This is a genomic window from Brachybacterium avium (genome assembly GCF_002216795.1).
In the GTDB taxonomy this organism is placed as follows: domain Bacteria; phylum Actinomycetota; class Actinomycetes; order Actinomycetales; family Dermabacteraceae; genus Brachybacterium; species Brachybacterium avium.
In genome coordinates, this window is sequence record NZ_CP022316.1 from 226879 (window position 1) to 284549 (window position 57671).

The 57671-nt window shown below is 70.8% G+C and carries 43 protein-coding genes and 5 pseudogenes (2 of these 48 only partly in view); 16 read left to right on the plus strand and 32 right to left on the minus strand.

Annotated elements, in window-relative coordinates:
* The 6 genes and pseudogenes from leuA to CFK39_RS01065 form a co-directional block, all read right to left on the minus strand.
* Positions 1–92: the start of a 2-isopropylmalate synthase gene (gene leuA / locus CFK39_RS01040; RefSeq protein ID WP_157697197.1), read on the minus strand. 1618 nt of this gene lie to the left of the window's left edge; only the first 92 of its 1710 coding nucleotides appear in the window; the start codon lies at positions 90–92; the stop codon falls past the left edge of the window.
* Positions 93–599: 507 nt separating this feature from the next.
* Positions 600–1597, minus strand: a pseudogene (gene era, locus CFK39_RS01045) (GTPase Era).
* Complete coding sequence (locus CFK39_RS01050; protein ID WP_089063908.1) at positions 1587–2921, minus strand: hemolysin family protein; 1335 nt, start codon at positions 2919–2921, stop codon at positions 1587–1589. Before CFK39_RS01050 ends, era begins: the two are co-directional and overlap by 11 nt.
* Before the next feature lie 46 nt (positions 2922–2967).
* Positions 2968–3428 (minus strand): annotated as a pseudogene (ybeY, locus tag CFK39_RS01055) (rRNA maturation RNase YbeY).
* A 2-nt stretch (positions 3429–3430) separates the two neighbouring features.
* A complete protein-coding gene (locus tag CFK39_RS01060; protein WP_089063909.1) occupies positions 3431–4477 on the minus strand; it encodes a PhoH family protein in 1047 nt (348 codons plus the stop codon).
* Positions 4474–4848 (minus strand): histidine triad nucleotide-binding protein, encoded by a 375-nt coding sequence (locus CFK39_RS01065; protein ID WP_089063910.1) that lies wholly within the window; start codon positions 4846–4848, stop codon positions 4474–4476. Before CFK39_RS01065 ends, CFK39_RS01060 begins: the two co-directional genes overlap by 4 nt.
* Positions 4849–4925: 77 nt before the next feature.
* Between CFK39_RS01065 and CFK39_RS01070 the strand changes: the two genes are divergently transcribed.
* Positions 4926–5468: an NADPH-dependent FMN reductase gene (locus CFK39_RS01070; RefSeq protein ID WP_089063911.1), complete on the plus strand. Its 543-nt coding sequence runs from the start codon at positions 4926–4928 to the stop codon at positions 5466–5468.
* A 47-nt stretch (positions 5469–5515) separates the two neighbouring features.
* Here the strand turns inward: CFK39_RS01070 and CFK39_RS01075 are convergent, their stop codons facing one another.
* The 3 genes and pseudogenes from CFK39_RS01075 to hrcA all read right to left on the minus strand — a co-directional run bounded on the left by CFK39_RS01075 (position 5516) and on the right by hrcA (position 8569).
* The gene (locus CFK39_RS01075) at positions 5516–6304 is read right to left on the minus strand and encodes a 16S rRNA (uracil(1498)-N(3))-methyltransferase (RefSeq protein ID WP_089063912.1); all 789 of its coding nucleotides are present in this window, start codon (positions 6302–6304) and stop codon (positions 5516–5518) included.
* 19 nt (positions 6305–6323) lie between these two features.
* Positions 6324–7450: pseudogene (gene dnaJ / locus CFK39_RS01080) on the minus strand (molecular chaperone DnaJ).
* A gap of 108 nt (positions 7451–7558) precedes the next feature.
* Positions 7559–8569, minus strand: coding sequence for a heat-inducible transcriptional repressor HrcA (hrcA, locus tag CFK39_RS01085; RefSeq protein ID WP_089063913.1), 1011 nt, complete (start codon positions 8567–8569; stop codon positions 7559–7561).
* Positions 8570–8724: 155 nt separating this feature from the next.
* Between hrcA and CFK39_RS01090 the strand changes: the two genes are divergently transcribed.
* Together CFK39_RS01090 and CFK39_RS01095 are read left to right on the plus strand one after the other, a co-directional pair.
* Positions 8725–9603: a DUF3097 domain-containing protein gene (locus tag CFK39_RS01090; protein ID WP_089063914.1), complete on the plus strand. Its 879-nt coding sequence runs from the start codon at positions 8725–8727 to the stop codon at positions 9601–9603.
* Positions 9604–9742: 139 nt separating this feature from the next.
* The gene (locus CFK39_RS01095) at positions 9743–10471 is read left to right on the plus strand and encodes a DUF4870 domain-containing protein (RefSeq protein WP_089063915.1); all 729 of its coding nucleotides are present in this window, start codon (positions 9743–9745) and stop codon (positions 10469–10471) included.
* A gap of 111 nt (positions 10472–10582) precedes the next feature.
* Here CFK39_RS01095 and hemW read toward each other — a convergent pair whose 3' ends face one another.
* From hemW to CFK39_RS01120, 5 genes and pseudogenes are all read right to left on the minus strand, one after another.
* Positions 10583–11752, minus strand: coding sequence for a radical SAM family heme chaperone HemW (gene hemW, locus CFK39_RS01100; RefSeq protein ID WP_089063916.1), 1170 nt, complete (start codon positions 11750–11752; stop codon positions 10583–10585).
* Complete coding sequence (locus CFK39_RS01105) at positions 11749–12504, minus strand: MOSC domain-containing protein (protein ID WP_089063917.1); 756 nt, start codon at positions 12502–12504, stop codon at positions 11749–11751. Before CFK39_RS01105 ends, hemW begins: the two co-directional genes overlap by 4 nt.
* Before the next feature lie 40 nt (positions 12505–12544).
* Positions 12545–14425 (minus strand): translation elongation factor 4, encoded by a 1881-nt coding sequence (lepA, locus tag CFK39_RS01110; RefSeq protein ID WP_089063918.1) that lies wholly within the window; start codon positions 14423–14425, stop codon positions 12545–12547.
* Between the two features lie 141 nt (positions 14426–14566).
* The gene (locus tag CFK39_RS01115; protein WP_245822784.1) at positions 14567–15484 is read right to left on the minus strand and encodes an alpha-E domain-containing protein; all 918 of its coding nucleotides are present in this window, start codon (positions 15482–15484) and stop codon (positions 14567–14569) included.
* A pseudogene (locus tag CFK39_RS01120) lies at positions 15471–17116 on the minus strand (circularly permuted type 2 ATP-grasp protein). The gene CFK39_RS01115 and the pseudogene CFK39_RS01120 overlap by 14 nt, the downstream one beginning before the upstream one ends.
* A gap of 61 nt (positions 17117–17177) precedes the next feature.
* On the opposite strand from CFK39_RS01120, the gene CFK39_RS01125 reads away from it, so the two are divergent.
* Positions 17178–17813, plus strand: a complete 636-nt coding sequence (locus CFK39_RS01125; RefSeq protein WP_089063919.1) for a type II toxin-antitoxin system PemK/MazF family toxin — start codon at positions 17178–17180, stop codon at positions 17811–17813.
* Between the two features lie 296 nt (positions 17814–18109).
* On the plus strand, positions 18110–18376 hold the full coding sequence (gene rpsT, locus CFK39_RS01130) for a 30S ribosomal protein S20 (protein ID WP_089063920.1): 267 nt from the start codon (positions 18110–18112) through the stop codon (positions 18374–18376).
* A gap of 124 nt (positions 18377–18500) precedes the next feature.
* Here the strand turns inward: rpsT and holA are convergent, their stop codons facing one another.
* The 8 genes from holA to CFK39_RS01170 all read right to left on the minus strand — a co-directional run bounded on the left by holA (position 18501) and on the right by CFK39_RS01170 (position 29374).
* Complete coding sequence (gene holA, locus CFK39_RS01135) at positions 18501–19487, minus strand: DNA polymerase III subunit delta (RefSeq protein WP_089063921.1); 987 nt, start codon at positions 19485–19487, stop codon at positions 18501–18503.
* A gap of 33 nt (positions 19488–19520) precedes the next feature.
* Positions 19521–21884, minus strand: a complete 2364-nt coding sequence (locus CFK39_RS01140; protein ID WP_089063922.1) for a ComEC/Rec2 family competence protein — start codon at positions 21882–21884, stop codon at positions 19521–19523.
* The gene (locus CFK39_RS01145) at positions 21881–22681 is read right to left on the minus strand and encodes a ComEA family DNA-binding protein (RefSeq protein WP_089063923.1); all 801 of its coding nucleotides are present in this window, start codon (positions 22679–22681) and stop codon (positions 21881–21883) included. The genes CFK39_RS01140 and CFK39_RS01145 overlap by 4 nt, the downstream gene beginning before the upstream one ends.
* Before the next feature lie 136 nt (positions 22682–22817).
* Positions 22818–23513 (minus strand): vitamin K epoxide reductase family protein, encoded by a 696-nt coding sequence (locus CFK39_RS01150; RefSeq protein WP_089063924.1) that lies wholly within the window; start codon positions 23511–23513, stop codon positions 22818–22820.
* Positions 23514–23563: 50 nt separating this feature from the next.
* Positions 23564–24556, minus strand: a complete 993-nt coding sequence (locus CFK39_RS01155) for an NAD-dependent epimerase/dehydratase family protein (protein WP_089063925.1) — start codon at positions 24554–24556, stop codon at positions 23564–23566.
* The gene (locus CFK39_RS01160; protein WP_089066232.1) at positions 24553–27252 is read right to left on the minus strand and encodes an alpha/beta fold hydrolase; all 2700 of its coding nucleotides are present in this window, start codon (positions 27250–27252) and stop codon (positions 24553–24555) included. The genes CFK39_RS01155 and CFK39_RS01160 overlap by 4 nt, the downstream gene beginning before the upstream one ends.
* Entirely contained in the window at positions 27249–28280 is a 1032-nt protein-coding gene (locus CFK39_RS01165; RefSeq protein WP_089063926.1) for a 3-oxoacyl-ACP synthase III, read from the minus strand. The genes CFK39_RS01160 and CFK39_RS01165 overlap by 4 nt, the downstream gene beginning before the upstream one ends.
* Before the next feature lie 107 nt (positions 28281–28387).
* Positions 28388–29374 carry a sugar phosphate isomerase/epimerase family protein gene (locus CFK39_RS01170; RefSeq protein WP_089063927.1) on the minus strand — a complete coding sequence of 329 codons (987 nt, stop codon included), beginning with the start codon at positions 29372–29374 and terminating at the stop codon, positions 28388–28390.
* Between the two features lie 66 nt (positions 29375–29440).
* Between CFK39_RS01170 and CFK39_RS01175 the strand changes: the two genes are divergently transcribed.
* A complete protein-coding gene (locus CFK39_RS01175) occupies positions 29441–30685 on the plus strand; it encodes a GNAT family N-acetyltransferase (RefSeq protein ID WP_089063928.1) in 1245 nt (414 codons plus the stop codon).
* A 47-nt stretch (positions 30686–30732) separates the two neighbouring features.
* Complete coding sequence (locus CFK39_RS01180) at positions 30733–31341, plus strand: thymidine kinase (protein WP_089063929.1); 609 nt, start codon at positions 30733–30735, stop codon at positions 31339–31341.
* Positions 31342–31371: 30 nt separating this feature from the next.
* Here the strand turns inward: CFK39_RS01180 and CFK39_RS01185 are convergent, their stop codons facing one another.
* Complete coding sequence (locus CFK39_RS01185; RefSeq protein ID WP_089063930.1) at positions 31372–31758, minus strand: hypothetical protein; 387 nt, start codon at positions 31756–31758, stop codon at positions 31372–31374.
* 259 nt (positions 31759–32017) lie between these two features.
* Here CFK39_RS01185 and CFK39_RS01190 point away from each other — a divergent pair, with 259 nt between their 5' ends.
* Both CFK39_RS01190 and CFK39_RS01195 read left to right on the plus strand, forming a co-directional pair.
* Entirely contained in the window at positions 32018–35512 is a 3495-nt protein-coding gene (locus tag CFK39_RS01190) for a bifunctional proline dehydrogenase/L-glutamate gamma-semialdehyde dehydrogenase (protein ID WP_157697019.1), read from the plus strand.
* Positions 35513–35528: 16 nt separating this feature from the next.
* Positions 35529–36650: an acyltransferase family protein gene (locus CFK39_RS01195; RefSeq protein ID WP_089063931.1), complete on the plus strand. Its 1122-nt coding sequence runs from the start codon at positions 35529–35531 to the stop codon at positions 36648–36650.
* 12 nt (positions 36651–36662) lie between these two features.
* Here CFK39_RS01195 and CFK39_RS01200 read toward each other — a convergent pair whose 3' ends face one another.
* Positions 36663–38051, minus strand: coding sequence for a UTP--glucose-1-phosphate uridylyltransferase (locus CFK39_RS01200; protein WP_089063932.1), 1389 nt, complete (start codon positions 38049–38051; stop codon positions 36663–36665).
* A gap of 118 nt (positions 38052–38169) precedes the next feature.
* On the opposite strand from CFK39_RS01200, the gene metG reads away from it, so the two are divergent.
* From metG to CFK39_RS01215, 3 genes are all read left to right on the plus strand, one after another.
* A complete protein-coding gene (metG, locus tag CFK39_RS01205) occupies positions 38170–39981 on the plus strand; it encodes a methionine--tRNA ligase (RefSeq protein WP_089063933.1) in 1812 nt (603 codons plus the stop codon).
* 329 nt (positions 39982–40310) lie between these two features.
* Complete coding sequence (locus CFK39_RS01210; RefSeq protein WP_245822786.1) at positions 40311–41252, plus strand: Fic family protein; 942 nt, start codon at positions 40311–40313, stop codon at positions 41250–41252.
* Between the two features lie 83 nt (positions 41253–41335).
* Positions 41336–42796: a sugar porter family MFS transporter gene (locus tag CFK39_RS01215; RefSeq protein WP_089063934.1), complete on the plus strand. Its 1461-nt coding sequence runs from the start codon at positions 41336–41338 to the stop codon at positions 42794–42796.
* 35 nt (positions 42797–42831) lie between these two features.
* Here CFK39_RS01215 and CFK39_RS01220 read toward each other — a convergent pair whose 3' ends face one another.
* From CFK39_RS01220 to CFK39_RS01240, 5 genes are all read right to left on the minus strand, one after another.
* Complete coding sequence (locus CFK39_RS01220; protein WP_245822788.1) at positions 42832–44706, minus strand: transketolase; 1875 nt, start codon at positions 44704–44706, stop codon at positions 42832–42834.
* A 92-nt stretch (positions 44707–44798) separates the two neighbouring features.
* Positions 44799–45530 carry a PIG-L deacetylase family protein gene (locus tag CFK39_RS01225; RefSeq protein WP_089063936.1) on the minus strand — a complete coding sequence of 244 codons (732 nt, stop codon included), beginning with the start codon at positions 45528–45530 and terminating at the stop codon, positions 44799–44801.
* 62 nt (positions 45531–45592) lie between these two features.
* Complete coding sequence (locus CFK39_RS01230; RefSeq protein ID WP_089063937.1) at positions 45593–46897, minus strand: O-acetylhomoserine aminocarboxypropyltransferase/cysteine synthase family protein; 1305 nt, start codon at positions 46895–46897, stop codon at positions 45593–45595.
* 68 nt (positions 46898–46965) lie between these two features.
* On the minus strand, positions 46966–47604 hold the full coding sequence (locus CFK39_RS01235; protein WP_089063938.1) for a DNA-3-methyladenine glycosylase I: 639 nt from the start codon (positions 47602–47604) through the stop codon (positions 46966–46968).
* Positions 47605–47606: 2 nt separating this feature from the next.
* The gene (locus tag CFK39_RS01240; protein ID WP_089063939.1) at positions 47607–48458 is read right to left on the minus strand and encodes a siderophore-interacting protein; all 852 of its coding nucleotides are present in this window, start codon (positions 48456–48458) and stop codon (positions 47607–47609) included.
* 104 nt (positions 48459–48562) lie between these two features.
* Between CFK39_RS01240 and CFK39_RS01245 the strand changes: the two are divergent.
* Together CFK39_RS01245 and CFK39_RS01250 are read left to right on the plus strand one after the other, a co-directional pair.
* Positions 48563–50031, plus strand: a pseudogene (locus CFK39_RS01245) (phytoene desaturase family protein).
* Positions 50032–50112: 81 nt separating this feature from the next.
* On the plus strand, positions 50113–51645 hold the full coding sequence (locus CFK39_RS01250; protein ID WP_089063940.1) for a peptide MFS transporter: 1533 nt from the start codon (positions 50113–50115) through the stop codon (positions 51643–51645).
* Positions 51646–51654: 9 nt separating this feature from the next.
* Here the strand turns inward: CFK39_RS01250 and CFK39_RS01255 are convergent, their stop codons facing one another.
* Positions 51655–53016, minus strand: coding sequence for a hypothetical protein (locus tag CFK39_RS01255; RefSeq protein ID WP_089063941.1), 1362 nt, complete (start codon positions 53014–53016; stop codon positions 51655–51657).
* A 129-nt stretch (positions 53017–53145) separates the two neighbouring features.
* Here CFK39_RS01255 and CFK39_RS01260 point away from each other — a divergent pair, with 129 nt between their 5' ends.
* Both CFK39_RS01260 and CFK39_RS01265 read left to right on the plus strand, forming a co-directional pair.
* Entirely contained in the window at positions 53146–53679 is a 534-nt protein-coding gene (locus CFK39_RS01260) for an HNH endonuclease (RefSeq protein WP_089066233.1), read from the plus strand.
* 80 nt (positions 53680–53759) lie between these two features.
* Complete coding sequence (locus CFK39_RS01265) at positions 53760–55295, plus strand: UDP-N-acetylglucosamine 1-carboxyvinyltransferase (protein WP_157697020.1); 1536 nt, start codon at positions 53760–53762, stop codon at positions 55293–55295.
* A 59-nt stretch (positions 55296–55354) separates the two neighbouring features.
* Here CFK39_RS01265 and CFK39_RS01270 read toward each other — a convergent pair whose 3' ends face one another.
* A complete protein-coding gene (locus tag CFK39_RS01270) occupies positions 55355–57268 on the minus strand; it encodes an FAD/NAD(P)-binding protein (RefSeq protein ID WP_089063943.1) in 1914 nt (637 codons plus the stop codon).
* Positions 57265–57671, minus strand: partial view of an ABC transporter ATP-binding protein gene (locus tag CFK39_RS01275; RefSeq protein WP_089063944.1) — the end only. It continues 409 nt past the right edge of the window; only the last 407 of its 816 coding nucleotides appear in the window; the start codon falls outside the window, past its right edge; it ends in the stop codon at positions 57265–57267. The genes CFK39_RS01270 and CFK39_RS01275 overlap by 4 nt, the downstream gene beginning before the upstream one ends.

The window sequence follows — 57671 nt, forward strand, 5'->3', positions numbered from 1 at the left end:
GGGGCGCGGGTGATGCGGCGGGTGGGCCAGGTGCGGTCCGGCAGCTCGACACGGATCTGCTCGTCGAAGGGCAGGTACTTGTGGACCGGCATGCCCGAGGGCTGCTGGGGAGCGTCCCCGGTGGGGCCGACGACGGGCGCGGCGGAGTCGCCCTCTGCCGCCACAGGGACGATCGCGGGAGTGGAGGTGATCGTGGAGTCAGTCATCAGGGGGTCCTTCTCGCTGGAGTACCGGTCGCCGGACAACACTTCAGCCGCGGCGGGGTCCCGGCGTTCAGGTCCCGTCGCGGCGGCTAAGCAGGAGCAGCGATCCACGCATGCACGTCACGGTAGCACCGTCGGCGCATCGCACAGGGAACTCTCACGATGCGAACGCCACGCAGCCCTCAGCGCCCCGCCCGGGCGTCAGAGCCCTCCGACGAGCCACGAGCCACGAGCCACGAGCCACGAGCCACGAGCCACGAGCCACGAGCCACGAGCCACGAGCCGACCCTGTCTCAGCTGTCGCCATCGGTGCCGTGACGCGACAGCTGAGGCTGGTTACCAGGTAGTCACCCCGCTCAGCGGCGCGGGCGCGCGGGCTTCCGCCCCGCCCGGGCGTCAGAACCCGAGCCGGCCCAGCTGCTTGGGATCGCGCTGCCAGTCCTTGGCGACCTTGATCCGCAGATCCAGGTGCACCTTGCGGCCCAGCAGCTGGTTGATCTCCGCGCGCGCCCGGGACCCGACCTCCTTCAGCCGTGAGCCCCCCTTGCCGATGATGATCCCCTTCTGGCTGTCGCGCTCGACGAACAGGGTCGCGCGCACCACGAGGCGCCCTGCCCCGGGCTCGACCGGGGTGAACGCATCACCGTCGGGGTCCACCTCCACGACCTCTTCGACCACCACTGCGATGGAGTGGGGGAGCTCGTCGCGCACGCCCTCGAGAGCGGCCTCGCGGATCAGCTCCGAGATGCGATCATCGCGTGATTCCTCGGTGAGCTGGTCGTCGGGGTAGAGCTGCGGCCCCTCGGGGAGCTGGGCGGAGATGACCTCGAGCAGCAGGTCGATCTGCTCACCCCGCTTCGCGGAGATCGGGACGATCTCGTCGAAGCCCATCAGCTGGTCCACGCTCATCAGGTGCTCGGCCAGCACGTCCCGGCCCACCAGGTCGATCTTCGTGACGACGGCGATCACCTTCGGTCCGCGCCGACCGCTGCGCATCTCCGCGAGGTCCTCGGCGATGAAGCGGTCACCCGGTCCGATCTTCTGATCCGCGGGCAGGCAGAAGCCCACCACGTCGACCTCGCCGAGCGTCTCGCGCACCAGATCGTTGAGCCTCTCGCCGAGCAGGGTGCGGGGGCGGTGCACACCGGGGGTGTCCACCAGGATCACCTGGGCCTCCCCCGCGTGACGATGCCGCGGATGGCCCGGCGTGTGGTCTGGGGCTTGGTCGAGGTGATCGCGACCTTCTCTCCGACCAGTGCATTGGTGAGCGTGGACTTGCCGACGTTGGGCCGGCCCACCAGAGCCACGAAGCCCGAGCGGTGCGTGCTGCCCGGGCCCTGCCCTCCCCCCGTGCGAGCCTGCTCCGGTTCGGTCTGATGCTGGTCAGCGGTCATCGTCGTCCTCCTGGTCGTTGCCCGGCAGATCCTCGTCCTGCGGGGCCCTGCGCACCAGCACGGTGGACAGGCGCTTGCGCCGGCCGGCGCTCTTCTCGGCCTCGAGCTCGAGGCCGTGGACGATCACCTGGGTGCCGGGGATCGGCACCCGCCCGGTCGCCTTGCCCAGCAGCCCGCCGACGCTGTCGATGTCGTCGTCGTCGATCTCGAGGTCGAACAGGTCGCCGACCTCCGAGAGCCCGGCCTGCGCGGGCACCCGGTAGCGTCCGTGGCCGAGCGCCTGGATCTCGGGCTCCTGGCGGTCGTGCTCGTCGGCGATGTTGCCGACGATCTCCTCGAGGATGTCCTCGATGGTGACGATCCCGGCCACTCCCCCGTACTCATCCACCAGCACCGTGATGTGCACGTGGCTGGTCTGCATCTGCGCGAGCACCGCGTCGGCCGCCACGAACTCGGGCGCGAAGCGTGCGGGGCGCATGATCTCGTGCACCGGTCGCTGCGGGCGCGCGTCCCACGGGGAGTGGATCGCCTGCATCACATCCTTCACGTAGAGGATGCCGCACAGATTGTCGACGCTGTCACCGATCACCGGGATGCGGGAGTACCCGGAGCGCACGAACAGCTGCATCGCCGTCTCCGCGCTCGCGTCCGCCGAGAGGGTGACCATGTCGGGCCGAGGCACCATCAGCTCCCGGACCATGGTGCCGCGGAGGTCGAAGACGCCCTGGATCATGTCGCGCTCGCCGTCGCGCACGTGCTCGTCCTCGAGCGCCCGGTCGACGTTCTTCCGTGCCTTCTCGGCTCCGTCCTCGGGCTTCTCCGGTGTGCCGGCGCGCGCAGCGAGCGAGGCGCCCACGCTGGTCAGCGCCCCGGCGGGCAGCCACAGCAGCCCGCGCACCACGGTGACCAGCCAGCGGTTGGCGATCAGCACGGACTCGGGACGGCTGCGCCCGATGGTCCGCGGCGAGATCGCGAGCACGATCAGCACCAGCACCCCGGCCACCACCACGGTCGCGATCCCCGGCAGGAGCAGGCCCGAATGGCCGAGGTGGTCGCGGACGGCCACGGTCACCCCTGCCACCGAGGCGACCATCACGGTCTCCGCGAGCATCCGGCCGAGCGAGACCGAGGCCAGGGTGCGGGCCGCATCCTCCTGGTGGGCCAGCACGCGGGCGCGCACGGAATCGGGACGGCTGGACAGCGCCTTCTCCAGCACGCTGCGGGAAGCGGACAGCTGCGCGGCGTCGACCGCCGTGAGCATGGCGGCCACCACCCCGGAGACCGCGATCAGGGGGATCAGGGTGAGCAGGGCGAGGGTCAGCACGACTGCGGCCCCGTTCCAGGTAGCGGAGAGCTCATGGGAGGGGCGGTCAGCGCGCTGTCCGCGAGGCGAGGAAGGTGAGCAGCAGCGTGCGCTGGAGATCGAACATCTCGGTGCGCTCGTCCTCCTCCATGTGGTCGTAGCCCAGCAGGTGGAGGATGGAGTGGACGGTCAGCAGCAGCATCTCCTCGACGGCGCTGTGGCCGGCCTCGGCCGCCTGCTTGGCGGCGACCGACGGGCACAGCACCACATCGCCCAGCAGCCCCTCGGGAGCAGGCTGCTGGGGGAGCCGGGGATCAGCTCATCCATGGGGAAGCTCATCACGTCGGTGGGGCCGGGCAGGTCCAGCCACTGCACGTGCAGCTTCTCCATCGCCTCCTCGTCGACGAACAGGATCGACATCTCGGTGGCGGGATGCAGATGCATCGACTCGAAGACGAAGCGGGCGAGCTCGACGAACTCCCCCTCGTCGACGACCGCGGTGGTCTCGTTGCGGATCTCGATGGTCATGCTCAGCTCCCCATGGTCGGGCGGTGGCGGGAGTCTCGGCTGCCTCCCGGACGGATCTCCCAGCGGCCGTAGGCCTCGACGATGTCGCTGACCAGTCGGTGGCGCACGACATCGTGGGAGGACAGACGGCAGAAGGAGATGTCGTCGATGCCCGAGAGCACCTGCTCGACGACCTTCAGACCGCTCTGCTGGGCGCCGGGCAGGTCGACCTGGGTGACGTCGCCGGTGACCACCATGGTGGAGTTGAAGCCGAGGCGGGTCAGGAACATCTTCATCTGTTCGGGCGTGGTGTTCTGCGCCTCGTCGAGGATGATGAAGGCGTCGTTCAGGGTGCGGCCGCGCATGTAGGCCAACGGGGCGACCTCGATCGTGCCGGCGGCCATCAGCCGCGGTATCGACTCCGGATCGAGCATGTCGTGCAGTGCGTCGTAGAGCGGCCGCAGGTAGGGGTCGATCTTCTCGTTGAGCCCGCCGGGCAGGAAGCCCAGCCGCTCCCCCGCCTCGACCGCGGGGCGGGTGAGGATGATCCGGTTGATCTGCTTGCTCAGCAGCTTCTGCACCGCCATCGCGACGGCGAGATAGGTCTTGCCGGTGCCGGCCGGGCCGATCCCAAAGGTGATGGTCGAGGATTCGATCGTCTCGATATAGGTCTTCTGCCCCATCGTCTTGGGGCGGATCGTCCGGCCCCGGGAGGACAGGACGGTGCGTGAGAGCACCTGCTCGAGCTTCTTCCCGTTCGCCCGGTCATCGCCGTAGAGGTTCGCGGCACGCTGCACCGCCTCGACGGTGACGGCCTGCCCCCTGCTCGCCAGGTCGATCAGCGAGCGCACGAGGTGCTCGCTGCGGCGCAGGGCGTCCTCGGTGCCGCGCAGCGTCACCTGATGCCCGCGCACGTGGACATCCGTGTCGGGGACCGCGTCCTCGAGGGCGGCGAGGGCCTGATCGTTCTCCCCGAGCACCTGGAAAGGGCTGAGGTTGTCGGGGATCGACAGTCGGCGTTCACCGATCTCCGGGGGCCGGCCGGGGGCCGGGGTGAGAGCGTCCGTCACAGTTCTCCTTCTGCGAGCTTTCCGCCCGCCAGGACGTGGGCGTGGACATGGAACACGGACTGGCCCGCGCTCTTGCCGGTGTTGAACACGAGGCGGAAGTCGCCGTCGGCGTGGTCGGCGGCGATCCGGCTCGCGACCGTCGCGGTGTGGGCCAGCAGCTGCGGCTCCTGCGCGAGCTCGGTCACGTCACGACGGTGCTCCCGGGGCACGACGAGGACATGCACCGGCGCCTGGGGGTGCAGGTCCTTGAAGGCGATGACCAGATCATCCTCGTGGACACGCTCGGAAGGGATCTCCCCCGCGATGATCCTGCAGAAGAGGCACTCCGGATCGTGGCGCTCGGTGGCGGGTTCGGTGACGCTGTTTCCCATGCTGGGGAGTCTACGGGAGCGAGGAACACCACCTCGGCTTGGGGAACCTCCAGAAAGTATGAGAAGTTTTAATCATCATGACGAAGCTCGGAATCATCCTCGCCAGTGCCCGCCCCAACCGTGTGGGGGAGAAGATCTCCCGCTGGGTCCGCGACGCCGTCCCCACCGACGTCGATGTGGATCTCATCGACCTGCGCGACGTGGCGCTGCCCGCCTTCGACGAGCCCTCGAGCCCGAAGTCGGGCGCGGACAAGACCACTGCCCATGGCCACGCCTGGGGTGAGCGGATCGGCGCCCTCGATGCAGTCGTGATCCTCACCCCACAGTACAACGGCTCCTACCCGGGCGCCCTGAAGAACGCGATCGACTTCCTCTATGCCGAGTGGCAGGGCCTGCCCACCGTGCTGGTGGGCTACGGCTGGGGCTCGGCCGGTGAGGTGCTGCCGCTGCTGGAGGCGCTGATGACGCGGCTGGACGCCGAGGTGGTCGGTTCGATCGGCCTGGGCTTCCGCGAGGACCTCTCCGTCGACGGCGAGCTCTTCGTCACCGAGGAGAAGACCGCGGCGCTGCGCGAGCTGCTCGCGGCGATCACCTCCCAGGTTTCCGCCCGCATCGGCTGATCGCCTCGGAGAGCTGCGCCATCCCTCCCGCGTCACCCGCGCCGAGCTCAGCCCCAGCGCCCCACCAGCGCGCTGAGCACGGCGATCGCGGCGGGGCCGGCGGTCGATGAGCGCAGCACCTCTGGTCCCAGGAGCACCGCGCGAGCCCCCGTCGCCCGCAGGGCCGTGAGCTCCTCGGGATCGATGCCGCCCTCGGGGCCGACGATCACGACGATCTCCTCGAGCCCGTCCTCAGCGGCTGACCGCAGCCGGTCGGCGAGGCTCATCACACCGGCGGACTCCTGCTCGTCCAGGACCAGCACCAGGGTCCCGGCGGTGCTGCGCCCTCTCAGCTCGGCGAGCAGCTCCTTCGTGGTCACCGGCTCCGCGACGGCGGGGATCCCGGGCCGGCGGCACTGCTTCACGGCCGCGCGCGCGGTCGCCTCCCACTTGGCGCGCCCCTTGCGCAGCTTCTCCCCGCGCCAGACCGAGACGGAGCGTCGTGCGATCCAGGGCACCACCTGGTCGACCCCGAGCTCGGTGGCCGCTTCGACCGCCTGCTCATCCCTGCCTCCGGTGGCCAGGGCCTGGACCAGTGTGAGGCGGGGCAGGCGCTGCACCGGCGGGGAGGGGTCCGCGAGCAGGCGCAGCTCCAGCGCCTCCCGGCCGGCGGCGGTCACCTCGGTGAGGACCTGACGGCCCGGGGCATCGGTGAGCAGCAGCTGCTCCCCGACCTGGATCCGGGCGACCTTCGCAGCATGTCGACCCTCATCGCCCGCCAGCTCCAGCGAGTCACCGGCGACGGCGGAGACCAGCGCCTCATCGAGGATCAGGAAGCCGGGCGGCGTCGTCGGCATCAGCAGCTCCCCCGTCGGCTCAGAAGTCGCGCAGGCGCTCGCGGAGCTTCGCGAACGGTCCGCGCTGGCCCTTGGAGCGGCGTGTGGTCTCATCACCGCGCAGGGCAGCGAACTGCTCGAGCAGGTCCCGCTCCTCCTCGGTGAGCGTGGAGGGCACGTCCACGTCCAGGACCACGCGGATGTCGCCGCGCCGTTCCCGGCGCAGCGGCGTCACGCCGAGACCCTTCAGCGTGATCTCTTCCCGGGCTGCGAGCCGGGCCGGATATCCAGCTCCTGCTCGCCGTCGAAGGTGTCCAGCGGGATGGAAGCGCCGAGGGCGGCCGTGGTCATGGGCACCGCGATGGTGGTGACCAGGTCATCTCCATCACGGTCGAACATCTCGTGATCGGTGACGGTGAGCTCGACGAAGAGATCGCCCGAGGGGCCTCCGGCCTCGCCGGTCTCCCCCTCCCCGCGCAGCTGGATGCGGGTGCCGTTCTCCACGCCGGAGGGGATGCCGACGGTGACGACCCGTTCGGTGGGTGTGCGCCCGTGGCCGGAGCAGCCGGTGCAGGGGCTCTCGATCACGTCGCCGTGGCCGTCGCAGGTGGGGCACGGCGCCATGGTGACCATCTGGCCCAGCAGCGACTGGGCGACCCGCTGGACATGGCCGGAACCGCTGCAGGCGGTGCAGCGGGTGGGGCTGGTCCCCGGCTCGCAGCAGGAGCCGGAGCAGCGTTCGCACAGCACGGCGGTGCGGAAGGTGACTTCCTCCTCGGTGCCGAACACCACATCACGCAGCTCGATGCGGACTCGGCGCAGCACGTCGCCGCCGCGGCGCTGACGCGGCACGGGGCCCTGAGTGCGTCCGCGCATCCCGGAGGCACCGGCGAACATGTCGAAGATGTCGTTGAAGTCGAAGCCGCCACCGCCGCCGCCGGGGAAGCCGCCCATGCCCGGGCCGCCGCCCATGTCGTACTGACGGCGCTTGTCCGCGCTGGAGAGCGTCTCGTAGGCCTGGGAGACGCGCTTGAACTTCTCGGCGGCCTCGGGATCCGGGTTCACATCCGGATGCAGGGTGCGGGCGAGCTTGCGGTAGGCCTTCTTGATCTCGTCGGTCGATGCCTCGCGGGAGACGCCGAGCAGGTCGTAGTAGTCCTCGTTCACAGGGGTGGATTCCTTCGCGGGGAGTCGGGGTGTCCGGACCGCGGCGGGCGGCGGGCGGATGCGGGGGGTCGAGCGGAGCTGGACGGGCCGTGCAGGCCTGCCGCGCTCCTATTCGAGATAGCGGGAGACGTAGCGGGCGATGGCCTGGACGGTGGAGATCCCGGTGACGTAATCCATCCGGCGAGGGCCGAGGATCGCCAGATGGGACCCTGCCCCGTAGCCGGCACCGACCACGGCGGTCGAATGCAGCGCACGGTCCTCGAGCTCCGAGCCGATGCGCACCTCGACCGCTCCCGGGGAGACGTGCATCTCGGTGAACAGGCGCAGCAGCACCAGCTGTTCCTCGAGCACGTCCAGCAGCGGTTCCACATCACGCGCGAAGTCCTGTGCGGAGCGGGCGATGTTCGAGGTGCCGGCCATCATGATGCGATCCTCTGCCCGGGACGCGGCCAGCGCCACGAGGGTCTCCGCCACCTCGGCGGCGGCCGGTCGCTCCGGCGGCGGCAACGACTCGAGGTAATCGCCGAGCGGTGCGGTGAGGTCGGTGACCTCGCGGCCGGCGACGACCCGGTTCAGGTGGTCGCGCAGGGCCGCGTAGTACTCCGCGGGCCTGCCCGCCATGACCGGCACGGTGCGCTGGTCCACCCGGCCGGACTCCAGGATCAGCACCACCAGGAGAAGCGAGTCGGCCACCTTGACCAGTTCGACGTGGCGGATCCTCGCCTGTCGACGCGCGGGGTACTGCACCATGGCGACCTGCTGCGTGAGCTGCGCGAGCAGGCGCACGGTGCGGGCCAGCAGGTCCTCGACGTCGCCCGCATCCTCGAGCAGGGCACGGATCGCCCGCCGCTCGGGGGCCGACAACGGCTTGATGGTCGCCACGTGGTCGACGAAGGTGCGATAGCCCTTATCGGTGGGGACCCGCCCGGCCGAGGTGTGGGGCTGATGGATCAGCCCCTCCTCCTCCAGCAGCGACATGTCGTTGCGCACGGTCGCGGCGGAGACGCCGAGCTCATGCCGCTCCAACAGCGACTTGGAGCCGACGGGCTCACGGGTGGCGACGTAGTCCTCGACGATCGCGCCGAGGATGTGGAGCTTGCGGTCCTCCGTCTCCCTCACCTCCTGCGCTGCGTGCTGTCATCTCGTCGTCGGAGCGGATATCCGGCCGGTATCCGGCCGGTCCAGACTGGCACTCTGCCATGCCAAGTGCCAATCGTACGCCGCCCCGGCGTGCTTCGCTAAGAGGCGTTCGCCACGGGTGTACGGTGACGCGCGTGCCTGCCAACTTCCCCGACCGGTACGGGAGCGACGTGCTGTCCGCCGGTCCACCCGCCCACCACCGTCGCCGCCCCGTCGCCCGGGAGATGCCCGCGACCAGGGATCTGGTCGTCGAAGAGGCCTCGACCGGTTTCACCGGCGCGATTACCCGGGTCGAGAAGATCGCGGGTGAGCAGGTGGTGGAGCTCGAGGACGGCCGCGGCGTGCGGCGCACGTTCCCGCTCGGCCCCGGGTTCATGATTGACGGCCAGCCGGTGGTCCTCCACCGTGCGATCGCCGCCGCGAGCGGTCCGGCGCGGCAACGCTCCGCCTCCGGCTCCGTCTATGTCGCCGGGGCGAAGGCCCGGACCGCCCGCGCGTCCCGGATCTGGGTCGAGGGCACCCATGACGCCGAGCTGGTGCAGAAGGTCTGGGGTCACGATCTGCGCATCGAGGGGATCGTCGTGGAGCAGCTCGAGGGGGCCGACAACCTCGCCGAGCGGGTGCGCGAGTTCGGCCCCGCGCCGGGGCGTCGCCTCGGGATCCTCGTGGACCACCTGGTGAAGGGCTCGAAGGAGTCCCGCATCGCGGCCGAGGTGATGGCGCTGCCGGGTGCTCGTGGCAACGTCACCGTGCTCGGCCACCCGTACGTGGATGTGTGGCAGGCGGTCAAGCCTGCGCGCGTGGGCCTGAGCGAGTGGCCACATGTCCCCAAGGGCACCGACATCAAAGTGGGCTCCCTCGCGGCGCTCGGCTGGCCGCGCGCCGATAAGGCCGACATCGGCCTGGGCTGGAAGCGGATCCTCTCGACGGTCCGCTCCTATGCCGATGTCGAGCCCACCCTCTCCGGTCGGATCGAGGAGCTCATCGACTTCGTGACCGTCGACCCGGCCTGATCGGCAGAGCCGTCCTGTCTGGGGGTTATCCCCCACAGGACCCGGCGGTTCGCCGCGCTGACGCTGCCGTGCACGCTCACTAGGCTGAACCCATCAGCCCGCCGCCGGCTCCCTGCCGGCCGATCCCGAAGAAGGAATGATGAGCCAGACACCGCAGTCCCACGATCCGTTCGGCACCGATCCCGGCACTCCCGGCACTCCCGGAGCCCCGCAGCCGCAGCAGGGCGCACCGAGCTCCGACCCGAGCCTGCACCCGCACGATCCCTACGCCTACGACGCCGATGCCACGCGCACCAATCCCCTGGACATCGACGCCGTCCCGGCGCAGCAGCCGGCCGCAGGCGGACAGGACCAGTACGCCGCTGCGGGCCCCGCCCCCTACGCCGCACCGGCCCAGCAGGCACCGCTCGGCGCCGCGCCGACGGCCGAGGGTGAGAGCGTGCCGCCGGCAGGCACCCCGGGTGTCTACGAGGGCCCGCTGACCGGGCAGGCCGTCAGTCGTTCGGACTCGCGGCTGTGGGCGACCATCGCCCAGGCCGCGGTCGCGGTCGGGCACGTGATCAGCTGGGGCTTCCTCGGCTGGGTGGGCCCGCTGGTCGTCTACCTGATGTACAAGGACCGCGACCGCTTCGTGCGTTTCCATTCTGCCGAGGCCCTCAACGGCGCGATCGCCGTGTTCGCCGCCCAGGTCGTCCTCACCATCGTGATCACGATCGTGGCTGTCTTCACCCTCGGCATCGGCACGATCCTGTATCCGCTGGTCGGACTGCCGGCTCTGCTGCAGCTGGTGTTCTCGATCATCGGTGCGATCAAGGCCAATCAGGGCGAGTACTGGAGCTATCCCTTCAACCTCCGCCTGGTGAAGTGACCGTCGCGGCCTCGGCCGCCCGCTGAGCAGCTCAGCGCTCGAGAGCCCCTGGGATCGCCGAGATCCCGGGGGCTCTCGTCATGCCGTCAGCTCGCGACCTGCCTCACGCGGTCAGGGCACCAGGTCGCGGATCACCGCGTCGGCGAGCAGCCGCCCGCTGCGGGTCAGCACCGCCCGTCCGTCCGCGAGTGCGGCGGGCTCGAGGTGCCCGCGGTCGCGGTGCACGGCGAGCATCGGCCGACGCTCCTGCGGGATCACCTCGATATCGAGCCCGTCGGCGATCCGCAGCTCGAGCATGATCCGCTCGACCAGCCGGTCCTCGTCGGCGACCTGCTCGGAGTCCGCCACCGGCATCTCGCCGGAGGCGAGCATCCGGGCGTAGCGGCTGGGGTGCTTCACGTTCCAGGCGCGCAGCCCGTCGCGGTGGCGATGCGCGCCCGGCCCGATCCCCCACCAGTCGGTGCCGCGCCAGTAGGCGAGGTTGTGGCGGGAGCGCTGCGCGGGGGTGCGGGCCCAGTTGGAGACCTCGTACCAGGACAGGCCGTCGGCGCTCGCGAGGTCGTCGACCAGCTCGTACTTGTCGGCCATGTCGTCGGGGTCGGGTGCCTCGAGCTCGCCGCGGCGCAGCTGGCGGGCCATCGCGGTATTGCCTTCGATGATCAGCGAGTACGCGGACATGTGGTCGACTCCGCAGGCCAGCGCCGACCTCACGGAGGTCTCGACGTCGGCGATCGTCTCGCCCGGGGTGCCGTAGATGAGGTCGAGGCTGACATCGAGCCCGGCCTCGCGCGCCCACGCCACGGCCTGCGGCACCTTCTCGGGATCGTGGGTGCGGTCCAGGGTGGCGAGGACCGAGGGGACCGCGGACTGCATGCCGAAGGAGACGCGGGTGACGCCGCCGGCCGCGAGCCGCGACAGGGAGGCGCGGGTGACCGAGTCCGGATTCGCCTCGGTGGTGACCTCGGCGTCGTCCGCGAGCGGCAGCAGGGCGCGCAGATGCTCGAGCATCGCGACGAGGTCGTCCGCGGGCAGCAGCGTCGGGGTGCCGCCGCCGAAGAAGACGGTCGAGACCTGTGTGTAGTCGTAGCCCGCCGCGCGGTCGGCGGCGAGGGTCAGGTCCATCTCGGCCATGGCGTTGTGCGCGTACTCGGCCTGGGAACCACCGCCGCCGAGCTCCGTGGCGGTATAGGTGTTGAAGTCGCAGTACCCGCAGCGCACGGCGCAGAAGGGGACGTGGATGTAGACGGACAGGTCCCCGCCTGCGGGGCTCACCGGGCTCACAGCCCCATCCCCAGTCCCAGCCCGCGCCCGGTGGAGCGCAGCGCAGCGGGGAACTCCACCCGTTCACCGGCCCGGGACAGCGCCGTCAGCGCGGACTGCGCCAGCGAGTCATAGAGCACGGTGCCGGTCTCCTCCGCCCAGTCGAGCAGGGCGCGGGCCTGCTCTGCGGTCAGCCCGCGGAAGGCATCACCGATGGTCACGCCGTGGGCGGGACGTGCGAGGACCTCGATCTCCTCACCGGCGACGACCTCTCCCTCGGCGAGGACGCGGAAGTAGGCGCCGCAGCGGCCCCGGGCGGTGAAGGTGCGGCCCCAGCGCCGGTCCCCCATCCGCGCCGCGAAGGTGCCGCACGGATTGCGGGGACAGGTGGCCTCGATCTCGGCCCCGCCGATCCGCCAGCGTTCCCCGATCACCGTCTCGTCCGTGTCCTGGCCGAGCGTCACCAGGTTCTCGCCGAAGAAGCCATCCGGCAGCTCCTGGCCCGCCAGGCCCACGAACGCTTCGCGGACCTCGCGGGAGAAGGCGTAGACGGCCTTGAAGATCCCGCCGTGATGTTCACGGTCCCCCTGGACGTCACCGAGCACGCCATGGGTGAGCAGGCGCACCGGCCCGGGAACCGGTCGCTTGTCGATCCCGCTCATCAGGCCGCTGGCCGCGACCGGGAACAGCTCGGCGACGGTGCACACCGCGGCGATCCGTCCCGTGGCCGTGGGGTCGAACTCCACCTCGAGGGGGCTGGGTGCGGTGGTCATCTCGGGGCTCCTCCCGCGGCGCCGGGTCGTCGCCCGGGCGTCACTTCTTCTTGCTGTCCTTGGGCATGTCGCCCTCGTCGGAGGAGAGCGCGGCGATGAAGGCTTCCTGCGGGACCTCGACGGATCCGATGTTCTTCATGCGCTTCTTGCCCTCCTTCTGCTTCTCGAGCAGCTTGCGCTTGCGGGAGATGTCGCCGCCGTAGCACTTGGACAGCACGTCCTTGCGCATCGCGCGGATGTTCTCGCGGGCGATGATGCGGGCGCCGATGGCGGCCTGGATCGGCACCTCGAACTGTTGGCGCGGGATGAGCTTCTTGAGCTTCCCCGCCATCTCGACGCCGTAGTTGTACGCCCGGTCACGGTGCACGATGGCGCTGAACGCGTCGACGGGCTCGCCCTGCAGCAGCATGTCGACCTTGACCAGATCAGCGACCTGGGAGCCGGAGACGTCGTAGTCCAGGGAGGCGTAGCCGCGGGTCTTGGACTTCAGCTGGTCGAAGAAGTCGAAGACGATCTCGGCCAGCGGCAGGGTGTAGCGCAGCTCGACCCGGTCCTCGCTGAGGTAGTCCATCCCGCCGAGACTGCCGCGCTTGGACTGGCACAGCTCCATGACGGCGCCGATGAACTCGCTGGGCACCAGGATGGTGGCCTTGGTGATCGGTTCGGTGATGGACTCGACCTTGCCGACCGGGAAGTCGGAGGGGTTCATCACCTCGACCTCGGTGCCGTCCTCCATCGTCACCTGGTAGACGACGCTCGGGGCGGTGGAGATCAGTTCGAGGTTGAACTCGCGCTCCAGCCGTTCGCGGACGATCTCCAGGTGCAGCAGGCCGAGGAAGCCGACGCGGAACCCGAAGCCGAGGGCGGTGGAGGTCTCGGGCTCGTAGTTCAGGGAGGCGTCGTTGAGCTTGAGCTTGTCCAGCGCGTCGCGCAGCACCGGGTAGTCGGAGCCGTCGATCGGGAACAGCCCGGAGTAGACCATCGGCTTGGGCTCCGAATAGCCGGCCAGGGGCTGCTGGGCGCCGCGGATCGAGGTGGTGATGGTGTCGCCGACCTTGGACTGGCGCACGTCCTTCACCCCGGTGATCAGGTAGCCCACCTCGCCGGGGCCGATGCCCGGGGTGGGGTGCGGTTCCGGGGAGCTGACCCCGATCTCGAGCAGCTCGTGGTGCGCGCCGGTGGACATCATGTCGATGCGGTCGCGGGATTTCAGGGAGCCGTCGAACACGCGGATATAGGTGACCACGCCGCGGTAGGTGTCGTAGACGGAGTCGAAGATCATCGCGCGGCACGGGGCCTCGGCCTCACCGTGCGGGGCGGGCAGGGTCTGCACGACGTGGTCCAGCAGCTCGGGCACGCCGACCCCGGTCTTGCCGGAGACGCGCAGCACGTCGTCGGGATCCACGCCCACCAGCTGACCGATCTCGGCGGCGTACTTCTCCGGTTCCGCGCCGGGCAGGTCGATCTTGTTCAGCACCGGGATGATGGTGAGGTCGTGCTCCATCGCCAGGTACAGGTTCGCCAGCGTCTGGGCCTCGATGCCCTGCGCGGCATCGACCAGCAGGATCGCACCCTCGCAGGCGGCGAGCGAGCGGGAGACCTCGTAGGTGAAGTCGACGTGGCCGGGGGTGTCGATCATGTTCAGCGCATAGTTCACGCCGTCGACCTGCCAGGGCATGCGCACGGCCTGGCTCTTGACGGTGATCCCGCGCTCGCGCTCGATGTCCATCCGGTCGAGGTACTGGGCGCGCATCGCGCGCTCCTCGACGATCCCGGTGATCTGCAGCATCCGGTCGGCCAGGGTCGATTTGCCGTGGTCGATATGCGCGATGATGCAGAAGTTGCGCAGGCGCTCCTGGGGTGTCGACGCGGGCAGGATATCCCGGGCCTCATCGACAGCGATCCTCGGGCTCACCGGCATACATCCTCTCGTCGGTTCATGGTCGGGCGCAACTGCGCCCGGGCATCGACCTATCGTCTCATGCGAGCCGCCCTCGGCCCGCTCCCCGCCGCGCGCGAGGACGGAGGTCACAGGGAGACGTCAGTCGATCCCCCTCGCGCCTCAGTGCGCCGGGTGGAAGTAGGTGGTGCCCAGCGCCCGGGTGACAGCGCCGGTGACCATCTGCAGCTGCTCCATCTCCTCGTCGAAGTCGACGATGATGTCATCCAGCGAACGGAACCGCAGGCTGGCCAGGGCACGGCCGGCGATCCTCCGACCGGGCTCCGCCGCACCGAGGCGATCGAAGCTGTTCCCATGGAGCTTGGCGAGGGTCTCCAGCGCCTCGTCGAGCTCACTGAGGCAGTGCACGGCCGAGCGGGGGAAGATCGAGTCCAGCAGCAGGAACTCGATCGCCCGGGAGGAGCGGACGCGCCCCCGGTAGGTGCGGATGTATGCCTCGTGCGCGCTGCACGAACGCAGCAGCATCACGGTCCCTGCGGAGGAGGCGTCCGCCAGGTCGTGGTCCTGCAGATTGCGGGCGAGCATGTCGACCCGTTCGAGCAGCTGCCCGATGCGCAGGAACAGCCAGGCCTCGTCACGCGTCATGGAAGAGTCGACCAGACCGTTCACCACAGCGCAGCGGTCCTTCGCGAACTGGAAGGCGCCGTGCATGCGGGAGGGGCGCACTCCGCGGGGCAGGCCGAGCGTGGTGGTGTTCAGCGATTCCCACACCTCGGTCGAGAGCGCCTCGCGCACCCCGCGGGCATTCTCCCGTGCGGTGAGCAGCGCGCCGGCCACGGAGGACGGGTTCATCCGGTCGGTGACCAGGCTGTCCAGCACCCGCTGGACGGTGCAGTCCTCCTCGCCGACCTGCTCCACGCCGAAGATCTGGTAGACGGCGGCGCACGCGGCGGTGAGGTCCTCCGGGGTGTCCTCGGTGATGGACTGCAGAGTGACGTCGAGTATCCGAGCGGTCTGATCGGCGCGTTCGACGTATCGGCCGATCCAGAACATCGCGTCGGCGATCCTACTGAGCATCATGGGGTGTCTCCTCGACGTCGATGATCGGGATCGCGGAGGTGACCGGATCGGGTTCGGTGGCCCGCTCCTCGGCCGGTTCCTCGCGCACGTCCTCGAACTCGTCGTAGCTGTCGTCGGTGGGGTCCTCGATCGCTTCGTCGCGGGTCTCCTGGGACTGCGCGGTCGAGGAAGCAGGGCCGGTGTCGGCGGTGCGCTCCGCGGCGAGCACCCAGGTGTCCTTCGAGCCGCCGCCGCGGGAGGAGTTCACGATCATCTCGCCGCGGGGCAGTGCGACCCGAGTGAGTCCGCCCGGCAGCACCCAGACATCGTCGCCGCTGTTCAGCGCGAAGGGGCGCAGATCCACATGGCGCGGTTCGGGCCCCTCCTCGACCAGGGTCGGGATCGTGGACAGCTGCACCACGGGCTGGGCGATCCAGCCGCGGGGGTCGGCCTGCAACCGGGCACGCAGCTCATCGAGCTCCTCGGCAGTGGCCGCAGGACCGATGACGATGCCCTTGCCGCCGGAGCCGTCCACGGGCTTGACCACCAGCTCCTCGAGCCGGTCCAGGACCTCGGCGCGGGACTCGGGCTCCTCCAGCCGCCAGGTGTCGACGTTGGGCAGGATCGGCTCCTCGCCCAGGTAGTAGCGGATCAGGTCGGGCACGTAGGTGTAGGTGAGCTTGTCGTCCCCGATGCCGTTGCCGATGCCGTTGGCGACCACGACGTTCCCGGCGAGGACCGCGCGGACGAGGCCGGGTACGCCCAGCATCGAGTCGGGACGGAACACCTCGGGGTCGATGAAGTCGTCGTCGGTGCGCTTGTAGATCACGTCGACCCGCCGCAGCCCGGCAGTGGTGCGCATATAGATGCGCTCGTTGCGCTCGACCAGGTCGGAGGCCTCCACGAGGTCCACCCCCATGGTGCGTGCCAGCAGGGAGTGCTCGAAGTAGGCGCTGTTGAAGCGCCCCGGCGTGAGCACCACCACCGTGGCCTCCTCATCGGGGATGTCCGGCGCAGCGGCCTGCAGCGCGGAGAGCAGGCGGCCCGGATAGTCCCCGACCCGACGGACCGGCCGGTCGGCGAACAGCTCGGGAAGCCCTGCGCCATGGCGCGGCGGTTCGAGAGCACGTAGCTGACCCCGCTGGGGGTGCGCACATTGTCCTCCAGCACCCGGAACTCGCGGTCCCCGTCGCGCACCAGGTCGATGCCGGAGATGTGGATCCGCACGCCGTTCGGCGGGGTGTAGCCGCGCATCTCCTCGACCACATAGGTGGAGGAGGTGATCAGCTCTGCGGGGATCACCCCGTCAGCGATCGCCGACTGGTCGTTGTAGAGGTCATCGAGGAAGCGCTCGAGGGCGGCCACCCGCTGGGAGATGCCTGCGGAGACCCGCGCCCATTCCTCGGCCTCGATCACCCGCGGGATCGCGTCGATCGGGAAGGGGCGCTCCTCCCCAGCGTGGTCGAAGGTGATGCCCTGGTCGAGGTAGCTGCGAGCCAATGACTCCGAACGGGAGCGGAACTCCTCGGGCCCGAGCCCGGCCAGCGCGTCGTGCAGGGCGCGGTAGGTGGGCCGCACGGTGCCGTCGGGCGCGAACATCTCGTCGCCTCCGGCACCGGTGCGGGCGCTGTGGAACAGCGAGGTGGAAGACATGCCTACCATTCTCACACCACCCCTGCCCGGTGTGGCGCAGAACGCCCAGGAAGCGAGCACCATGTCCCTGCTGTCCCGACTCGGATCGGCCCTCCGCACCGCTGTGCGCTCCCCTTCGGTGCGGCGCAGCGCGCGTCGTCTCAGCCGCACTGCGGTGCGCGCGGCGCGGCAGAGCACCGGTGCCGACCGCAGTCCCCGGGCCGGCTCGGATCCACGGTCGGCGGGCGGCTCCTCCGGCGGCGAGGGTTCCCACGCGCTCGCTGATCGTCGCTCCCGCAGTGTCGTGGTGCTCGCCTATGAGCCGCACGCCGATGACCGCCCCGACCCGGGCGAGGTCGTCTGGGCCTGGGTGCCCTACGAGGAGGACATCACCCAGGGCAAGGATCGTCCCGTACTGGTGATCGCGGAGGAGAGCGCCGATCGCGGCGGCTCGGATGGCTCGGGTCAGGTGCTGGTGGCGCTCATGCTCACCTCCCGCGACCGTGCCGCCGAGGGAGCCGTGGCCACCGACGAGCACGGCTCCACGTGGGTCGACATCGGAGCCGGGGGCTGGGACCGCAGGGGCCGGCCCTCGGAGGTGCGTGCAGACCGGCTGCTGCGGCTCTCGCCGGAGGCGGTGCGTCGTGAGGGCGGCCGGCTGGATCGGGAACGCTATGACCGGGTGGCCGCCGTGGTGCGGGACGTCCACGGCTGGTGAGGGTCCGTGGCCGGCGATGGCCCGACTCCTGTGGCGCAGGAGACACGGCGCACATCGGATGCGGTCAGCTGGCCCGGCTCTGGTAATGTTCCCCACCGTATGTGTGACATACCGTTCGGTGTGCGCATGACGTGGTCCCGCCGTGTCAGGGGCGACGATTCGTGCGACCCGGGCGAGTACCCGTGGCAGCGACCCGGTACCGACGTCTCCAGGCGAGTCCCCACCGCCGTCCCCGTCGGCTCCGTTCCTCGGCCGTCTCGGATGATCCACCGCAGCAGCACAAGAGAAGAGTCTTCGTGGCAAACATCAAGTCCCAGATCAAGCGGAACAAGACGAACGAGAAGGCGCGTCTGCGCAATCGTGCCGTCAAGTCCGAGCTCAAGACCTACACCCGCAAGGTGAAGGCTGCCGTCTCCACCGGTGATGCCGAGGTGGCGGGCGAGGCGCTCAAGAGCGCGTCCCGCAAGCTCGACAAGGCCGTCTCCAAGGGCGTCATCCACGAGAACCAGGCCGCGAACCGCAAGTCCGGTCTCGCGAAGCTGGTCACCGGCATCGCCAAGTGACGACCGGCAGCCGTTGAGCTGCCTGCCCGCATGACGGGGTGAGCACCGAGCCCGGTGCGCAGTGATGCGCACCGGGCTCGGTGCTGTCCGCGTGCTGTCCGAGCGCAGGTGGGCCGGCCGCGGTTCAGCGCGCCCGGCGGGCGCGGCAGATACCCATCACCATGCGCTGCACCGACCACTGGGGGTCGCGTCCGGCGCCTTTGACCTCGTGGTCAGCGCGGGCCACCGCCTCCAATGCCCGAGCCAGTGAACGGTCGTTCCAGTGTCTGGCCTCACGGCCGAGGTTGCGCAGCATCCAGTCGGGCATCCCCAGGGTGCGAGCGCTGGCGCCGGGAGCGGTGACCTTCGCCAGGGACCGCATCTTGGACGCGATCGCGGCGACGATCGGCACCGGATCGGCGCCGGCGAGCTGTGCCTGCTGGAGCAGCTGCAGGGCATCCTGCTCCCGCCCGGCGATGGCAGCATCCGCCACGGCGAAGGCGGTGGACTCGACCCTTCCGGCCGTCAGGGCGTGGACATCCGCCACGGTCACCTGCGGGGCCTGTTCACCCGGGTCGGGGGTGGTGTCGTCGATGAGCTGACGACTGATCGCGGCGAGCTCGGCGAGATCGGTGCCGAAGGCATCGACGAGGGCGATCAGCGCCTCCGGCTGGATACGGCGCTGAGCGCGCGCGAACTCGGCGGCGACGAAGGCCTGCTTGTCCCCGGCGCGCTTGACGGGGCTCGCATCGACTCGCGGCACCCCGGCCTTCTTCAGGGCGTCCAGCAGCTTCTTGCCGCGGTTGCCACCTCGATGGACGAGCACCACGGTGACATCCTGCTCGGGCGCCCTGAGGTACTCGAGCAGCTCGAGGACGAGCGCATCGGGCGCCGACTGCAGCTCGGGGACCACAACGAAACGGGGCTCGCCGAACAGCGAGGGGCTGGCCACCTGGGCCAGCGCCCCGGGGCCGAGGCTGTCTCCGGAGAGGTCATGGACCTCCACCGTGGGATCGGACTCGCGGGCGAGACTCCGCAGGCGCTGGACAGCGCGGTCGGCGATCAGGGTCTCGGTGCCGTGGATCAGCACGATCGGTGCGAGGGCGACGCTGTGCCACTCGACATCGCTCACGGGGGCTCCTCACTGCTGGGGGACTGGCTGATCCTATCGGGCCGGGCCGACGCTGCGCGGTGGCGAGCTGCCGTCGGCCGGTAGCGTCACGGTGCCGTTCACGTCGGTGCGCAGGATCTGGGCGCCGACGTCGCGCATGAGGTCCAATGCCTCCGCGGTGGGGTGGCCGAAGCTGTTGTCCTGTCCCGCCGGAACCAGGGCGAGGTCCGGATCGAGCTGCCGATACAGCGGCGGGTGCTGGAATCGGGAACCGTGATGGGCGACCTTGACGATGTCGGCGGGACCGGGGTCCAGCCCGGCGAGCTCCTGCTGGGCGGCAGGCTCGAGATCGCCGAGGGCGAGCAGACGGGTGCCATCGTCCCAGAGCACGTCGAGCACGATCGAGCAGTCGTTGGCCGGGTCACCGTTTCCCGCGCTGTGCTCCGCGGCGCCGGCGCGCAGGGCGTCCTCCGCCGAGTCCGGCCACAGCACGCGCAGCGAGAGCCCGGGCCGCTGCCAGGTCTCCCCGGTGGTGGCGACGGTGGTCGGCACCTGGGGCACCGTCTGCTGAGCGGGGTCCGGCAGCGGGCAGATCCATTGCTCGTGCGGGGCGCGGCGTCCGTGGAGCGCGCTCCGGCCCCCGGTGTGGTCCTGATGGGGGTGGGTCAGCACCAGCAGGTCGATGTGCCGCACCTCCAGCCTGTCCAGGCACTGCCGCAGAGTCGCGGGATCGGGCCCGGTGTCGATCAGGACCGTGGTGGCCTCCGCGGCGTCGGCGCGGGAGCGCAGCAGCAGGGCATCGCCCTGGCCGACCGCGCACAGGGCAACGGTCCACTCCGGCCCAGTGCTCAGCGGGAGCAGCCGGCCCGTCCCGGGCGCCAGCACCGCGACCAGTAGCGCTGCCACCACCCACCGCGTCAGGGGAAGCCGGCGGGCCGCCACGGCGATCACGGCGGCGAGGAGCACAGCCACGGCCAGCAGCACCCCGATCCCTCCCTCGGGCACCGCGATGCGGGAGCCGGGCAGGGCATCGGCCGCCCGCGCGATCAGCAGCACCAGGTGGGCTCCCCCGGCGGCGAGCGTCCACAAGAGCTCCGCTGCGGCCGGCCAGACCGTCCCGATCACGAGGGCCAGCAGCCCGATCACCGTGGACGGTCCCACCAGCGGCCCCACCAGGATGTTCACCGGCACCGCCCAGGCGGAGACCTCCGGGGTGAGCAGGATCAGCACCGGGGTGCAGGCGAGCTGGGCGACCAGCGGCACCGCGAGCACGAGCGCGGCGGTGCGGCCGATCCGTGCTCCGCTGAGCTCCTGGAGGGCGGTCGCCAGCGGCGGCGCGGCCAGCAGTATGGCCGCGGTCGCGAGGGCGGACAGCAGGAATCCGATGGACGCGGCGGTGACCGGATCGAGCACGGACCACAGGGCCACGGTGAGGGCGAGTGCTGCCGTCGGTGAGGCTCGCACCCCGGCGAAGCGTGCGGCCAGCAGGGGGACCGCCATCGTCGCCGCGCGCTGGACGCTGGGTTCGTCCCCGACCAGCCACACGTAGCCTGCCACCACCGCTGCGGCGACGAGCAGCCGGGGTCGGCGGCGCACCCCGCTCAGCAGCAGCGGGCCCAGCACTGCGGCCAGGACCAGTGCGATGTTCGCGCCGGAGACGGCGACCAGATGAGAGATCCCTGCTCGCCGCATGATGTCCTCGGTCCTCTCCCCCATGCCCCGGGTGTCGCCCAGGACCATCCCGCGCACCAGTGCTGCTTCGTCGCCGGGGAGGTGGGAGGTGGCCTGCCGGGCCTGCCGGCGCAACGCGTGGCGAGCGGACTGGGCACGGCCCGCGAGACCCGCCGATGCCACCGGTCGCACCTCGGTCGCGCGCACGATGACCAGGGACCCGCTGAGGACGACCCGCCCCCGCAGGTGCGCGAGATCGCCGTCCCGCACCCGGGACAGATCCTGCGACGGTTCGCCGGAGGCACGTACCAGGACCGGCAACGAGGCGGGCAGCGAGACGACATCGCGGCCCACCCGAGCCGGACCGCGCACCGTCCGTGCCCGCATCTGCTGGCCCTGACGGGCCCACGACGGTCCGCCGCCCGGCGGGGCAGGATCTGCCGCGGCGACGACGGAGAGCTCCACCACCAGCCCCTGCTGCGCCGCCTCCTCCAAGGTCGTGTCGGTGCTTCCGTGCCGCTGCAGCGCCGGGAACAGCAGCGCCCCGGCCAGCACCACGACGCCCAGGTGGGCAAAGAGGCTGCGCGACGTGCGCGGTGAGCCGGTGAGAGTGACAGCGCTCAGCGCGAGGGCGACCAGCACGGCGCCACCGGCGACGGCCGCCGCGGTGCCGGCGGTGACGCCGAGCACGGCCAGCGCCCAGACACAGGTCGCGCCGGGCAGCAGGCGCAGATCTGCCCGGGTCATACGGTCGCCCGACCGCGGATCTCCTCGAGGGTGGCGGGCCCGATCCCGGAGACCTCCAGCAATCCGTCCACCGCCTGGAAGGGGCCGTTCTTCTCCCGATGCTCCACGATGCGCTGGGCGATCGCCGGTCCCACCCCGGGCAGCTCCTCGAGCTCGGCGGCGCCGGCGGTGTTCAGATCGATCAGCGCCCCGCCGTCGGGCTCCTCCGCCCCGCCCGTGGACGCGGGTCCTCCCGCCATGGCGGGGCGGGGCTGCTCCCCCGGCACCGGGACGTGGATCTGCTCGCCGTCGGCGAGCGGTCGGGCCAGGTTCACCACCGAGAGATCGGCATCTCCCGTCGGGCCGCCGGCGGCGCGCAGGGCGTCATCCACCCGGGCATCACCCGGCAGCTGCACCACACCGGGGGCCGCCACCGCCCCGGAGACGTGGACGACGATCTCGGAGGAGTCGGTGGCTGCGGAGGCCGACGGGACGGACGTCGGCTCGGGCGCCCCGGCATCGCTCGCGGCGTCGGTCGCGTGTTCCGAGGAGGCGGCCTCGACACCCTGATCGTGGGCTGTCGGAGCCGGCTCCACCGGCACAGCGGAGCCCGACCCGGACAGATGCACGACCCCGACCGCGATCAGCACCAGCACTGCGAGACCCACCAGCGCCGATGGCGACGGTGCGGGCAGCGTCAGATGACGAGTCCGCTGCGGTGCGGAGTGGTCGCGCCGCGCGATGAGCGCCTGACCCGATCGGCGGTGCCTCCCGGCGCGACCGCGCCGCGGCCCCTCGGATCCGGTGTGTGCTCCCATGACTGCGACGCTAGGTCGCCGATCATGTCGACTTCTACGGACGGATCGTCGTTGGGGACGGCCGCCCGCTGGGGAGGAACGGTCGGCTCCACCTCGTCACCGAGCCACCACCGTTCGCGATCCCCTGACCCATCGCTCAGGACAGGCCCAGCATCACCAGCCACTGCTGCCGGAACATCAGGGCGATCACGACGATCACCATCAGGTACCACAGCAGCGTCAGCACCACCCACCGTCGCAGCAGGCCCGCCAGCGGTGCGGGCACGCGCAGATCGCCGCTCTCGATGGTGTGGGCCAGGGTGGCGAAGAACATCGGCGCCGTGACCGACCAGATCACCATGCACCACGGGCACAGCGCGCCGATCACGAAGATCGTGGAGGACGCCAGGAAGTGCACGTAACCGAACGCGAAGGTGATCCCGCCCAGCCGGGCCCAGCGGAACCAGGTGGGCAGCGGGGTGCCGGACGCCATCAGCGCACCGAGCGCGCCCATGATCGCGAAGCCCCCCAGACCGATCGCCATGTTCGGGATCCCCAGTGCGGAGGACTGCCAGGTCATCATCACGTTGCCGCAGGAGATGAAGGGGTTCACATCGCAGGCCAGGCTGGAGCCCGGGTTGGCGAGCAGGAACTCCTTGCCGACCTGCAGCTCGAGCGAACCGATCCAGCCGACCAACGCACCGATCAGCAGCACCAGCCCGGTCACCCGCTGCCCGGCGCGCGCCTTCGCGGAGCGCTCGGCGGCGAGCTCGGCGTCGATCTCGGCCAGCAGGGTCGCGTCGTCGTGCGCGGGTTCCGTGCCTGCCGGGTCCGTGGTGGGGCTCTCGTTCATTCGATGACCGTGCTCTTCCGTGCGGGGGGACGGGGCGTCAGGAACAGCTGTCAGACAACGGGGTGCTCGCGGAACCAGGCCGCGAGGAGGGCGTTGCCCTCGTCCATGCTCACCCGGGGCGTCCAGTGCAGCCGCTCGCGGGTGCGGCGCTGGTCGAACCAGTGCGCCGTGGACATCTGCTCGGCGAGGAACTCCGTCATCGGCGGCTCGTCATGGCCGGGACGCTTCTCCCAGATCCGCTCGATCACGCGACCGGCGAAACGGGCCGCGGAGCCGGGGACGCGAAGAGTGGGTACGGGTACCCCGGCGGCCTCGCACCAGCCGGCGAACACGTCGCGGACCGTGCGGGGCTCACCGTTGGAGACCACGAAGCTCTCCCCGTGCACCTCGTCGATCCGATCCAGCCCCGCGACGATCGCCTCGGCGGCATTGGTGACGTAGGTGGTGTCGATCAGTGCCATGCCGTCGTCCAGCAGCGGCAACCGGCCGCGGCGAGCACGATCGACGATCCGGCCCACCAGCTGGGTGTCGCCGGGGCCCCACACCACGTGGGGACGGATCGAGGTGACCTGCAGTCCGTCTGTGCCATCCGCCTCCATGGCCAGCAGCTCGGCCGCCGCCTTGGTACGGGCGTAGGGGCCGCGGGCCATCGAGGGGTCGGCGGGGGTGGCATCCGCACCGACGATCGCCCTGCCCAGGTGGGCGACCGACGGGGAGGAGACGTTCACCAGCGCGCCCCCGCCCTGGGCGCGCAGCGCCTCGACCACATGGCGGGTGCCCTCGATGTTGATCGCCCGGTACTCGTGCTCGGGCCCGGAGATGGAGACCTTCGCGGCGAGGTGGACCACCGCATCGACGCCCTGCACTGCACGGCGCACATCGTCGGCCTCGGTGAGGGAACCGGTGAGGTCCTGGACCCCGTCGATCCCGGCGGGACGGCGCTGGAAGGCGCGCACCGACGCGCCCTGGTCGCGCAGGGCGGTTGCGACCGCCCCGCCGAGCATGCCGGAGGCCCCGGTGACCAGGACGATCGGCGCACTCACAGGGCCTCCGCCCGCTCCCCGGCCAGGGTCTGCGCGGACCAGCGCGACAGCGCCGCTCGATCGATCTTCGAGTTGTGGCGGATGTCGGTGGGCAGCGCGCTGGTGGTGAACACCGCGACCACCTCGGCTCCCGAGCGGTCCCGCACGGCGCGGCGCACGGCCTCCTGCAGGGAGGGCTCGGCGGGACGGGGGCGACCGGGCCTGCCGGGACGGTAGCCGGACTCGGTCTCGAGGATCACCACCACCTGCTGGGTGCCGCGGGGGCCGACGGCGGCGGCGCCGGCACGGCGCACCGTGGGCACGGACTCCGCGGCGTCCTCGACCTGGACGGGGGTGAGCAGGCCGGAGGCGGTGGCGAGCACATGCGCCGCACGGCCCTCGACCCACAGCCGACCGTCCTGGTCGAGATGGCCGACATCACCTGTGGCATGCCAGCCCTCAAAGCGCATCGCGGTGTGGGTGGTGCCCCAGAGCATCAGGTACCGGTCCCGCACATGCGGGGCGCGCACGAGAATCTCGCCACGTCGCCCGGCGTCCTGGGTGATCTCCCCGGTGGTGGTCCCCAGCTCGTCCATCACGGCGATCGCGATCTCGACGCGCGGCACCGGACGGCCGACGCACACGCCGGAGCCCTCGCCCGCGGCCTCGATGCCCTCGAGGTCGATCGCGGCCACGGCCAGGCACTCGGTCATGCCGTACGGGGTCAGCGCCCGCGCGCTGGGCATCAGCGTGCGCAGCTCGCGCAGCAGCTGCGCGGGGATCGGCGCGCCGGCGGAGAAGAAGCTCGCCGCCTGGGCCATCGCGGCACGGCCGGCCTCGTCGAGCTGGTCAGCGGTGTCGATGATGTTGCGCAGCGCCGCAGGCGCGGTGAACACGGCCGGGCTGCCGAGGGCGGCGATCGCCGCCGCCAGGGCCGGGGCGGTGAGGTCGCCGGGACGCATGATGTCCATGTCCGGCACCACCGTCGGCGCTCCGAGCGCCGGACCCAGCAGGGCGAAGGTGGCGAAACCGGCGACGAGTCCGCGCTCCGGGGCGAGGTCCAGGGTGTCCCCCACCGCGGTGAACATGGCGCCCAGCTGGCGGTGGGTGAGCACCGCGCCCTTGGCGGGGCCGGTCGAGCCGGAGGTGAACAGGATCGCGGCGTCCGCATCGGGCTCGGGCCAGGGCGCGTTCAGCGGCGCGCCGAGTTCCCGCATCATCGCCCCGGAGCGGGCGAGCTCGGCGATCGACGTCTCCACGCCCAGGGCTGCACGATCCACGGTCGGCAGCTGCTGGACCGAGAGACGACGGCCGGGCCAGCCCAGCGCCCGTGCGCCGATCAGTGCCTTCGTGATGCCGATGAACCAGTCGGGGTGGGAGCCGATGACCGCGCGGGTCAGGCCTGCCGTCCCCAGGCCGGCGTCGGCCACGACGGCGACAGCACCGATCCGGAAGCAGGCGTAGAGCACGCCGGTGAGGTCTGCGCCGGGCGTGATCAGCAGGCTCACGCGGTCCCCGGGCCTCACCCCGTGGGCGAGGAGCCCCGCGGCGATGTCATCGACGCGGCGGTTCAGCAGTGACCAGGAGATCTCCCGATTCTCGCCGTCCTCGCCGCCCAACTCCACCACGGCGGCGCGATGGGCATGGCGGGGATCGGCGGCCAGCTCGGCGATCGACGCGCCGATGTGCCGCTGCGGAGCCTGCTCGGCATGGGCGGAGACGGGCTGCCAGGCAGGTGCTGAGCTGCGGGGCTGCTCGGCGGTGCCGAAGGTCGTCTCCAGCCAGTCGGCGACCAGTCCGGCGACGTCGGCGTCCTCCCACACCAGGTGGGAGGCGCCCTCGAAGCGGTGCACGTCGGCGTGCGGGACCCGCTGGATGAGGTCGCGCAGGAAGCGGTCTGAGAAGGTGATGTCCCGTGGGCCCCAGGCGAACAGGGTGGGGACGTCCAGCTCGGTGATGCCGCTCGCGACCCGTTCGAGGGTGCTGCGGGAGGGGTGGTCAGCGGCGGCCGGGATGTCGGCGACGAACTGATCGATGCCCCGTCGGCGGGCACGTCCCCGGTACGGGGCGAGATAGGCGTCCTGGACCTCGCGCGGCAGCGACGGCTTCGACAGGGCCAGCGTGGTGCGCAGGAAGGTGTCGGTCACAGAGGTCGAGGGGGTGCGGAACCAGGGCGCGGTCGCCAGCTGCAGCGCTCTGGGCAGGGCCTCTTCGAGCTTCTGATGAACCCCGGTGTTGGTGAGGATCATCCCGGCCAGGTCGTGACGGTTGTCCAGCGCCCAGCCGGCGGAGATCAGGCCGCCCCAGTCATGGCCGACGGTCACCACCGGTCCGCGCAGGGACAGGGCATCGGTCAGCATCGACAGATCCGTGATGCGGTCCTGGTAGCGACGCTTCAGCCCGGTGCGCTCGGAGTAGCCCATCTCGAGCTGGTCGACCGCGATCAGCCGCCAGGGGATGTCCTCCCGCACCAGAGAACGGAAGAGGAAGGAATAGGTGGGGTTGCCGTGGACGGCCAGCAGGGTGCCACGGGGGGTGATCCCGCGCTCGGCGAGCAGCGGGCCGGAATCCAGCAGATGCCAGCGGCGCGGCTCGCCGGTGTGGTCGCGGACCTCGAGGGTGCGGTGCAGGCGCGGATCCACGCCGGGCTGGTCCGGGATCTCGGGGCCTGCGGGGGACGACGCCCGTCGGCGGCCCGGGCTGCGGGCGGGGTTCACCACTGGACCTCCATCATCGCCGTGTTCAGTCCTGAGCCGACCCCCATCAGCAGCACGCGCTGACCTGGTTCGACATCGTCCTGGATGTGCGCGAGCGTCATCGGCACCGCCTCGGCGGCGACGTTGCCCCAGTCCGCGAGGGTGACCGGGATGCGTTCCATCCCCACCCCCGTGATCTTCGAGAAGTTGCGGATGTAGACCGACGAGACCTGGTGCGGGATGACGAGGTCGAGGGTCTTGAAGTCATAGCCGGCCTCGTTGGCGCCCTTCCAGGTGTCCAGGATGAGCTGGATCCCGTTCTCGAGCAGTCCGGCGGAGTCGGTGCGCATGTCCTGCATGTTCGCCACGCACAGCTCGTGGTGCTCGGTGCCGGCGCGAGCCTGGGTGTGCTTCAGCCGGTGCCCCTCGGGATGCACATCGGCGGGGCCGAGGACCGCGGCGGCGGCCCCGGATCCCAGGGTCAGGGACGCGAACTGGTTGTTGAAGTCCGCACGGGTGGAGGTCTTGGAGTTCAGGCGGTCGATGGTGCCGCGCTGGACCTGCTCGACGTCCTCCGCACCGACGACCAGGGCGTACTGGATCTGCCCGGAATCGATCATGCTCGCCGCCATCGTCATCGCATTGACGAAGCCGAGGCAGGCGTTGGTGATGTCGAAGTTCATGCAGCTGGGGGGCATGCCCAGGGAGTGGTGGATCCCGGTGGAGACGGCCGGTTCCAGGTGCTGGCGGGAGACGGAGGCGTTGATCAGCAGACCGACCTGGTCGCGCATGATGCCGGCCTTGGCCATCGCCCGCTCGGCGGCGAGCACGACACCCTGCTTCCAGCCCGTGTCCCGGTCACGCCACCAACGACGCTCGTAGACGCCGGCCACCCGTTGCAGCACACCCTTGGGCAGCCGCAGTCGCTTGCGTGCCGGGGAGAGCATCTCGTCGATCTCATCCGAGGTCACCGTGACCTGCGGGAGGCTCATCTCGATCGCGAGCAGGCTGGTGTTCCTGTGGACGATCCCTGTGTTCCCGTTCCCCATCAGAGTGCGTTACCTCGTCGTTCCGTGTCGCTGTCGTCGTCGCATGGCGGCCAGGACCGGCCCGAGACATGCGTTCGTCATTGTCACACCTGCACCTGGGGACCACCTCACGGCGTGGTGGATCCCACGTCGCCTGCGGCGCTCCCGTCGTCGTCCCCGTCCAGATGATGACCGAGATGGTGGCGGGCGAAGGCGAGGCTCTGGCGCAGCGTGCGCTCACGGGCCTCGGCATTGCTGCTGGTGGTGACCTCGAGCAGCACCGAGCCCTCCCAGCCGCGGTTGGCCAGGCGCCGCAGCACCTCGGCGCAGGGCTGATTGCCCTCACCGGGCGGCAGGTGCTCGTCCTTGGTGGTCTTCCCGGAGCCGTCCGTCAGGTGCAGGTGGGTGAGGCGGTCGCCGAGCCGCTCGATCATCTCCAGCGCGTCGTCACCTGCGGTCGCGGCATGGGAGAGGTCGACGGTGACGTGGGCGTACTCCTCGTCGGTCGGATCGTGGTCGGGGAAGTAGTTCAGCAGCTCCCGCACCCCGAGCCTCCACGGATACATGTTCTCGACCGCGATCGCGATGCCGTGCTCCTCCTCGAGCGCGGCGACGCCCTCGACGAAGCCGTGCGCGTACTTCCCCTGCCAGCGGAACGGGGGATGCGCCACGATCGTGGGGACCCCGAGCTCCTTGGCGATCTCGATGGTGCGCTCGATCTTCACCCACGCATCACGGCCCCACAGGCCCTGCAGGAAGAACAGGGTGGGGGCGTGGAGGGAGAGGATCGGCAGCTCGTAGCGTTCGGAGTAGGCGCGCAGGAGGTCGGGGTCCTGACTGTCCTTGGGGTAGGAGACCATCACCTCCATGCCGTCGTAGCCGATCTCGTGGGCGAGTCGGAAGGACTCCTCGACCCCGGCGGGGAAGACGGAGGAGGTGGACAGCCCCACCGGGATCCTCCGCTGGGGGTGCTGGTCACTGCGCGGATCGCCCGCCGAGAGTCGCTTGGAGAGCTTCTCGCGGGCCGTGCGATGCGCGCTGCTCGGCCGGGTGTAGGGCTTGCGGGCACCGTTGCGCGGCGCATCCGTGGAAGGACGATCACGGCGTGGGCTCACGACATCTCCTCTGGGCTGGACAGGCCTGGTCAGTATGCAACAAGCCTGCGCCCTAGACTCTTCCGCATGCCCGTTCGAGATCTCACCGCCGCGGACTTCCTCAGCTATCGGACCATGGCCTCCGGCGCTTTCGGTGGAGGGGTCGACCCGGCCTCCCCCGCCGCTCCCCAGGATTTCTCCCCCGGCCAGATCCCGCTGGGCATCGATGCCTCGACGCTGCCGGGCGGGCCGCGCGGCGTGATCGCCGCAGGCGCCCGGATCCGCCGCGACCAGGTGGTGCTGGGCGGTGGGGTCGCCGGCTGCGGCGGTGTCGCGGGACTGGCGGTCCATCCTGCGTATCGCGGGGAGGGTCTGTTCGGGACGCTGCTGACCGCCGTCATCGCCCGCTGCGGTGTCGAGGGAATGGCGCTGTCGATGCTGTATCCCTCGAACCCGTCGATCTATCGCCGCTACGGCTACCAGGTGGTCGCGCGGGGGCAGTCGCTGATCGTGCCGCTGGTGGATCTGCAGCGGATCCCCGCAGTCCCGGGCCGGCGCCTCGTCCCCGTCACCGCCGAGTCGATGCCGCGGCTGCGCCGCCTCCATCACCAGCTGACCGCCGGCGACAACCTGATGCTGCGCCGCGAGCCGCCGCTGTTCCCCGAGGCCATGCCCGCCCATCCCTGGTCCGCGCTGCTGCTCGAGGACGAGTCCGGCACCGCGCACGGCTATATGTCCTGGACGCGCCGCCCCGGCGACGCGGACGGCGTCGGCCTCGAGGTGCACGAGCTCCTCGGCCGCTCCCGCTCGGACCGGCAGGCGCTGCTGCGCTCCCTGGGCTCCTGGTCCACGGTGAGCGAGCAGGTGCGGCTGCGGCTGCGCACCGAGGATCCCGTCCTGGACGTGCTTCCCGGCGGCGGGGCCCGTCCCGATCCGTCACCGCAACCGCTGGTGATGATGCGGGTGATCGACACGGAAGCGACCCTGCGCGCCCGCCGCGCCCCTGCCGGCCTGGACGGCACGCTCCGGCTCGTCGTCGAGGACGACACCGTCCCCGCGGGCACCTGCCGCGCCGGGGGCACCTACCTGGTCTCCGCGCACCACGGCGACGTCACTGCGGCGGCGGAGGACGTTCCTGCGGGCGCAGCACCGACGGATGTGCTGGGCACCTGCCGGTTGGACATCCACTCCGCCTCGCTCCTGCTCGTCGGAGGCCGCACTCTCGCCGACGCCCGCCGTCTGGGCCTGCGCGCCGAGGCGGAGCCGGCGGGCGAGTCCTTCCTGGACGCGCTGCTGGCCGGTCCTCGGCCCAGCGTCCTGGACGCCTTCTGATCCCTTCTGTCGACCTGTTCCTCTCCCCCGACCCCCGGAGCATCCGCATGGCCAAGCTGCATTTCAAGTACGGAGCGATGAACTCCGGGAAGTCCGACACCCTGATCAAGACCGCCTACAACTACGACGAGCGGGGGCTGGCCACCCTGACCGTGAAACCGGCGCTGGATACGAAGGGGGAGGACTGGGTGGTCGCCCGCGGAGGTGCGCGGCGGCGGGTGGATGTGCTCGCGGTCATCGGCGATGACCTGCGCGCCCTCGTCGGCTCCACGGCCGATGACGGCGGACTGCGCCCGCTGCACTGCGTCCTGGTCGATGAGGCGCAGTTCCTCGAGCCGCACCAGATCGACGATCTCTTCCGGATCGCGAAGCTCGATGGGGTCTCGGTCATCTGCTACGGGCTGCGCACCGATTTCCGCACCGCGATGTTCCCCGGCGCCGCGCGCCTGTTCGAACTCGCGGACAACATCGAGAAGCTGCCGACCATGTGTCGCTGCGGCTCGCAGGCCGAGTTCAACTGCCGCGCCGTCGACGGCCGCTTCGTCTTCGAAGGAGCGCAGGTCGCGATCGACGGCGAAGCAGTGACCTACATGTCGCTGTGCGGCTCGTGCTTCATGCAGGAGCAGGAACGCGCCGGGGTCACCGTCCTGGGGTGACACCGGCGCGTCCCTGCGCTGAGTGGGGGCTCAGGAGCTGAGCGGGCGATCCTCGCCGACCTCGGCGTCACCGCCGGCGTGGGCGCTGTCCGCGGAGTTCTCGTCCACGGCTGCGGCCTCGTCGTCCAGCTCGTCGGAGGAGTCGCCGGCGAGGCGCTCCTTGGCGGAGTCCGCGGCCCCGGCTACCGCCTCCTGCGCCCTGGCGGCGACCTCCGGGCCCTTCTCCTTGACCGCCCCGGCGGTGTCCTGCGCGACCCGCGACGCGGTCTCCCTCGCCTGCGCGGCGCGACGCTGCACCTCGGGGTCCTCGGCGACCCGGTGGGCCGTGCGCTCGAGGGAGTCGTAGGGTCCTCGACCCATCCGCGAACCGACCACGAAACCGATCGCCAGCCCGGCTACGAAAATGAACCTCTTCATCACTGCCTCCTGCATCGTCGGGTATGTGCCCTGCATCGTGCCACAGCCGGGCGCCGCCCCGATGACGGGCCGACCGAGCGGTCCCGGACGCCGCCCTGCCCGCTCGTCCCCCTTTGGTCCCACTTCGGTCACACAACCTCCACGAACCGGCTCCGATCGCGGTATCGGCGGGACGCGCGAGGTCTTACGATCTAGGGACGGGGACACCGGTCGCGCCGACCCTCCTGTCGCCCGCTCCACAGCACCGTCGCCGTGATCCATGAACGAGGAGAGAGCTCCGTTGTCCCCTGTGAACCCCTCGCAGTCCCCGCTCGATGCCGCCCCTGCCGTCCCGACCCTCGATGAGGTCTCGGCGCAGGTCCGCACCTGGGTGCACGCCGCCGCCACCCGTCCCATACCGGGACCGGCGAAGATGCTCTCGGATCTGCTGCAGGACCCGAAGGGCCTGGAATTCACGCTGGCCTTCGTGGACCGCGTGATCCGGCCGGAGGATCCGCGCGCCGCCGCCGTCGAGCTGCACCGCCTCGCCCAGGATCCGCCGGCCTTCCTCCCCGCACCGCTGCGCCGCGTGATCGCCCTGGGCGGCGCCGCGTCCACCCTCGCCCCGTCACTGGTGGTGCCGACCGCGCAAGCGGCGATGCGTCGCATGGTCGGCCACCTGATCCTCGATGCCCGCCCCCGGCCCCTGAGCAGTGCGATCCAGCGGCTCACCGCCGACGGCACGGCACTGAACCTCAACCTGCTGGGCGAGGCCGTGCTCGGTGCGCAGGAGGCCGATCGCCGTCTCCAGGGCGTGCGAGAGCTGGTGGCCCGGAATGATGTCGACTACGCCTCGATCAAGGTGTCCTCGATCGTGGACCATCTGCCGCTGTGGGCGGCGGAGGAGACCGTCGACCACATCGTCGAGACGCTGCTGCCGCTGTACCTCGAAGCCGCTCGCGGCGAGAACCCCACGTTCTTGAACATGGACATGGAGGAGTACCGGGACCTCGAGCTGACCCTGCAGGTCTTCGAGAAGCTCCTGGACCGCCCCGAGCTCGCCTCCCTGCATGCCGGGATCGTGCTGCAGGCCTACCTGCCGGACGCCCCGTCCGCGATGGCTCGCCTGCGCCGCTTCGGCGAGCGGCGGGTGGCCGCGGGCGGGGAACCGATCAAGGTGCGTCTGGTCAAGGGCGCGAACCTGGCGCTGGAGCAGGTCGACGCCTCGGTGCACGGCTGGACCCAGGCGCCGCTGCTGTCGAAGGAGGAGACCGACGCGCAGTACAAGCGCATGCTGCTGGAGGCGCTGGACCCCGCCAAGCTCGCGGCCGTCCACCTCGGTGTGGCCGGCCACAATCTCTTCGATGTCGCCTTCGCCCATCTGCTGATGCAGGGCCGGGGCATCCCGGCCGGTCCCGGGCATGGCGTCGAGTTCGAGATGCTCGCCGGGATGGCGCCGGGACAGCAGGCAGTGGTGCGCGAGGCCACCGGCACGATGCGCCTGTACGTGCCGATCGTGCACCCCCGCCACTTCGACGTCGCCGTCTCCTACCTGGTGCGACGCCTGGAAGAGAATGCTTCCTCGCAGAACTTCCTCTCCGCGGCCTTCGAGCTGGACAGCTCCGAGGAGCTCTTCGCCCGTGAGCGGCAGCGCTTCTCCCGGGCGCTGGAACGTGCGCTGCAGGAGACCTCGCTGCCCACCCACCGCGACCAGGACCGCGGTGCGGAGGCTGCGGACGGCCAGGGCGCCCTGCAGCTCGGGTCCCCGGCGGTGCCGGCGGTCCCCGGTAATTTCCGCAACACTCCCGACACCGATCTTTCGACGCCGATGAACCAGCAGTGGGCGGCCGGGATCACCCACCGCATCCGCGGCTCGCAGCTCGGCGTCGCGGAGGTCCGCGCCGCCCGGCTCAAGACGGTCGAGGCCGTGGACTCGACCATCTCCGACGCCCTCGCGGCGCAGCCGGCCTGGGAGGCGCTGGGGGTCGAGAAGAGGGCGATGATCCTGCGCCGTGCCGCCGGGACGCTCGCCGCTCACCGCGGTGAGCTGCTGGAGGTGATGGCCTCCGAGACCGGCAAGACCTTCGAGCAGGGCGATCCGGAGGTGAGCGAGGCGATCGACTTCGCCCTCTACTACGCCGAGCAGATCGAGCAGCTGGCCGGCCTCGAGGACGTGCGCGCCCGGGCGCGGCCGCTGACCCTGGTCACTCCGCCCTGGAACTTCCCGGTCGCGATCCCCACCGGCGGTGTCGTCGCCGCCCTGGCCACCGGCAGCGCGGTGATCATGAAGCCGGCGCCGCAGTCCCGTCGCTGCGGCGCTCTGATCGGCCGGCTGCTGCACGAGGCCGGGGTGCCCGAGGGCGTGTTCACGCTCGTGGACGTGCCCGAGAACGAGGTGGGCCGGGCACTGATCTCCGATCCCCGGATCTCACAGCTGATCCTCACCGGCGCCTCGGACACGGCCGCGCTGTTCGCCTCCTGGCGTCCCGAACTGCGGATCCTCGCCGAGACCAGCGGCAAGAACTCGATCATCGTCACTCCGCAGGCCGATCTCGACCTCGCCGCGCACGATGTCGCCGCGAGCGCCTTCGGCCACGCCGGTCAGAAGTGCTCGGCCGCCTCGCTGGTGATCACGGTCGGGTCGGTCACCACCTCCCGCCGGTTCTCCGCACAGCTGGCGGACGCGGTGCTGAGCCTGCATGTGGGCCGCCCGACGGATCCGACGGTCCAGATGGGGCCGGTCATCGAGCCGCCCGGCGAGAAGCTGCGCTCCGGGCTCACTGAGCTCCGCGAGGGGGAGGCATGGCTCTCGCGCCCTCGTCAGCTCGATGAATCGGGCACGGTGTTCTCTCCCGGGGTCCGCACCGGGGTCGAGGAGGGCTCGCCCTTCCATCTCACCGAATACTTCGGTCCGGTGCTCGGAGTGATCCACGCCGAGTCCCTCGAGGAGGCGATGCGGATCCAGAACGGCACCGCCTTCGGCCTGACCGCCGGGATCCATTCGCTGGAGCCCACGGAGGTCGCCTGGTGGACCGAGCATGTCGAGGCCGGGAACCTGTACGTCAACCGCGGCATCACCGGCGCGATCGTGGAGCGCCAGCCCTTCGGCGGCTGGAAGCGCTCGGCGATCGGGCAGACCGCGAAGGCGGGAGGCCCGAACTACCTGGTGCACCTGATGGACTGGTCCGACTCCGACGGGGCTCCCGACCGCGGGCAGGATGCGGAGGCCTGGCTGGACGCGGCACGTCACAGCGACCGCGAGCACTGGGCGAGCACCTTCATCCCGCGCGATGCACAGCAGCTCCACGGCGAGATCAACGTGCTGCGGTACCTGCCGCTGCCGGTGATGATCCGCGCCGCCGAGGGCACCACGGCGCAGGAGCTGACGCGGGTGCTGCACGCCGCGGCGACCGTCGACTCCGAGGTCGAGGTGTCCGTCCCCTCCGCAGAGCTCGCCAGCACGGCCCGGGAGTCCGGGCTCGCCGAAGCGGCCGTGCAGGTCCAGGACGCCACCGCTTTCGCCGCGCGGATCCCCGACCTCGAGCAGTCACGGATCCGCCTGCTCGGCCAGAGCGATCCCGCGCTGCGCGCCGCGATCGCGGATCGCATCGAGGTGGCGCTGTTCACCGGCGAGGTGGTGGTCGACGGACGGGTGGAGCTGCTGCCCTTCGTGCATGAGCAGGCGATCAGTGCCACGAACCATCGCTACGGGAACCCGCTGCCGGAAGAGCTGGACCTCACCGGCGGTCAGGGCTGGGCCCGCGGCCGGCTCTGAGGACAGAGGGAGATCCATGACCGACGCCGATCCGAGCCGACCGCGCCCGGCGAGCAGCACGAGGACGGCCGAAGGCGAGGATCTGCCGCCAACGGCCCCTGCGAAGAAGGTCCGTGACCCGTTCCTGGACAACGCCCGCGGACTCCTCATCACGCTCGTCGTGATCGGGCACACGCTGGAGAGCTTCGAGGCCAATTCGGGAGCGGTCGGGGACTCGATCTACACCTGGATCTATTCGTTCCATATGGCGGCCTTCGTGGCGATCTCCGGCTACCTCTCCCGCTCCTACCGCAATGAGCCCCGCCAGGTGCGGCGCCTGCTGACCGCGATGCTCGTGCCCTATCTGATCTTCCAGCTGCTCCACGAGACGGCGAAGACGCTGCTGCTGGGACACGAGTTCCATCTGGAGCTCGTCTCCACGGCGTGGACGCTGTGGTTCCTGCTGGCACTGGTGATGTGGCGCCTGGTGACCCCGGTGCTGCGGGCACTGCGCTATCCCCTGGTGTTCACCGTGGCGGTGGCCGTGATCGCGCCGCTGGACCAGAACCTCGACGGGACCCTGTCGCTGGGGCGCTTCATCGAGATGCTGCCCTTCTTCACGCTGGGCCTGGTCACCACCCCGGCGCTGCTGCAGAAGCTCAAGACCCTGCCGCACCGGGTCTGGATCGGCGGGGCGGTCCTGGCCTTCGCACTGGTGGTCTCCTTCGCCACCCACGAACATCTCTCGGCCGCCCGCTTCTTCCTCCGCGGCTCCTACGCCGACGGCCCCTACGAGACGTGGCTCGCGATCATCGTGCAGTTGATGGTGCTCGCCGCCGGCATGATCGGTGCCCTCGCGCTGCTGCTGATCACCCCGCTCGGTCAGACCGTCTGGACGGCGATCGGCGCCCGCTCGCTGACGATCTACCTCCTGCACCCGCTCGCCCTGCTCCCGATCCGCTACCTGGAGGAACCCTTCGCCTGGGCCGACTCCTGGTGGGCGCCGTTCCCGCTGATCCTCATCGCCCTCGCGCTGACCGCGGTGCTCTCCCGCGGCGTCGTCGGCACGCTCACGCGCTGGGTCACCGATCCCCCGATCGGCGACCTCCTCGTCAGGCCGGAGGACTCGCCCGCCCGGGCGCCCCGCACCTCCGCCTGACGCGGCAGCGCCTCAGCCGGCGGCTGCGGTGCCGACCCGGGCGCCCTCGGGCACCTCTCCGCCCTCCTCGCCGAGCACCGCGTCACCGATCACGGAGACATCGGCCCCGAAGGTCCAGTCGCCCTGCACGTCGAGGCGCACGGCGTCCTTGAGCGAGGGCACGCCGTAGGGGAAGCGCGGCTCGAAGTCCTGGATGAGCTTGTACGAGTCCGCCTGCAGCGACACCGTCGGCAGCGTCTCGATCTGCTGCACGAGCGCCGAGCGGTGATCGAGGGCGTAGGCGTCCGAGCGCACCAGCAGCAGGTCGCTGGTGGCCTTGACCGGCAGGAAGCGGTCGCGGCCCACGACGATCGCGGTCGCGCCGTCGAACACCTCGATCGCGGCCCCCATGGCGGATTCGAGCTGATAGACGGGCGTGCTGGTCTTGTCGGCCGGGTCCACGGTCTTCTCGTTGCGGATCAGCGGCAGGCCCATGATGCCGCCGCGCTCCTCGAGCACCGCGGCCATCTTCTCGAGGTCGAACCAGAGGTTGTTCGTGTGGAAGAACGGATGGCGGTGCTCGTCGGTGAAGTAATCCATCTCTTCGGCCGGGGTCTGCGCGGTGTCGCGCAGGATCAGCCGGCCGTCGGACTTGCGCACCGCGAGGTGGCCGCCCTTGCGGTCCGCGGGGGTGCGGCGGCACAGCTCGGCGGCGTAGGGGGCGCCGGAGGCCGCGAACCAGGAGGCGATGACGGGGCTGGGGACGGTGCCGAGGTTGTCCGAGTTGGAGACCGAGGCGTACTTGAAGCCGGCGTCGAGCAGCTGCTGGAGCAGGCCCGAGGTCTGCAGGGCCGTGTAGATGTCACCGTGGCCGGGCGGGCACCACTCCAGGGCGGGGTCCGCGTCCCAGTCGACCGGCGTGAGGTCGTCGGTGCGGAGCTTGGGCTCCTTGTTCTGCAGGAAGTCCAGCGGCAGGTCGCCGACGGGCAGGTCCTCGTACTTCGCGAGCACCTCGAGGGTGTCCTCGCGGGTGCGGAAGGAGTTCATGAAGATCAGCGGCAGGCGGGAGCCGGTGCCGCGGCGCGCGGCCAGGACCTGCTCGACGATGAGGTCCAGGAAGCTCTTGCCATCGCGCACCGGCAGCAGCGACTTGGCCTGGTCCAGGCCCATCGAGGTGCCGAGCCCGCCGTTGAGGTTGATGATCGCGAGCTGATCGAAGACCTGCTTGGCATGACCGGGGTCGATCGAGACGTCATCGAGCTGCGGCGGGTCGAGGTAGGGCTCGATCGTGTCCTCGGGGATGGTGCCGGTGACCCCCTCCTCGAGCTGACCGTAATAGTGGGAGAAGACGTCGATCGCGGTCTGCGCGACCCCGTCGTCCGCCATCTTCTGCTGCGCTGCGGCAAGTCCTTCAATGCTCATGGCACCAGGGTATCGGGACGGCCGGGTGCTCTGCGCCGTCCACCGTCGCACGTCCTGTCCGGGGACTCACCCGCACTCGCGTCGGGCTGCGGCCCCGACTCCCCTAGAATCGACTGCTATGAGCACAGTCCTGTCCGCGGTCGCCTGGCCGTATGCCAATGGTCCCCGCCATATCGGTCATGTCGCCGGCTTCGGCGTCCCCTCCGACGTCTTCTCCCGTTACATGCGGATGGCCGGGAACGACGTGCTCATGGTCTCCGGCACCGATGAGCACGGCACCCCGATCCTGGTCTCCGCCGACGCCGAGGGCATCTCCGCCCGCGAGCTCGCGGACCGCAACAACCGCCTCATCGTCGAGGACCTGGTCGCGCTGGGTCTCTCCTACGATCTGTTCACCCGCACCACCACCCGCAACCACTACCAGGTGGTGCAGGACATGTTCGTCACCGTGCGGGACAACGGGTACATGGTGGAGAGGACGACCTCCGGGGCGATCTCCCCGTCGACCGGCCGCACCCTGCCCGACCGCTACATCGAGGGCACCTGCCCGATCTGCGGAGCGGGCGGAGCCCGCGGCGACCAGTGCGACAGCTGCGGCAACCAGCTGGATCCCACGGACCTGATCGACCCGGTCTCGCGGATCAACGGCGAGACGCCGGAGTTCATCGAGACCTCGCACTGGTTCCTGGACCTGCCGTCCCTGGCCGGGGAGCTGGGCCGCTGGCTCGACGAGCGCGAGGCGACCGGGCTGTGGCGCCCCAACGTGATCCGCTTCAGCCAGAACATCCTCGATGACATCAAGCCCCGGGCGATGTCCCGCGACATCGACTGGGGCATTCCGGTGCCGGGTTGGGAGGATCAGCCGAACAAGCGCCTGTACGTCTGGTTCGACGCGGTGATCGGCTACCTCTCGGCCTCGATCGAGTGGGCCCGCCGCTCCGGCGATCCCGAGGCGTGGCGGAAGTGGTGGAACGATCCCGAGACCCTCGCCTACTACTTCATGGGCAAGGACAACATCGTCTTCCATTCCCAGATCTGGCCTGCGGAGATGATCGCCCAGAACGGCCAGGGCGACAAGGGCGGCGAGCCCGGCCGCTTCGGCGAGCTCACGCTGCCGACCGAGGTGGTCTCCAGCGAGTTCCTCACCATGGAGGGCAAGAAGTTCTCCTCCTCCAAGGGCGTGGTGATCTACGTGCGCGATGTGCTCGAGCGCTACCAGCCCGACGCGCTGCGCTACTTCATCTCCGCCGCGGGACCCGAGCACCAGGACTCCGATTTCACCTGGACAGATTTCGTCTCCCGCACTAACAACGAGCTGGTCGCCGGCTGGGGCAATCTGGTCAACCGCACCGCCGCCATGATCGCCAAGAACGTCGGGGAGATCCCGGCGGCGGGTGAGTTCGAGGAGATCGACCAGGCCCTGCTGGACCAGCTCCGTGAGGGCTTCACAACCGTCGGCGGCCTCATCGAGGCGCACCGCCAGCGCGCCGCGATCGCCGAGATCATGCGCCTGGTGGGCGAGGCGAACGCCTACGTCTCCCGCACCGAGCCCTTCAAGATGAAGGCCGAGGAGCAGCGACCGCGCCTGCTGACCGTGCTGCACGTGCTCGCCCAGGCCGTCACCGATCTCAACACGATGATGGCGCCCTTCCTGCCGCACTCGGCGAACGAGGTGGAGAAGGCGTTGGGCGGGGACCGCCAGATCGCGCCGATGCCGCAGATCGTGGAGGTCGAGGATCTCGACGGCGGTCCCGGCTACCCGATCATCACCGGCGACTACACGGACGTCCCGGCCTGGGAGCACCACCCGGTGGGCGTGGGCCAGAGAGTCGTGAAGCCCACCGGCATCTTCGCCAAGCTCGACCCGACGACCGCCGCGATGGAGCTCGAGCGCCTCGAGGTGGCCGCCGAAGGTGAGCCGGAACTGTGACTCCTCCCCGACTGTAGTAACACTTTCGGAGCAAAGTGTTACTACACTGGTGGTATGGGACCCCTTCCGGCACGACGACCGCTGTCCGTGTCGCCCGTCGAGCGACGGGCGGGACACTGGACCGTCGCCGACGACGGCCTCGCCTCCCGCTCTGCGCGCTCCCGGGGACCGGCGCCTATGAGGCGACGCTCCCCGCGGCGCTCGGCGCCTCCGAGATCGATCTGCCCGGGGAGCTGGCGGCCGACGTCGCCGATGCGGAGACCGCTCTGGCGGCGTTCGACGCTCATGCTGCGGTACGCCTGGGCGCCGACAACCCCGCACTCGGCCCGATGAGCGCAGTGCTGCTGCGCACCGAGTCCGCCTCCTCCTCGCAGATCGAGGACCTCACCGTCGGCGCACGACAGCTCGCCCTCGCCGAGCTCGAGGAGTCGCGCAGCCACAACGCCCGCGCCGTCGTCGCCAACGTCCGCACGATGGAGGCGGCGCTGCGCCTGGCCGCGGAACTCGATCTGGAGGCGATCCTCGCGATGCACGCAGAACTGCTGGCCGGTGCGGAAGACGCCGGCCGCCTGCGGGGGCAGCTGGTGTGGGTCGGCCGCAGCGGGCTGAGCCCGCTGGGTGCCGTCCACATCGCCCCCGAGGCCGAGGACGTGCTGCCCGCTATGGAGGACCTGCTCGCGTTCCTCGTCCGAGACGACCTACCCGTCCTCGTCCACGCGGCGCTCGCCCATGCCCAGTTCGAGACCATCCACCCCTTCACCGACGGCAACGGTCGCACCGGTCGCGCGCTGGTGCACGCGCTGCTGAGCGGCAAGGGCCTGCTGACCACCACCGCCCCGGTCTCGGCCGGACTCCTGACGGACCTCGAGGCGTACACCGCAGCATTGACCGCCTTCCGCGCCGGCGACGCCCGCCCGATCGTGGAGGAGTTCGCCCGGGCCGCGCGGTATGCCGCGGCCACCGGCAGCCGACTCGTCGATGACCTCGCCGGACAGCTCGAGAGGGACCGGGAGCGACTGTCCGGGGTGCGCCGGCATGCTCTCGCATGGTCCGTGCTGCCTCTGCTCATCGGTCAGCCGATCGTCAACGCCGCGTACCTCCAGCGCACACTCGAGGTGCCGGCGATGACGGCCCAGCGGGCTCTCGCCCAGCTCACCGACTCCGGCATCCTGCGGGAGGCGACCGGTCGCTCGCGGAACCGCGTCTGGCAACATACCGGGATCCTCGGCCTGCTGGACTCCTATGCCGCCGAGGTCCGCCGAGCGTGCTGACCGCCTGGCCCGTCAGCCCCCGCCCGACGGTGAGAAGGGTTACGGTGGCCGCCCGAGATCTTCGGCAAGGAGGCGGTCCCGTCATGGCACCATCCGCAGCTCGCTCCGGTGCGGACCCCGCACCCACCCAGCATCTGAACGCGAAGGTCGTCGGCATCTCGATCGCCGCCGCCGTCGGTGGTTTCCTCTTCGGCTTCGACACCTCAGTGATCAACGGTGCCGTGGGCGCCCTGTCCGAGGAGTTCTCCCTCGGGGCGGCGCTGACCGGCTTCGCGGTCTCCTCGGCGCTGCTCGGCTGCGCCATCGGCGCCTGGTTCGCCGGCGGCCTCTCCAACCGCTACGGCCGCATCCCGGTGATGGTGATCGCGGCGATCCTGTTCTTCGCCTCAGCGCTCGGCTCGGGCCTCGCCTTCGGGGTCTGGGACCTCATCGCGTGGCGCGTGGTCGGTGGCCTGGGCGTCGGCGCCGCGAGCGTGATCGCCCCCGCCTACATCGCGGAGGTCGCACCCGCGAAGTTCCGCGGCCGGCTGGGCTCTTTGCAGCAGCTGGCGATCGTGCTCGGCATCTTCGTCGCGCTGCTGTCCAACGCGCTGATCGCGGACTCGGCCGGAGGCTCCTCGGAGACCTTCTGGTTCGGGGTGGCCGCATGGCGCTGGATGTTCATGATCGAGGCGGTGCCGGCCGCGGCCTACGGGATCATGGCTCTGTTCCTGCCGGAGTCGCCGCGCTACCTGATCCGGCGGAACCAGCTCGATCGCGCCTCGAAGGTGCTCTACGACTTCACGGGCGAGCCCGACGTGAACCTCAAGATCCAGCAGATCCGCACGACGCTCGAGCGGGAGGACAAGGAGAGCCTCCGCGACCTGCTGGGCGAGCGGTTCGGGCTCAAGCCCATCGTCTGGCTCGGCATCCTGCTGTCGCTGTTCCAGCAGCTGGTGGGCATCAACGTCATCTTCTACTACTCGACCACGCTGTGGCAGTCCGTCGGGTTCGACGAGTCCCAGGCGCTGCTGACCTCCACGATCACCTCGATCATGAACATCGTCGCGACGATCATCGCGATCGTGCTGGTGGACCGGGTGGGTCGACGGATCATGCTGCTGGTGGGCTCGGCCGGGATGACGATCTCGCTGGGACTGATGGCGCTGGCGTTCTCCTTCGGCGAGGTCACCGCGGGCAGCGATGCCGTCTCGCTGCCCGATCCCTGGTCGACGATCGCGCTGATCGGCGCGAACGCCTTCGTGATGTTCTTCGGAGCCACCTGGGGCCCGCTGGTGTGGGTGCTGCTGGGCGAGATCTTCCCCAACCGGATCCGTGCTTCGGCCCTCGCGGTCGCGGCCGCCGCGCAGTGGGCGGCGAACTGGACCGTTTCGGCCTCCTTCCCCACTCTGTCGAACATCGGGCTCACCTTCGCTTACGGCCTCTACGCCGCCTTCGCGCTGCTGAGCCTGATCTTCGTCTACCTCTGGGTCCCGGAGACCAAGGACCGCGAGCTGGAGGACATGGACAGCCTCGAGCTGGGGCGGCGCCGCCGGGACGGATGACGTCCCGTCGGCGGCCCGCCCCGTCGGGGCAGCGGTCAGCCCTCGAGCGCGGCGCGCGCGGCGTCGGCGATGTGCTCGGCGTCGATCCCGGCCCAGCCGAGCAGCTCCTCGGTGGTGCCGGAGCCCGGCACGCCGTCGACGGCCAGATGCCGCAGGTGCAGGTCGGTGACCGGTTCGGAAGCCAGCGCCGCGAGGACCGCGGCCCCCAGCCCGCCCTCGGCATGATGATCCTCCGCGACCACGACGCGCCCGCCGGTCGCGGCGACCGCCGCCCGGATGCCCGCGCCGTCGAGCGGCTTGATCGAGTAGGCGTCGATCACGCGGGCGCGCACGCCGTCCTCGGCCAGGGCGTCCGCGGCGGCGAGCGCCTGGTGGAGCGTCACGCCGGCCCCGATGAGGGTGACGGCGTCGTCCTCGGAGCTGCGCAGCGTCTTCGACCCGCCGACGGGGAAGCGCTCCTCGGAGCCGTAGAGGACCGGATAGGCCCCTCGGGTGGTCCGCAGGTAGCTCACGCCGGACAGCTCGGCCATCTCCGCCACCAGCGCCGCGGTCGAGGTCGCATCGCTGGGGTACAGCACGGTCGAGCCCTGGGTGGCGGAGATCATCGCTAGGTCCTCGAGCCCCATCTGGGAGGGACCGTCGGCGCCGATCTCGACGCCCGCATGGGAGCCGACCAGTCGCAGATCGATCCGGGAGACCGGAGCCATGCGGATGAAGTCGGCGGCGCGGGTGAGGAAGGCCGCGAACGTCGAGGCGAAGGCCAGGTACCCGCGGGAGGAGAGGCCGGTCGCGGCGGCGACCATCTGCTGCTCGGCGATGAACATCTCGAAGAAGCGCTCCGGATGCGACTCGACGAAGTCGGCGACGCCGGTGGAGTTCGAGACCTCGCCGTCCAGGGCGACTACCCGCGGGTCGACCTCCGCGAGGGCGGTGAGCGCCGGGCCGTAGGCCTTGCGGGTCGCGACCTCCTCGCCGGGGGTGAAGGCGGGCAGCTCGATCTCCCCGCGCGGGGAGTGCGGAGCCGGCTCGACGGAGGGAGGCATCGGTCCGCGCACCTGCAGCGAGCGCTCGCCGCCGAGGGCGGTGATGGCCTCCTCGGCCTTGTCCTCGGGCATCGGCTTGCCGTGCCAGCCGTTCTGGTCCTCGATGCCGGGGATGCCCTTGCCCTTGACGGTGCGGGCGAGGATCACCAGGGGCCGATCCAGCTCGCCGTCGGCCACCGCCAGCGCCTCGTCGATCGCGTCCAGGTCGTGGCCGTCGATGACCACGGCCCGGGCGCCGAAGGCCTCGACCCGGGCGGCGTAGGTGTCCATGTCCCAGCCGAGCGCGGTCTCGCCCCGCTGGCCCAGACGGTTCACGTCCACCATCGTGACGAGGTTCGTCAGCTGGTAGTGCGAGGCGGTGGCGAGGGCTTCCCACATCGAGCCCTCCGCGAGCTCACTGTCCCCGGTGAGGACCCAGACCCGGTACGGAGACTTCTCCAGGTACTTGCCGGCGAGGGCGATGCCGACGCCGTCGGGCAGTCCCTGACCGAGCGAGCCGGTGGCGACGTCGACCCAGGGCAGCACCGGGGTGGGATGCCCCTCGAGCCGCTGGTCGAAGCGCCGGTAGCCCTCCATCAGCTCCTGCTCGGAGACCACGCCGGCGGCGCGGTAGACGGAGTACAGTAGCGGCGAGGCATGCCCCTTGGAGAAGACCAGGTGGTCGTTGCCGGGGGCCTCGGGCTCATCCCAGTCGTAGCGCAGGTGGCGGGCCATCAGGGTGGCCAGCAGGTCGGCGGCGGAGAGGCTGGAGGTGGGGTGGCCGGAGCCGGCGCTGGTCGAGGAGCGGATCGAGTCGACCCGCAGCTGGGCCGCGAGCTCGGGCACCTGGTCGAGATCGAGCCTGTCGTGCATGGACGTGGTCATCATGACTCCTTCCGTGGCGGATCATGCGTGATGCCTCCACCGTAGGAGCCTGCGGCCGCTGTCGGCAACGAACCGCGACCAGCCGGTCGGGTCCCTCAGAGGTCGAAGACCCGCAGCACCACGGCGTGCTCGCTCCCGGCGGCCTCTCCCCCGGCCCGCAGGATCTCGGGGATGAACTCCTCGGGCAGCGGATGTCCCTGGACGTGGTCGAGGTAGGCCTCGTGCGCCTGCAGCGATCGGACCGCCGCCCGCACTTGCTCGGCCGCGACCTGCTTTGCGTGGGTGGGCTGCGGATGACCCGCCACCAGCAGGGCGCGGACGCGCCACGGGGCGAGGCCCTCGACCTCGGCGAGCTCGCGGAACACCCAGGGGTTCGCCGCATCGCGGGTGCCGTCGACCGCGGCCAGTCCCGCCACCCGATGATCGGCCTGGTTGAGCCCGCCATAGGCCTCGACCTCGAAGTTCGCGGTCAGCACCAGGTCCGGACGCACCTGGCGCACCACGCGGGCGATATCGCGCCGCAGCGGGAGCCCGCTCTCGAGCATCCCGTCGGGGTGGTCGAGATAGCGCAGGTGCTCGACGCCGACGCGTGCGCAGGCCGCTCGCTGCTCCCGCTCCCGCAGCGGGCCGACGACCGCCGGGTCCTGCGCCATCCCCGCCTCGCCGCGGGTGAGCAGCAGATAGCACACCTCGATCCCGGCCGCGGTCCAGGCGGCGACGGCGGCCGAGGCGCCGTACTCCATGTCGTCGGGATGGGCGACGATGCACAGCACGCGCCTCACCCCGTCCTCGGGCAGCGGTGGCAGCGGGGCGGGAGAGGTGCTCATGCTCTCCAGCCTAGGTGGGAACGATCCGTACGGACGGTGCGGGCTCCGGTCAGCGCCACTGTTCACGCCGCGGCGGAGAGCTCCTCCTCCACGGTGCGCGCAGCGTCCAGGGCCTGCTCCAGATCGGCCCAGAGGTCCTCGAGGTCCTCCAGCCCGACGCTGAGACGCACCGTGCCGGCGCGCACCCCGCATGCCGCGCGCTGGGCGTCGGTGAGGTGGGAGTGGGTGGTGGTGCCCGGATGGCAGACCAGGGATCGGGCGTCGCCGATGTTCACCGCGATGGTCCACAGCGCGAGCGCATCGCAGAACGCGGCGGCGGCGGCCTCGCCCCCGGTCAGCTCCACGGAGAACACGCCGGAGGTGCCGCGCGGGAAGTCGCGGTCGGCGAGCTGCGCATCCGGACGGCCGGGGATGGTGGGATGCTCGACCTGGGCCACTCCGGGCAGCCCGTGCAGACGGGCGGCGAGGGTGGCGGCGTCGGCGCTGACCTTGTTCATCCGCAGGTCGAGGGTCTCGATCCCGACCAGGATCTGCTGGGCGCCGGCGGCGGACAGAGTGGTCCCGAAATCGGTGACGTACTTGGCGCGGGCGTATCCCAGCAGCCCGGAGCCGCCGCGGGCGTACTCGTCCGCGAAGGTGACGCCGAAGCGCCGGTTCCTCTCGGTCAGCCGGGGCCAGCGCTGCGGATATCGCCGCGGGTCGAAGCGCCCGGTGTCCACGATCAGTCCGGCGATGGTGGTGCCGTGCCCGCACAGGTACTTGGTCGCGGAGTGGACCACCACGTCGGCACCGTGCTCGCCGGGCCGGTACAGAGCGGGGCTCGCCAGGGTGGAGTCGACGACGACGGGCACGTCGCGGGCGTGGGCGATCGCGCTGAGCGCCGGCAGGTCCACCACCTGTGCGCCGGGGTTCGCGATCGATTCGACGATCGCCGCCCGGGTGTCCTCGGTGAACGCGGCCTCCCAGGCCGCGAGGTCCCAGGGGTCGACGACGGTGCAGCGCACCCCCACCTCGGCGAGCGTGTCGTCCAGCAGCTCGGTGGTGCCGCCGTAGAGGCGCGAGGAGGCGACGATATGACCCCCCGGGGCGGCCAGCGCGTACAGGGCGATGGTGGTCGCCGCCTGACCCGAGGCGACCGCGATCGCACCGATCCCCTGTTCGAGGGCGGTGATGCGCTGTTCCAGCACGGCGGTGGTGGGGTTGCCGGAGCGGGAGTAGGCGTAGCCGTCACCGCGCCGCTGGAACAGTGCCTTGAGCGAGTCGTGGGAGGTGTGGGCGTAGGCGCTCGCCGTGTGGACGGGTGGGGTGAGGGACCCGTGCCCGTCGGCAGCCGCGTCCCATCCTGCATGGATCGCTGCGGTGCTCATCGCTGCTCCTCGCCCTGGGTGGTGCTGACCGGTTCATCCTCCGGCCGCACCGCCGCCTCTGGCGAGGTCTATGACGGAGTGTGGCCGTCCGCGACGGGTCGTCCGTCCGCCGCCCAGACACCGGAGGTGCCTCGGCGGTGGGAGCCGATCAGGTGGGTGTCCACCACGCCGAGTGCCTCCATCAGAGCGAACATCGTGGTGGGGCCGACGAAGCGGAAGCCGCGGCGTTTGAGCTCCTTGGCCAGTGCCACAGATTCGGCGCTGGTGGTGGGGACGTCCGCGGCCACCACCGGCATCGGGGTGCGGGCGGGCCGGTAGGACCACACCAGGTCCGCGAGGGTAGTGCCCGGGCCCCGCTGACCGCGCAGCTCGATGGCCGCCCGGGCGTTGCCGATCGTGGCCTCGATCTTGCCGCGGTGACGGATGATGCCCTCGTCGGCGAGCAGCCGGTCCACCTCCGCCGGTCCGAAGGCCGCCACGTTGTCGACCTCGAAATCGGCGAAGGCGCGGCGGAACCCCTCGCGGCGGCGCAGGATCGTGGCCCAGCTCAAGCCGGACTGGAAGCCCTCCAGGGCGAGGCGTTCGAACATCCCCCGCTCGTCCCGCACCGGCATGCCCCACTCGGTGTCGTAGTACTCGCGCAGGTCGTCGTGGACGGACGCCCAGGCAGGCCGGGCGAGCCCGTCCTCGCCGGTGCACAGGTCCATGCTCAGTCGTCGATCTTCCCGATCGGCTCCCGCTTCTCGGCCTGGAACTGGTCCTCGATGCGGCCCAGCGCCCAGTAGGCGGAGATCGAGATCTGGGGTCGGGGGATGCCGGCGTCCTTGACCAGCACCCGGCGCAGCTGCTTGGTGGTGGCCCGCTCGACGTGGCAGAACACCTGCAGGCCCTCGGGGTCCTCGAGGTCCAGTGTGCGCACCGTCTCGACCAAGGCCTCCCGCGGGCCGATCACCCAGCGCAGCTCCACCCCGGCGGGGCGTTCGAGCTCCAGGCGGTCCTCCTCGTCCTCGAGCTGGATGATCGCCAGGCCGGAGGCGTCCGCCTGCATCGACTCCAGCGCCGCGGCGATCGCAGGCAGGGCGGCATGGTCGCCGATCAGCAGGTGGTGGGTGGTCTCGGGGAGCGGCGTGTAGCCGCCGCCGGCGCCGTTCATGGCGATGAGATCGCCGGGCTGCGCCTCATCGGCCCAGCGTGCGGCGATGCCGTTCTCCTCGCCGTCGCCGTGCAGGACCACGTCGACGTCGAGCCGCTGGTTCTCGTCGTCCCAGTGGCGCACGGTGTAGGTGCGGCGAGCGGGCAGCAGCTCGGGGCTGTGCTCGCGCAGCGCATCCATGTCGTAGGGCGGGTGCAGGCCGGAGGCGGGATCGGCCAGGAGGAACTTGACGTAGGCGTCGGCGTGGTGGTTGCGGTTCAGCGCGCTGTAGCCCTCACCGCCGAGGGTGAGGCGCAACAGGCGCGGCGAGATCCGAGTCTTGCCCAGCACCTCGAGCACGGCCTGCCTCTTCGCGGGGCGCTTCGCGGGGGCGTCTGCGGGCGGGGACTGATCGGTGGCGGTCTGCATACCCCCACATTACGCTACGTCCCTGTTCCGTAAATGTTCGAGGGGGCGGCGTCGCCTCTGACCTAGGCTGAGCGGATGAGCGTGCATCCCGCCCCGAGGTCGACGTGGTCATCGTGGGCTCCGGCCCCAACGGGCTCGCCGCCGCGGTGACCCTCGCTCGTGCGGGACTGGGCGTGCAGGTGCTCGAATCGGAGAGCACGATCGGCGGCGGGGCCCGCACCCTGGACCTCGGCCTCGCACCCGGGATCGTGCACGACATCTGCTCGGCGGCCCATCCGCTGGCGCTCGCGAGCCCCTTCTTCACCGCCTTCGATGTGCAGGCGCGGGGGGTGCGCGCCATCGCCCCCGCCGCCTCCTATGCCCAGCCGCTGGATGACGAGCCGGCCGCGATCGCCTGGCGCGATGTGGAGCGCACGGCCGACGGGCTCGGGCGGATGGCCGCGCCTGGCGGTCGACGCTCGGCACGCTGTCCCGCCATCAGGACCTGGTGGTCGCGCTCGCCCTCGGCGACAAGCGCTCCCTCCCTGTCGCCCTGCTGGACCCGGCGATCCTCGCCGTGGCACCGCTGTTCGGTGCCCTCATCGGGGCGCAGGGCACCCCTGCCTGGGGGGTGCCCTTCCGCACCGAGCGGGCCCGGGCGCTGTTCTCCGGCGTGGCGGCGCACGCGATCGGGACGATGCCCTCCCTGGCCATGGCGGGGACCGCCGGTCTGCTGGGCACGATCGCCCACGGCGTCGGCTGGCCGCTGCCCGTCGGCGGCTCCCAGTCGATCATCGACGCCCTGGTGGCGGATCTGCGTGCCCACGGCGGGAGGGTGCAGACGGACCATCACGTGCGCAGCTGGCGGGATGTGCCGCCCGCCCGCGCAGTGCTGCTGGACACCCCGGCCCCCGCTGCGGCCGATATCCTCGGCTCCCGCCTGCCGGCCTCGCTGGAGCGGGCGCTGCGCCGCTTCCCGCACGGCGACGGGGCGGCGAAGGTCGACTTCGTGCTCTCCGGCCCGGTGCCGTGGCGCGATCCCGAGGTCGGGGAGTCCGGCACCCAGCATCTCGGCGGCACCCGGGCGCAGATGGCCCACGCCGAGGCGGAGGTCGCTGCGGGCAGGGTGCCGGCGCGGCCGATGACCCTGGTCAGCGACCCGTCGGTGGTCGATCCCGGGCGGATCCAGAACGGCCTGCGGCCGCTGTGGGCATATGCGCACGTGCCCGCCGGCGACACGAGCGATCCCACCGAGCTGGTCACCGCGCAGATCGAGCGCTTCGCCCCCGGGTTCCGCGATCTGATCGTCGCCGCCCGCGGCATCCCCGCCTCGCAGATGGCCGCCCACAACCCCGCACTCGTCGGCGGCGACATCTCGATGGGCCGGGTCACCATGGCCGGGATGATCGCCCGCCCCACCGCGCGCTGGGACCCGTACCGGCTGGGCGGGACCGGCTGGTACCTGTGCTCCTCGGCGACACCTCCGGGACCGGGGGTGCACGGCATGTCCGGCTGGCATGCCGCCCGACGCGTGCTCGAGCACGAATTCGGCATCACGACGATGCCGGACCTCTCCCCCGCTCGATCTTTCTGACACCTGCCCGGGAGACTGGCTTCTCACACCTCGCCGCTCCACGTTGAAATCACGCTCTCTGATGTCCCAGCATTGCTCCTCGTGAACTCCCCCGAGACCCCCGATCACCGTCCGAGCAGGTCCGAGCGCCCCGCTGCCGGCGGCGGGGTCGCCGCGCCGACGCTCGCGCCGGATGCGCACAACCCCTCCGGACGCACCTTCCTGGGTCAGCCCGGTCCGCTCGCGAACCTGTTCAGCGTGGAGCTGTGGGAGCGCTTCAGCTTCTACGGCATGCAGGGCATCCTCGCGATCTACATGTACTTCGCGGTCGCCGATGGCGGCCTGGGGATCGACGAGAGCGCCGCGCTGGGCATCGTCGGCGCCTACGGCGGCTCGGTGTACCTCTTCTCGATCCTGGGCGCGCTGGTCTCGGACCGGCTGCTGGGTGCCGAGAGGACGCTGCTGGGCAGCGCCGTGATGATCATGCTGGGTCACATCGCGCTCGCGCTGGTGCCCGGGATCCCCGGCCTGATGGCCGGCCTGCTGCTGGTGGGGGTCGGCTCCGGCGGGCTGAAGTCCACCGCCGCGACCCTGGTCGGCTCCCTCTACTCGCGCGATGACCCGCGACGGGATGCGGGCTTCTCGATCTACTACATGGGCATCAACATCGGCGGCCTGCTGGGACCGCTGATCACGGGCTTCGCGCAGCAGCAGTGGGGATTCCACCTCGGCTTCGGTCTCGCCGCGATCGGCATGGCGGTGGGCCTGACCCAGTACGTCCTGACCCGCAAGGGTCTGCCGGAGAGCGTCCACGCCGTCCCCGACCCGCTCCCCCGCCGCCAGTATCCGCTGTGGGCCGGCCTCGGGGCCGGCGCCGTCATGCTGGTGCTGGTGCTGGCGCTGACGGGCGTGCTGAACGCGCACAACCTCGCCACGGTCGTCGCGGCTCTCGCGGTGCTCGGCGCGATCGCGATCTTCGCCCTGCTGCTGACCTCGAAGAAGCTGGATCCCGAGGAGCGCTCCCGAGTGGTCTCCTTCATCCCGCTGTTCGTGGGCACCGCGGCGTTCTTCGCCCTGTTCCAGCAGCAGTTCACGGTGATCACGCTGTACTCGGACACCCGACTGGACCGTGAGGTCCTGGGCTGGGAGATGCCGATCTCCTGGGTGCAGTCCTTCAACCCGTTCTTCATCATCGTGCTGGCGCCCCTGTTCGCGGCGCTGTGGACGAAGCTCGGCCCCCGCCAGCCCGGCACCCCGCGGAAGTTCGGTGTGGGCATCATCCTGATGGGTTCCGCGTTCCTGCTGTTCCTGCCGATGGCCTCCGTGGTCTCGGTGCCCGTGCTGTGGATCGCGATGATCATGATGGTCGCCACCATCGGCGAGCTGTGGCTCTCCCCCGTCGGCCTCTCCCTCGCCACCAAGCTGGCGCCGCGCGCCTACCCGGTGATGATGATGGCGCTGTACAACCTGGCGGTGGCGCTGGGCACCTCGCTCTCCGGTGCGCTGGCGACCTTCTACTCCTCCGAGACCGAGGTCGCCTACTTCGGCGCGCTGGGTGCGATCACCATCTCGATCGGTCTGGTGATGCTCATGATCGCCAAGCCCGTCGGGCGGGGCATGCGCGGGGTGCGCTGATCCTGACCGTCACCCCAGGCTGAAGCCGCTCTGCTCGCCCCGCTCCTTCATCAGCGCGACCAATGCCGCCAGCACCGCGGCGGATCCCGTGTGGTGGCGTCCGTGCCGGTGGAGGATCCCGAGGTCGACGAGGTCGTCCAGGTCGCGGGTGACGGCGACCAGCCGGTGCAGCTCAGCCCGGTCCCATTCACCGGTGCTCGGGTCGAGCGGGACCGGCAGCTCCGCAGCGTCCGGTGACAGCAGATCCGGCATCACCAGTCCCTCCGGGCCGCATGCCACCAGCAGGGCGGCGATCGTGTCGGGCATGCCGCGGAACCCGCCGTCCTGGGCGTCCCGGGCATCTTTCCCGAACAGGCATGCGGACAGCAGCGCGTGGCCGAACTCGACGAAGCCCTCGCCGCCGGCGGCGAGGGGAACGTACGGCACCGGGCCCGCCAGCGGATGCACCATGCCTGAGGTGACCTCCAGCCAGCCGCCGTCCAGCAGCGTCACCCAGGGACCTGCCAGCTCCGGACGCTCCCACATGGTGCGCAATGACGGACGCATCCCCAGCGCCTCGAGCACCTCCGCGGAGTCGGCCCGGTTCAGAGCACCGGTGCCGGTGACCTTCCGCGGCTGCCCGCCCAGGTGCTCCAGCAGTGCGGCGGCCCGTTCCACGAAGTCGTTCGCCGCATAGACGGCGGCGTCCTCGGTGAGGGCTCCCTCGATGAGCACGGTGCCCTCCGCGGCCTCCGGACCGGGCAGGAACCAGGGCCATGAGCTCGTGCCCTGGTCCTCCGCCTGCGCGGCCCGGAGTGAAGCGTCCCGGTCGTACGGGGTCTGCGGGCGTTCGATCCGGCCCGTCTCACTGAGGGCGAGCCGCTCGTCGTCGGGCAGGGAGTTGTACCAGTTCATGAAGGCGGCGAGCTCGTCCTCGTCCTCGAGGTCGACGCCCAGGGCCATGCCGTACCCGAGGATGTTGGTGGAGAAGGAGCGACGGGAGGGGTCGTCGGCCGCTTCGAGGGCCGCGAACTCGAGGCCCGAGAGCATCCCCGGTGCCTCGGTGGCGCTCATCGCTCCCGGATGCCAGCGCCCGGTCTCCCGCAGGTAGGTGACGAAGCGGATCAGGGTGGGCACCAGGTCCATCACGTGCTCGCGCGGCTGGATCACGGTGCGCGGCACCACGACGGTGAGCAGCTCGATGGCCAGCTCCTCGGTCCACAGACCGGGATCCGGGCTGCCCTGCTGCTCGGCCTTGAGCCGGAGCAGGGTCTCCAGGGTGCGGATCTCCTCGGCGACGGGCGCGTCCTCGTCCCCGGTGAGCCGCCAGGTGCCGTACTCGGACAGCACCTGCTCGCGTTCGAGCCGCTGGGCTCCCTGTTCGTCCTCCATCCCTCCAGCATGCCTCAGGATGCATCGCCCGGGGTGATGCCGGGGCCCGTGCCGCAACCGGGCATTCGCAGGAAATCGATGGCCGCACCGGTGGTGTTCGGCGACACTGGGGGCGGAAGAGGTGACGACATGGCACAGGTCAGGGTCTTCAACCTGGGATACGACCCGGAGACGGGGATCGGCGAGCTCCTGCACACCACGACGGTGCGCCATGCCTTCGGGATGATCCGTCGCGAGGTCGCGGACCCGGTCGAGCTGACGATGCTCGGGGACCGCATCGTCCCCACCGCCCTCGAGCTCACCCGCGAGCTGAGCGGGGCCTGGGTGGAGGGTGCCGGCCAGCGCTCAGTCGGCTTCTCCTACCGGGCGGTCCACGAACGCGATCACTGGACCTGCGCGTACTGCGGTCGCAGCGTCTCGAAGACTCCTTCCTGCGAGGGCCTGCTGGCGACGGTCGACCACATCCTTCCCTCCTCCCGTGGCGGCGCCTCGAGCTGGACGAACCTGGTCTCGGCCTGCAAGGAGTGCAACAACCGCAAGGCGGATCGCACCCCCGAGGAGGCCGGGATGCTGCTGCGTGCGGAGCCCTATGATCCAGCCCACTCGTTTCGGGTGGCCGGGTATGCGCAAGGGCTTCCGCTCCTGATCCGCGGAGGAGCCTGACCGGCCGCTCCAGCGCAACGTGAGGATCGACGCACCGACTCTCACCTGTAGTTATCTCATCTGTGAGTTACGGTCTCGATATGACTGAGAACGAGGACTACCTGGCACGGATCGGCACCCTGATCCGGGACGCCCGTCAGCACTCCGGCCTCACCCAGGCTCAGCTCGCCACCGAGCTCGGCACGAGCCAGAGCGCGGTGAACCGCATCGAGAAGGGCCAGCAGAACCTCACGCTGGAGACCATCTCCAAGATCGGCTCCGCCCTGGACTCCGAGCTCGTGGGGCTGGGCGGCCCTGGCCCCAGCCATCTGCGGGTCCACGGCGAGACCACCCTGTCCGGAGCGATCGACGTGAAGTCCTCGAAGAATGCGGGGGTCGCGCTGCTGTGCGCCTCGCTGCTGAACACCGGGACCACGGTGCTGCGCAAGGTCGCGCGCATCGAGGAGGTCAACCGGCTGCTCGAGGTGCTCACGTCCATCGGGGTGAGGGCGACCTGGCTGAACTCCGACAACGACCTCGAACTGCGCGTCCCCGCCACGCTCGACCTCAGCTCGATCGATGCCGCGGCCGCCCGGCGCACCCGCTCGATCATCATGTTCCTGGGACCACTGCTGCATCGTGCAGGAGAGTTCCAGCTCCCCTACGCCGGCGGCTGCGATCTGGGAACCCGCACCGTCGAGCCGCATCTGTCGGCTCTGCGTCATTTCGGGCTCGATGTCGTCGCGACCGATCACAACTACCAGGCCACCACCTCCGCGGTGACCGGGGCTCGGCGCCCGATCATCCTCACCGAGCGCGGTGACACCGTCACCGAGAACGCGCTGCTGGCGGCGGCGCTGTACGAGGGCGAGACCGTGATCCGCAACGCCAGCCCCAACTACATGGTCCAGGACCTGTGCTTCTTCCTCGAGAAGCTCGGAGTGGCCATCGAGGGCATCGGCACCACCACCTTGCGGGTGCAGGGCAGGGCGCGGATCTCCACCGATGTGGACTACGCCCCCAGCGAGGACCCGATCGAGGCGATGAGCCTGATCTCCGCCGCGATCGTGACCCGCTCGAGCATCACCGTGCGCCGGGTGCCGATCGAGTTCATGGAGATCGAGCTGGCGCTGCTGGAGGAGATGGGCCTGCGCTATGACTGCTCCGCGGAGTACATGGCGGAGAACGGCAAGACCCGCCTGGTGGACGTCACCACCCATCCCTCGGATCTGAGAGCGCCCATCGACAAGATCCACCCGATGCCCTTCCCCGGGCTGAACATCGACAACCTCCCGTTCTTCGCGGTGATCGCCGCGACCGCAGAGGGGCAGACGATGCTGCACGACTGGGTGTACGAGAACCGGGCCATCTACCTCACCGAGCTCACCAAGCTCGGAGCCAACGTGAAGCTCATGGACCCGCATCGGGTGCTCATCGAGGGCCCGACCCGGTGGAGCGGCGCCGAGCTGGTGTGCCCGCCGGCGCTGCGCCCGGCGGTGGTGATCCTGCTGGCGATGCTCGCCGCGAAAGGCACCTCCATGCTGCGCAACGTCTACGTCATCAACCGCGGATACGAGGACCTGGCGGCGCGGCTGAACAAGCTCGGCGCGCGGATCGAGACCTTCCGGGACATCTGAGCCGGGCCCGGCCCGTCGGGGCAGCGGCTGTCGGTTCCCTCATCGCGGTCGGGGAAGCCCTACGCCCCGACCTCCACCCGCGTCCGCGCCAGGATCTGCTTCGCCGCGACGTCCGCGCCGGCCAGCAGCGGGGAGGGCACGCCCGGGGTGGCCCCGATCGCGGAGCCGGGCTGTGTCGAGGCAGCAGGGATGCCGAGCACCACCACGGACTCGTCCACGCTGCCGTCGGCGGCGATCAGGTTGTGGCCGCTGGTCACGTCCTCGGAGAGCTCGGCCCGGGTGGCCTCCATGCTGTGGGTCTGCACGCCGTCGACGGTGTGGATGCGGGCCCGCCCGGTCTCCAGCAGTGCGCGCAGCAGCGGGTCGCCGGTGCGCGGGATCTTCCCCTTGGACATGCGGGTCTCCAGCAGCACGGCCGAGGTGACCACGCGGCCGGTCAGCGGTGAGGCAGCCCGGAAGGCTCCCGCGGATTCGTCGGCCTCGATCACCATCTCGGGACCGATCAGCTCGATGATCCCGGCCTCGATCAGGGCCAGGACCAGCCGCACCCGGTCGGCGGGCGGGCCGGAGGCGAGCGCCAGGGAGTCGCCGTCGAACCAGCCGAGCACGTCGCGGGCGAGGGACGCTCCGGTGAACGCGCCGCGGCCGGTCAGCCGCCCGACACGTCGGCGCAGTGCCCCCATCGCGCCGTTGACAGCGGCGCGCGGGTGCCGCCAGGGGTCGGACAGCGAACCCAGCTCATCGGCGATCAGTCGCCGCACCAGGCGGGCCCAGTCCCGTGCGGAGACGGGCCGGCCGCGGGTGGGCCGGTGCAGCTCCTCGAGCGCCCAGCGCCAGCGCGGGTCGATGATCGACCGTTCGAGGACGATGTCGACCTCGTCGGCCGTGATGGCCGCATCGAGTCCGGCGAACCAGTCGCCGTGCACGGACTCCGGGGCGAGCTCCTCCAGGGCCTCGAGGTAGGCGCGGGCGAACTCACGGGCGAGGATCGGCCACACCTCCTCGGCGAAGTCCACGTCGGTGCGCTGCTCGAGCTCGGCGAACCACTCATCGCGCGCCCAGGCGGGGGCGAAGGGCCGCACCGAGCGGCCGCCCTCAGGCTTGGCACGGTACGGGATGCCCCGCCGGGAGCCGACGACCAGCTGCGGCTCGCGGCCGCTGGGCAGGTAGCGCAGGCGCCCGTGAGGGTCTCCCTCCACCGGTGCAACGCTGCCACCCCAGTCGGCGACCAGCTGCCCGATGACGTCGAAGAAGTTCGCCCCGAGGCCGCGCACCAGCACCGTCTCCCCCGCCGGCAGTCCCGTGTACTCCCGCTCGGCGGGCATGCCGGGCTCTGCGTAGCGCAGCGAGAAGCGCTCGGCGAACGCCGCCAGCGCCGAGACGTCGGCGTCCCGTTCGGACTGGACCATGCCCTGGGCGAGCACCACGGTGGGTGCGGCGAGTCGGCGACCGTCCTCGAGGACCACCGCGGTGTCCTCGCCGTCACGGTCGAGGTCGACGGCGCGGGCCACGATCTCGGTGAGCTCGACCCTGCCGCTCGCGATCGCGGCGTCGAGCTGGTCGCGGAAGTACACGCCCTGCAGTCGGCGGGTGGGGAAGTCGGCGCCGGTCAGTGCCGAGGCCTCCTGGAGCACCCACTGACCCGCCGGGTGCCCGCCGTCGGCCCGGACCTGGCGGGCCCAGTCCACCAGGTCCGGGCCGGGCGCGGCGGGGCCGCTCATCGGGGTGGAATCGTCGGGGTGGACGGTGGTGGCATCGGCCTGGGTGTTGTTGAGGTACTGGGCGGGCTGATCGAGGCGCCAGGTCGCCCCGGGGCCGATCGCGAGGGCGTCGATGATCACCAACCGCATCGGGGCGCCGCCGAGTACGGCGCTGCGGGCAGCGGTGCGCAGCACGGTCGCCACGCCGCGAGGACCACCGCCGACGATGACGGCGTCGAAGTGCGCAGCCTCCGAAGGAACCGTCCCGTTCATGAGGCCACGAGCTCCCCGAGCCGGGTGCCGGTGCGGGTGATGCCGGCCTCGTCCACGCGGGGCCGGACCTCGACGGCGCCGTCGCGGGCCGCGACCTCGACATCGACCTCGTACACGCCGCGCAGCATCTCGGCACGCAGTGCCTCCGCCGGGGTGCCGTCGGCGACGAGATGCCCGCCGTGCAGGACGATCACCTGGTCGCAGTAGCGAGCGGCGTGGTTCAGATCGTGGATCGCGATGAGGGCGCTGATGCCCTCCTCGCGGGTGATCTGGCGGACCAGCTGCAAGGTCTCGATCTGGTAGCGCAGATCCAGCGCGGAGGTGGGTTCGTCCAGCAGCAGCAGCCGGGTGTCCTGGGCGAGGGCCCGGGCGATGAGGGCCCGCTGCTGCTGCCCCCCGGAGA

What these genes read in the sequence shown, in the direction of transcription:
- CFK39_RS01065 (WP_089063910.1), bottom strand. Translation starts at nt 4,848, where the DNA reads ATGGGAAACAGCGTCACCGAACCCGCCACCGAGCGCCACGATCCGGAG.
- CFK39_RS01070 (WP_089063911.1), top strand. Translation starts at nt 4,926, where the DNA reads ATGACGAAGCTCGGAATCATCCTCGCCAGTGCCCGCCCCAACCGTGTG.
- CFK39_RS01075 (WP_089063912.1), bottom strand. Translation starts at nt 6,304, where the DNA reads ATGCCGACGACGCCGCCCGGCTTCCTGATCCTCGATGAGGCGCTGGTC.
- CFK39_RS01095 (WP_089063915.1), top strand. Translation starts at nt 9,743, where the DNA reads ATGAGCCAGACACCGCAGTCCCACGATCCGTTCGGCACCGATCCCGGC.
- CFK39_RS01105 (WP_089063917.1), bottom strand. Translation starts at nt 12,504, where the DNA reads ATGACCACCGCACCCAGCCCCCTCGAGGTGGAGTTCGACCCCACGGCC.
- lepA (WP_089063918.1), bottom strand. Translation starts at nt 14,425, where the DNA reads ATGCCGGTGAGCCCGAGGATCGCTGTCGATGAGGCCCGGGATATCCTG.
- CFK39_RS01115 (WP_245822784.1), bottom strand. Translation starts at nt 15,484, where the DNA reads ATGATGCTCAGTAGGATCGCCGACGCGATGTTCTGGATCGGCCGATAC.
- CFK39_RS01125 (WP_089063919.1), top strand. Translation starts at nt 17,178, where the DNA reads ATGTCCCTGCTGTCCCGACTCGGATCGGCCCTCCGCACCGCTGTGCGC.
- CFK39_RS01140 (WP_089063922.1), bottom strand. Translation starts at nt 21,884, where the DNA reads ATGACCCGGGCAGATCTGCGCCTGCTGCCCGGCGCGACCTGTGTCTGG.
- CFK39_RS01145 (WP_089063923.1), bottom strand. Translation starts at nt 22,681, where the DNA reads ATGGGAGCACACACCGGATCCGAGGGGCCGCGGCGCGGTCGCGCCGGG.
- CFK39_RS01150 (WP_089063924.1), bottom strand. Translation starts at nt 23,513, where the DNA reads ATGAACGAGAGCCCCACCACGGACCCGGCAGGCACGGAACCCGCGCAC.
- CFK39_RS01165 (WP_089063926.1), bottom strand. Translation starts at nt 28,280, where the DNA reads ATGGGGAACGGGAACACAGGGATCGTCCACAGGAACACCAGCCTGCTC.
- CFK39_RS01175 (WP_089063928.1), top strand. Translation starts at nt 29,441, where the DNA reads ATGCCCGTTCGAGATCTCACCGCCGCGGACTTCCTCAGCTATCGGACC.
- CFK39_RS01180 (WP_089063929.1), top strand. Translation starts at nt 30,733, where the DNA reads ATGGCCAAGCTGCATTTCAAGTACGGAGCGATGAACTCCGGGAAGTCC.
- CFK39_RS01185 (WP_089063930.1), bottom strand. Translation starts at nt 31,758, where the DNA reads ATGAAGAGGTTCATTTTCGTAGCCGGGCTGGCGATCGGTTTCGTGGTC.
- CFK39_RS01190 (WP_157697019.1), top strand. Translation starts at nt 32,018, where the DNA reads ATGAACGAGGAGAGAGCTCCGTTGTCCCCTGTGAACCCCTCGCAGTCC.
- CFK39_RS01195 (WP_089063931.1), top strand. Translation starts at nt 35,529, where the DNA reads ATGACCGACGCCGATCCGAGCCGACCGCGCCCGGCGAGCAGCACGAGG.
- CFK39_RS01200 (WP_089063932.1), bottom strand. Translation starts at nt 38,051, where the DNA reads ATGAGCATTGAAGGACTTGCCGCAGCGCAGCAGAAGATGGCGGACGAC.
- metG (WP_089063933.1), top strand. Translation starts at nt 38,170, where the DNA reads ATGAGCACAGTCCTGTCCGCGGTCGCCTGGCCGTATGCCAATGGTCCC.
- CFK39_RS01210 (WP_245822786.1), top strand. Translation starts at nt 40,311, where the DNA reads ATGAGCGCAGTGCTGCTGCGCACCGAGTCCGCCTCCTCCTCGCAGATC.
- CFK39_RS01215 (WP_089063934.1), top strand. Translation starts at nt 41,336, where the DNA reads ATGGCACCATCCGCAGCTCGCTCCGGTGCGGACCCCGCACCCACCCAG.
- CFK39_RS01220 (WP_245822788.1), bottom strand. Translation starts at nt 44,706, where the DNA reads ATGATGACCACGTCCATGCACGACAGGCTCGATCTCGACCAGGTGCCC.
- CFK39_RS01225 (WP_089063936.1), bottom strand. Translation starts at nt 45,530, where the DNA reads ATGAGCACCTCTCCCGCCCCGCTGCCACCGCTGCCCGAGGACGGGGTG.
- CFK39_RS01230 (WP_089063937.1), bottom strand. Translation starts at nt 46,897, where the DNA reads ATGAGCACCGCAGCGATCCATGCAGGATGGGACGCGGCTGCCGACGGG.
- CFK39_RS01235 (WP_089063938.1), bottom strand. Translation starts at nt 47,604, where the DNA reads ATGGACCTGTGCACCGGCGAGGACGGGCTCGCCCGGCCTGCCTGGGCG.
- CFK39_RS01240 (WP_089063939.1), bottom strand. Translation starts at nt 48,458, where the DNA reads ATGCAGACCGCCACCGATCAGTCCCCGCCCGCAGACGCCCCCGCGAAG.
- CFK39_RS01255 (WP_089063941.1), bottom strand. Translation starts at nt 53,016, where the DNA reads ATGGAGGACGAACAGGGAGCCCAGCGGCTCGAACGCGAGCAGGTGCTG.
- CFK39_RS01260 (WP_089066233.1), top strand. Translation starts at nt 53,146, where the DNA reads ATGGCACAGGTCAGGGTCTTCAACCTGGGATACGACCCGGAGACGGGG.
- CFK39_RS01265 (WP_157697020.1), top strand. Translation starts at nt 53,760, where the DNA reads ATGACTGAGAACGAGGACTACCTGGCACGGATCGGCACCCTGATCCGG.
- CFK39_RS01270 (WP_089063943.1), bottom strand. Translation starts at nt 57,268, where the DNA reads ATGAACGGGACGGTTCCTTCGGAGGCTGCGCACTTCGACGCCGTCATC.